The 43046-nt window shown below is 43.9% G+C and carries 36 protein-coding genes and 1 pseudogene; 33 read left to right on the plus strand and 4 right to left on the minus strand.

Going from position 1 to position 43046, the window contains the following annotated elements; translation table 11 throughout:
- Positions 1 to 200: 200 nt before the first annotated feature.
- Complete coding sequence (gene adhP, locus ODU37_RS07945) at positions 201 to 1226, minus strand: alcohol dehydrogenase AdhP (protein WP_014636220.1); 1026 nt, start codon at positions 1224 to 1226, stop codon at positions 201 to 203.
- Positions 1227 to 1678: 452 nt separating this feature from the next.
- Here adhP and adhE point away from each other — a divergent pair, with 452 nt between their 5' ends.
- The 33 genes and pseudogenes from adhE to ODU37_RS08110 all read left to right on the plus strand — a co-directional run bounded on the left by adhE (position 1679) and on the right by ODU37_RS08110 (position 41956).
- On the plus strand, positions 1679 to 4330 hold the full coding sequence (gene adhE, locus ODU37_RS07950; RefSeq protein ID WP_249562484.1) for a bifunctional acetaldehyde-CoA/alcohol dehydrogenase: 2652 nt from the start codon (positions 1679 to 1681) through the stop codon (positions 4328 to 4330).
- 411 nt (positions 4331 to 4741) lie between these two features.
- On the plus strand, positions 4742 to 6226 hold the full coding sequence (gene thrC, locus ODU37_RS07955; protein WP_024387001.1) for a threonine synthase: 1485 nt from the start codon (positions 4742 to 4744) through the stop codon (positions 6224 to 6226).
- A 128-nt stretch (positions 6227 to 6354) separates the two neighbouring features.
- Positions 6355 to 8105 (plus strand): annotated as a pseudogene (locus ODU37_RS07960) (ABC transporter ATP-binding protein/permease).
- A complete protein-coding gene (locus tag ODU37_RS07965) occupies positions 8098 to 9759 on the plus strand; it encodes an ABC transporter ATP-binding protein (RefSeq protein WP_249562485.1) in 1662 nt (553 codons plus the stop codon). Before ODU37_RS07960 ends, ODU37_RS07965 begins: the two are co-directional and overlap by 8 nt.
- A complete protein-coding gene (locus tag ODU37_RS07970) occupies positions 9760 to 10353 on the plus strand; it encodes an MptD family putative ECF transporter S component (RefSeq protein WP_248020206.1) in 594 nt (197 codons plus the stop codon).
- Positions 10350 to 11009, plus strand: coding sequence for an energy-coupling factor transporter transmembrane component T (locus ODU37_RS07975; RefSeq protein WP_105144299.1), 660 nt, complete (start codon positions 10350 to 10352; stop codon positions 11007 to 11009). Before ODU37_RS07970 ends, ODU37_RS07975 begins: the two co-directional genes overlap by 4 nt.
- On the plus strand, positions 10973 to 12400 hold the full coding sequence (locus tag ODU37_RS07980) for an ABC transporter ATP-binding protein (RefSeq protein WP_248020204.1): 1428 nt from the start codon (positions 10973 to 10975) through the stop codon (positions 12398 to 12400). The genes ODU37_RS07975 and ODU37_RS07980 overlap by 37 nt, the downstream gene beginning before the upstream one ends.
- Positions 12401 to 12405: 5 nt before the next feature.
- Positions 12406 to 13683, plus strand: coding sequence for an MATE family efflux transporter (locus tag ODU37_RS07985; RefSeq protein WP_024414368.1), 1278 nt, complete (start codon positions 12406 to 12408; stop codon positions 13681 to 13683).
- A 709-nt stretch (positions 13684 to 14392) separates the two neighbouring features.
- On the plus strand, positions 14393 to 15088 hold the full coding sequence (locus ODU37_RS07990) for a hypothetical protein (RefSeq protein WP_398580456.1): 696 nt from the start codon (positions 14393 to 14395) through the stop codon (positions 15086 to 15088).
- The gene (locus ODU37_RS07995) at positions 15076 to 17067 is read left to right on the plus strand and encodes a lanthionine synthetase LanC family protein (RefSeq protein WP_398580457.1); all 1992 of its coding nucleotides are present in this window, start codon (positions 15076 to 15078) and stop codon (positions 17065 to 17067) included. The genes ODU37_RS07990 and ODU37_RS07995 overlap by 13 nt, the downstream gene beginning before the upstream one ends.
- On the plus strand, positions 17033 to 18649 hold the full coding sequence (locus tag ODU37_RS08000) for an ABC transporter ATP-binding protein (protein WP_044668521.1): 1617 nt from the start codon (positions 17033 to 17035) through the stop codon (positions 18647 to 18649). Before ODU37_RS07995 ends, ODU37_RS08000 begins: the two co-directional genes overlap by 35 nt.
- Before the next feature lie 15 nt (positions 18650 to 18664).
- Positions 18665 to 19540 carry a helix-turn-helix transcriptional regulator gene (locus ODU37_RS08005; RefSeq protein WP_161499130.1) on the plus strand — a complete coding sequence of 292 codons (876 nt, stop codon included), beginning with the start codon at positions 18665 to 18667 and terminating at the stop codon, positions 19538 to 19540.
- Positions 19541 to 20068: 528 nt separating this feature from the next.
- The gene (gene mvk / locus ODU37_RS08010) at positions 20069 to 21004 is read left to right on the plus strand and encodes a mevalonate kinase (RefSeq protein ID WP_398580458.1); all 936 of its coding nucleotides are present in this window, start codon (positions 20069 to 20071) and stop codon (positions 21002 to 21004) included.
- Positions 20997 to 22022: a diphosphomevalonate decarboxylase gene (gene mvaD, locus ODU37_RS08015; protein ID WP_014735398.1), complete on the plus strand. Its 1026-nt coding sequence runs from the start codon at positions 20997 to 20999 to the stop codon at positions 22020 to 22022. The genes mvk and mvaD overlap by 8 nt, the downstream gene beginning before the upstream one ends.
- A 1-nt stretch (position 22023) precedes the next feature.
- Complete coding sequence (locus ODU37_RS08020; RefSeq protein WP_398580459.1) at positions 22024 to 23103, plus strand: phosphomevalonate kinase; 1080 nt, start codon at positions 22024 to 22026, stop codon at positions 23101 to 23103.
- A 10-nt stretch (positions 23104 to 23113) separates the two neighbouring features.
- A complete protein-coding gene (gene fni, locus ODU37_RS08025) occupies positions 23114 to 24211 on the plus strand; it encodes a type 2 isopentenyl-diphosphate Delta-isomerase (protein ID WP_398580460.1) in 1098 nt (365 codons plus the stop codon).
- 90 nt (positions 24212 to 24301) lie between these two features.
- Positions 24302 to 24568, plus strand: coding sequence for an ACT domain-containing protein (locus tag ODU37_RS08030; protein WP_024384707.1), 267 nt, complete (start codon positions 24302 to 24304; stop codon positions 24566 to 24568).
- An 11-nt stretch (positions 24569 to 24579) separates the two neighbouring features.
- Positions 24580 to 25917 (plus strand): PFL family protein, encoded by a 1338-nt coding sequence (locus ODU37_RS08035; RefSeq protein ID WP_105120580.1) that lies wholly within the window; start codon positions 24580 to 24582, stop codon positions 25915 to 25917.
- Between the two features lie 74 nt (positions 25918 to 25991).
- On the plus strand, positions 25992 to 26687 hold the full coding sequence (locus ODU37_RS08040; RefSeq protein ID WP_249562490.1) for a histidine phosphatase family protein: 696 nt from the start codon (positions 25992 to 25994) through the stop codon (positions 26685 to 26687).
- Positions 26688 to 26904: 217 nt separating this feature from the next.
- The gene (gene hrcA / locus ODU37_RS08045) at positions 26905 to 27939 is read left to right on the plus strand and encodes a heat-inducible transcriptional repressor HrcA (protein WP_044761805.1); all 1035 of its coding nucleotides are present in this window, start codon (positions 26905 to 26907) and stop codon (positions 27937 to 27939) included.
- Positions 27940 to 28079: 140 nt separating this feature from the next.
- Complete coding sequence (grpE, locus tag ODU37_RS08050) at positions 28080 to 28601, plus strand: nucleotide exchange factor GrpE (RefSeq protein ID WP_269089031.1); 522 nt, start codon at positions 28080 to 28082, stop codon at positions 28599 to 28601.
- 221 nt (positions 28602 to 28822) lie between these two features.
- A complete protein-coding gene (gene dnaK / locus ODU37_RS08055) occupies positions 28823 to 30646 on the plus strand; it encodes a molecular chaperone DnaK (RefSeq protein ID WP_249562491.1) in 1824 nt (607 codons plus the stop codon).
- A gap of 553 nt (positions 30647 to 31199) precedes the next feature.
- A complete protein-coding gene (gene dnaJ, locus ODU37_RS08060; RefSeq protein WP_024400330.1) occupies positions 31200 to 32336 on the plus strand; it encodes a molecular chaperone DnaJ in 1137 nt (378 codons plus the stop codon).
- Between the two features lie 126 nt (positions 32337 to 32462).
- The gene (locus ODU37_RS08065; RefSeq protein WP_249562492.1) at positions 32463 to 33290 is read left to right on the plus strand and encodes a lipoate--protein ligase family protein; all 828 of its coding nucleotides are present in this window, start codon (positions 32463 to 32465) and stop codon (positions 33288 to 33290) included.
- An 8-nt stretch (positions 33291 to 33298) separates the two neighbouring features.
- Positions 33299 to 34501 (plus strand): NADH-dependent flavin oxidoreductase, encoded by a 1203-nt coding sequence (locus ODU37_RS08070; protein ID WP_105159252.1) that lies wholly within the window; start codon positions 33299 to 33301, stop codon positions 34499 to 34501.
- On the plus strand, positions 34491 to 35486 hold the full coding sequence (locus ODU37_RS08075) for an MsnO8 family LLM class oxidoreductase (protein ID WP_249562493.1): 996 nt from the start codon (positions 34491 to 34493) through the stop codon (positions 35484 to 35486). Before ODU37_RS08070 ends, ODU37_RS08075 begins: the two co-directional genes overlap by 11 nt.
- Entirely contained in the window at positions 35483 to 35815 is a 333-nt protein-coding gene (locus ODU37_RS08080; RefSeq protein ID WP_023369315.1) for a glycine cleavage system protein H, read from the plus strand. The genes ODU37_RS08075 and ODU37_RS08080 overlap by 4 nt, the downstream gene beginning before the upstream one ends.
- Positions 35808 to 36629, plus strand: coding sequence for a protein-ADP-ribose hydrolase (locus tag ODU37_RS08085; RefSeq protein WP_105242986.1), 822 nt, complete (start codon positions 35808 to 35810; stop codon positions 36627 to 36629). Before ODU37_RS08080 ends, ODU37_RS08085 begins: the two co-directional genes overlap by 8 nt.
- Entirely contained in the window at positions 36607 to 37503 is an 897-nt protein-coding gene (locus ODU37_RS08090; RefSeq protein ID WP_249562494.1) for an NAD-dependent deacetylase, read from the plus strand. The genes ODU37_RS08085 and ODU37_RS08090 overlap by 23 nt, the downstream gene beginning before the upstream one ends.
- Positions 37494 to 38519: a lipoate--protein ligase gene (locus tag ODU37_RS08095; protein ID WP_044758296.1), complete on the plus strand. Its 1026-nt coding sequence runs from the start codon at positions 37494 to 37496 to the stop codon at positions 38517 to 38519. Before ODU37_RS08090 ends, ODU37_RS08095 begins: the two co-directional genes overlap by 10 nt.
- Before the next feature lie 19 nt (positions 38520 to 38538).
- Entirely contained in the window at positions 38539 to 39987 is a 1449-nt protein-coding gene (locus tag ODU37_RS08100; protein ID WP_105159250.1) for an amidase, read from the plus strand.
- Positions 39988 to 40109: 122 nt separating this feature from the next.
- On the plus strand, positions 40110 to 40985 hold the full coding sequence (locus ODU37_RS08105) for a transporter substrate-binding domain-containing protein (RefSeq protein ID WP_105159249.1): 876 nt from the start codon (positions 40110 to 40112) through the stop codon (positions 40983 to 40985).
- 299 nt (positions 40986 to 41284) lie between these two features.
- A complete protein-coding gene (locus ODU37_RS08110) occupies positions 41285 to 41956 on the plus strand; it encodes an amino acid ABC transporter permease (RefSeq protein ID WP_249562495.1) in 672 nt (223 codons plus the stop codon).
- 131 nt (positions 41957 to 42087) lie between these two features.
- Here the strand turns inward: ODU37_RS08110 and ODU37_RS08115 are convergent, their stop codons facing one another.
- From ODU37_RS08115 to ODU37_RS08125, 3 genes are all read right to left on the minus strand, one after another.
- Positions 42088 to 42300: a helix-turn-helix transcriptional regulator gene (locus ODU37_RS08115; protein ID WP_024414391.1), complete on the minus strand. Its 213-nt coding sequence runs from the start codon at positions 42298 to 42300 to the stop codon at positions 42088 to 42090.
- Between the two features lies 1 nt (position 42301).
- Complete coding sequence (locus ODU37_RS08120) at positions 42302 to 42826, minus strand: hypothetical protein (RefSeq protein ID WP_105105555.1); 525 nt, start codon at positions 42824 to 42826, stop codon at positions 42302 to 42304.
- Between the two features lie 16 nt (positions 42827 to 42842).
- The coding region (locus tag ODU37_RS08125) for a hypothetical protein (RefSeq protein WP_398580462.1) at positions 42843 to 43046 on the minus strand (204 nt) is incomplete at its 5' end.

A 43046-nucleotide genomic window follows, 5' to 3' on the forward strand; every position in this document is an offset into this window, starting at 1 on the left:
GAAACCAAATTGACCGCGATTGTAGTCTGGATTTTCTTTGTGTAACATAGCGATTCTCCCTCTGCTTATTAGCTAGTATTCCTATCTCTATTATACTACTTTACATATGAAAAAGCCGTTAGAAATATAATTCTAACGACTTTGTCTTCATTCTGAAGAAGTGATTGGATAATCACTTCTTGAAAATAGTGGAGAACGCATTAGTGTGAGTGGCAGAAGTCTAAGACCATGCGGCCTTGAATAGTTCCCGCTGCCATTTCATCAAAGACTGCTTCGGCATCTTCGACTGGACGTTTTTGAACGACTGGAACAACTAGTCCCATAGCACCGAAGTGGAAGGCCTCTTCTAAATCTTTACGAGTACCAACTAGTGAGCCGACCACTTTGATACCGTCTAGCACAGTCTTCACGATACTGAGGTCCATATATTCAGATGGAAGTCCGACAGCCACCACATAGCCACCAGCACGAACACTGTCAATAGCTTGGTTGAAGGCTACTTTGGAAACAGCTGTTACAACAGTAGAGTGTACACCGCCACCAGTAATTTCTTTAATATATCCAGGAACATCTTCTACTTCAAGTCCGTTGATCGTCACATCTGCACCAACTTCTTTGGCGAGTTCCAATTTATCATTATTAATGTCTACAGCGATAACATGAGCGTTGAAGACTTTTTTAGCGTATTGTACAGCAAGGTTTCCGAGTCCACCAGCACCATAGATAGCGATCCATTGACCTGGTTCCAAGTGAGCTTCTTTAATCGCTTTGTAGCAAGTAACGCCAGCACAAGTGATAGAACTTGCTTGAGCTGGATCAAGACCTTCTGGAACTTTTACTGCATAGTCCGCTGTTACAATACATTGCTCAGCCATACCACCGTCAACAGAGTAGCCTGCATTTTTTACGGTACGGCAGAGAGTTTCGCGACCGGTTGTACAATATTCACACATACCACAGCCTTGGAAGAACCAAGCAACGCTGACACGGTCACCAACTTTTAGACTGGTAACACCAGGTGCGATTTCTGTAACAATACCGATTCCTTCGTGACCAAGAACGCGACCAGGAACCTTACCAAAATCACCATTGGCAACGTGGAGGTCAGTGTGACAAACACCACAGTACTCAATTTGGACCAAAGCCTCACCAGCTTCGAGTGGACGAAGTTCCTTTTCGACAACGACAACACCAGTAGATTCTGGATTTACAACGACTGCTTTCATAAGCAGACCTCCTGTTTTAATATTTTATGTACATTTTTGGATGTGTTAATATAGTTCTTTTATATTGTTAAGAATATCACAATGTAGACAAAAATGCAAGAGTAGAAAAGAAGGGACAAATGAATATGAAATTGAAAATTATCACGTAATTACTACAATATTTTCAAAAAAATCTATTTACTTGGAAGCGTTTTCTTGATAAACTAGTATCGTAAATGTTAGAGAAAGAATAAATGATAAAGATTTGTCTTACTTTATGTATTTTTTGACCAAACAGAGCAGAAACAAATCTGAATGTTTTCTGAAAACAAGAAAAAGTAAGCGCTTTCTATAACAAAACAGAAAAAATGTGAAAAAATTAACAATTTCTCTTTACAAATAAAATAAAAAATAGTAGAATAACATTGTGAAAAAGTTAACAAATAGTTAGCGAGTATATTTGGAGGAACACAATGGCTGATAAAAAAGTAGTATCACCAGAAGAAAAGTTGGTAGAAGCGCGCAAGCACGTCGATGAGCTTGTTCAAAAAGGTTTGGTTGCTCTTGATGAGTTCCGTAAACTTGGTCAAGAAGAAGTAGACTATATTGTAGCGAAAGCTTCGGTTGCAGCCCTTGATAAACACGGTGAATTGGCAATGCACGCCTTTGAAGAAACCAAGCGTGGTGTATTCGAAGACAAGGCTACTAAGAACTTGTTTGCCTGTGAGCACGTTGTCAATAACATGCGCCACACGAAAACTGTTGGTGTTATCGAAGAAGATGAAGTGACAGGTTTGACTTTGATTGCTGAGCCGGTTGGTGTTGTTTGTGGTATCACACCAACAACAAACCCAACTTCTACAGCAATCTTTAAATCATTGATTGCCTTGAAGACACGTAATCCAATTGTCTTTGCCTTCCACCCATCTGCACAAGAATCTTCTGCTCATGCAGCTCGTGTTGTCTATGAAGCAGCTGTGGCAGCTGGTGCCCCTGAAAACTGTATCCAGTGGGTAACAAAACCATCTATGGAAGCAACGTCTGAGTTGATGAAACATGATGGTATTGCAACAATCCTTGCAACTGGTGGTAACGCAATGGTGCGTGCAGCTTACTCTTGTGGTAAACCTGCCCTTGGTGTAGGTGCAGGTAACGTTCCAGCCTATATTGAAAAATCTGCAAACATTCGTCAGGCAGCACATGACATCGTTATGTCTAAGTCATTTGATAACGGTATGGTCTGTGCGTCAGAACAAGCAGTTATCATTGATAAAGAAGTTTACGATGAGTTTGTAGCAGAATTCAAGTCTTACAAAACTTACTTCGTTAATAAGAAAGAAAAAGCTCTTCTTGAAGAATACTGCTTCGGTGTGAAAGCTAACAGCAAAAACTGTGCAGAAGGCAAATTGAATGCGGACATCGTTGGTCGCCCAGCTGCATGGATTGCTGAGCAGGCTGGCTTCTCAGTACCAGAAGGAACAAACATCTTGGCAGCTGAGGTTGCTGAAATCGGTGAAAAAGAGCCATTGACTCGTGAGAAATTGTCACCTGTTATTGCCGTCTTGAAAGTTGAAGGTCGTGCAGAAGGTCTTGAAGCAGCTCGCCAAATGGTTGAATTCCACGGTCTCGGTCACTCTGCAGCTATTCATACGGAAGACGCAGAATTGGCGAAAGAGTTTGGTACAATCGTACGTGCTATCCGTGTTATTTGGAACTCTCCATCTACTTTCGGTGGTATCGGTGATGTTTACAACGCATTCTTGCCGTCATTGACACTTGGTTGTGGTTCTTACGGACGCAACTCAATCAGTGATAACGTAAGTGCTATGAACTTGCTCAACATCAAGAAAGTAGGAAGACGTAGAAATAATATGCAATGGTTTAAAGTTCCTTCTAAAACATACTTCGAACGTGACTCTATCCAATATCTCCAAAAATGCCGTGACGTTGAACGTGTCATGATCGTTACAGACCGTGCCATGGTAGAACTTGGATTCCTAGATCGTATCATCGAACAATTGGACCTTCGTCGTAATAAAGTTGTTTACCAAATCTTCTCAGACGTTGAGCCAGATCCAGACATCACAACGGTTTATAAAGGTACAGAATTGATGCGTACCTTCAAACCAGATACAATCATCGCACTCGGTGGTGGTTCACCAATGGATGCTGCCAAAGTTATGTGGCTCTTCTACGAACAACCAACAGTTGATTTCCATGACCTAGTTCAAAAATTCATGGATATCCGTAAACGTGCCTTCAAGTTCCCAGAACTTGGTAAGAAATCTAAGTTTATCGCGATTCCAACTACATCAGGTACAGGTTCAGAAGTAACACCGTTTGCCGTAATCTCTGATAAAGCAAACAACCGTAAATACCCAATCGCTGACTATTCATTGACACCAACTGTGGCAATCGTTGACCCAGCACTCGTATTGACAGTACCTGCACACGTTACAGCAGATACTGGTATGGACGTATTGACTCACGCTACAGAAGCATACGTTTCAACAGTAGCAAACGACTTTACAGATGGTTTAGCACTTCAAGCTATCAAACTAGTATTTGAAAACCTTGAAAGCTCAGTGAAGAATGCTGACTTTGTATCACGTGAGAAAATGCACAACGCATCAACTATGGCAGGTATGGCCTTCGCCAACGCATTCCTAGGTATTTCTCACTCAATGGCTCATAAGATTGGTGGACGTTTCCATACTGTTCACGGTCGTACAAACGCTATCTTGCTTCCATATGTTATCCGCTACAACGGTACTCGTCCAGCTAAGACAGCTACATGGCCTAAGTACAACTACTATAAAGCAGATGAAAAATACCAAGACATCGCTCGTCTTCTAGGCTTGCCATGTTCAACACCAGAAGAAGCTGTTGCTGCATACGCACAAGCAGTTTACGACCTCGGTGAACGCATCGGTATCCAAATGAACTTGAAAGCACAAGGTATCGACGAGAAAGAACTCAAAGAACACTCTCGCGAATTGGCTCTTCTTGCCTACGAAGATCAATGTACCCCAGCTAACCCACGTCTAGCAATGGTTGACCACATGCAAGAAATCATCGAAGATGCCTACTACGGTTACAAAGAACGTCCAGGTCGCATCAAGTAAGGATTTTCGTCACGATACATCGTTAAAGCTCCTTGCCTAACTTTAGTTATGCCTACGTCGCTTTGCCTTGTCTCGTTTAGAAAATCATTTCTTGATGGTTTGGGTAGTTTCGTCAATCTGCCTAGAAAGGCTTAGGACTAGAAAAAGTCTAGGTAGGAGTAGCAAATCGTATCCTACTCAGTTGAATGGAGTATGATTTATAGGTAAATTGCCTCCAAATATCGTAAGACAATCCTCTATTGAAAAATAGGGGATTGTTTGTTTAGAAATAATGGTGGAGATCCTGTAAAAAGCGAAAGTGGTTGGAAAGTTAGGGTTTAGCCGATAAAAAGAGACTTTTCTATCTATCTTTCACAATTTTCTGTCAATTTGTGGTAGAATAGAAAAAATAGATTTTTTATGAGGGATACCATGACATTAGTATATCAATCAACACGCGATGCTAAAAATACTGTATCGGCTAGTCAGGCGATTTTGCAGGGCTTGGCGACCGACGGTGGTTTGTTTACACCGATTTCTATTCCAGCAGTTGACTTGGATTTTTCTGTTTTGAAAGACGCTTCCTATCAAGAAGTTGCTAAACTGATTTTGTCGGCTTTCTTGGATGATTTCACGGCAGATGAGTTGGACTACTGTATCAATAATGCCTACGACAGCAAGTTTGACACACCAGTTATTGCTCCGATTGTAAAGCTCAATGGTCAGTACAACTTGGAACTCTTCCGAGGCTCAACCATTGCCTTTAAGGATATGGCTCTGTCCATCCTGCCTTACTTGATGACGACTGCGGCGAAAAAGCATGGTTTGGAAAATGAGATTGTCATCTTGACCGCGACTTCAGGCGATACAGGCAAGGCGGCCATGGCTGGATTTGCGGATGTTCCTGGCACGCAAATCATCGTCTTCTATCCACGCGACGGTGTGTCTAAGGTTCAGGAGTTGCAGATGACCACGCAGACAGGTGCCAACACGCACGTGGTGGCCATTGACGGTAACTTCGACGACGCCCAGACAAATGTCAAACATATGTTCAATGATGAGGCCCTCCGTGCCAAATTGTCAGCTAAGAAACTCCAGTTTTCATCTGCCAACTCTATGAACATCGGCCGCTTGGTGCCACAGATTGTTTACTATATCTATGCCTATGCTCAGCTGGTTAAAATTGGCGAGATTGCGGCGGGCGACAAGGTCAACTTCACCGTTCCAACAGGAAACTTTGGAAACATCTTGGCAGCTTATTACGCCAAACAAATCGGTCTGCCAGTTGGCAAGCTCATCTGTGCGTCCAACGACAACAATGTCCTAACCGACTTCTTCGCGACAGGCGTTTACGACAAGAACCGTACCTTCCGCGTGACCACCAGTCCGTCCATGGACATCTTGGTGTCTTCTAACTTGGAGCGCTTGATTTTCCATCTCTTTGGCAATGACGCTGCAAAAACAGCTGAGCTGATGGAAGCCTTGAACACAGCTGGTCAGTATGACATTCAAGGGGCTGACGCGGAAATCCTCTCTCTCTTTGCTGCCGCCTTTGCGACGGAAGAAGAAACCGCTGCGGAAATCAAGCGTGTCTATGACGAGTCAGACTACATTGAAGATCCACATACGGCTGTTGCCTCAGCTGTCTATAAACAGTATGTGGAGCAAACAGGGGACCAAACTCCGACTGTGATTGCTTCTACAGCAAGTCCTTACAAGTTCCCAGTAGTTGCGGTTGAGGCTGTGACAGGCCAGTCAGGTTTGTCTGACTTTGAAGCCCTTGCAAAATTGCATGAGATTTCAGGTGTAGCCTTGCCACCAGCTGTGGACGGCTTGGAAACGGCACCTGTCCGTCACAATACCGTCGTTGCAGCTGCCGATATGCAGACTGAAGTAGAACGCTATTTGGGTGTTTAATTTCGATTTATTTTATGACAAACTGCTCATTTTGAACAGTTTGTTTTCTTTTTGTGGTTTAAATTAAAATTTACAGATAATTCAAAGAATGATATACTATATAGGAATACTGAATAGTGAGGTGGATGATGGCACAAGAGCAGGAGAAAATCTCCAGAGAAAAGAAAAAAGACCTCTTGAAGCGGCTCAAAGAACGCATCAAACCCAAGATGAAGCTGGTTTATTTAGCAGCCTTTCTATCCTGGGTGCAATTTTTGATGCGGATTATTTCCTTTTACCTGATTGCTAAGGGCTTTGTGACATACTATGAGGGCGGGCAGGTTGATTTAGTACAGTTTGTCCTCATCTTGCTGGGGCTCAATGCTTTTGGCTATGGTGTGGCCTTGATTGCCAAGCGTTTGCAGGGATTGGGTTCCCAGTTTGCACGAGATTCACTCAAGCAGTCTTTCTTTGAGGCACTCTTGGCCAAGGATGGTCAGTTTGAGTCAAAAGCGACAGCGGCGGATGTCTTTAACATCGCCTCACAGGGGATTGATAGCCTGGATACCTACTATTCTTACTACATGGCTTCTTCCTTGCGGACCCAGTTTAACTGTGCGACGGTTCTCTTGCTGGTTTTTCTGGTTTTCCCGCTGGGTGCGGTCATTTTCATCTTGGCCCTGCCTCTGATTCCCATTTCCATTATCGCTATGCAGAAGCGGTCCAAGCGGATCATGAATCGCTACTGGGGATCCTACATGGATGTGGGCAATCTTTTCCTGGACGACCTCAAAGGGCTCAACACCCTCTATTCCTATCAGGCAGATGCGACCTATGAGAAGACCTTCAATGAACAGGCCGAGGACTTCCGCGATGCGACCATGGAGTTGCTCAGTTTTCAGTTGCAAGCGGTGGGCTACATGGATGCGGTCATGTATCTGGGGATTGGCTTGTCTGGTTTTGTGGCGGTCAATAGCCTAGCGGCAGGCAATCTCTCCCTCTTTAGTATGCTTTTCTTTGTCCTCATTGCGACGGAGTTTTTTGCACCCATACGGGAGCAGGGCTACGGTATGCACTTAGTTATGATGAATACCAAGATGGCGGATCGCATCTTTGGTTTCTTGGACAGCATGACAGCGGAGCAGGAAATCGATTCTGTCCATGTGCCTGCTTTTGACAAGAAGATTTAGCCTTTGCCTACGGAGAAAAGCCAGTCTTAAAAGATATTTCTATGACCATGACAGCTGGAAAGGTCTATGCCTTGGCGGGCGAGTCTGGTCAGGGGAAAACGACCTTGGCCCAGCTGCTCTTGGGACGCTTGCGGACGGATAAGGGAGCTATTTACTTGGGAGAGCAGGAGATTTCGACTGTCAGCCAGTTGTCTCTGAATGAGCAGGTCCTCTATGTATCTGGTCAATCAACCTTACTTAACCAGTCTATCTATGAAAATTTACGCATGGCTTGTGACTGGTCCAAGGAGGACATCTTGGCTTGGGCAGATCAGCATGGGGTCTTGCAGTTTGTCAAGAATCTGCCAGACGGTTTGGACACGATTGTTGGTGATGATGGTGCTTTCTTGTCGCCTGGTCAACGCCAGCAGGTTATCTGTGCCCGTGCGGTCTTGGCAAAACGCTCCCTTTATATCTTTGACGAGGTGACGTCCAGCGTCGATCAGGACAATGAAGGCTTGATTTACGACCTGATTAACTTGGTGGCCAAGGATGCCATTGTCATCATCATTACCCATAAGATGAAACAAGTGGAGCAGGCAGATGACATTCTCTTCCTGTCTGCCCAAGGAGCTGTGACAGGCAACCATGCCACGCTTTATCAGACTAGCTTGGCTTATGGTCAGCTGGTTGATCAACAAAGAGAATTGGAGGAAGCCGTTTATGGATAAGAAAGAAATGCCAACAAGTGTGCTGATTCCGAGGCTCTTGGGCTCGATGAAACACCTCTTACCACGGATTGCGGTGGCGGTTTGCTTTGCGGTCTTGGGACAGGTAGTGACCATTGCTATTCCAGTTATGCTGATCTATCTGGCTTTTGATGCCCTTGCTGGAAATCCTGCTCCGCTATGGACCTTGGGAGCCCTAGTCATTCTAGCTCTTCTGCGGGGTGCCTTCCGCTATGGTGAGCACTACTTTGGTCACTATGTGGCCTTTCATACCCTGGCGGCTTACCGTCGCTTGATTTTCGCAAAACTGCGGGCCTTGGCTCCTGGAAAATTGGACCGGCAGGATAGTGGTAGCTTGCTCAAGATGATTGGGGAGGACATTGAGGCCTTGGAGGTTTTCTTTGCCCACACCATTGCTCCTATTTGTACAGGGATTCTGGTGGCTCTTGGTTTGACAGTCTATTTCGGTCTATCCAGCTGGGGTCTGGCTTTTGTAGCTCTGGTGACTTATGTCCTTTTGGCGATTGCTATTCCAAATCAGTTTGCCAAGCAGCTGCAGCCCTTGCTCAAGGAGCAAAATGCTAGCCGTAAGGGCTATGTTTCCTACTTTATTGAAAGTCTTAAGAGCATGAAGGATCTCATGCAGTTCCAGCAGACAGATGAACGCTTTGCCAATCTGACGCAGAAAAGTCAAGAGGTCAATGGTCAGGAGCGAAAGGTCGCCCAGACCAACTTCATGCAGTATGCTGTTTCCTTTTTGGTGGTGGGCTTGTCTATCATGGGTTTTGCCTGGCTGACCTTCGATTTGGTGGGCAGTCAGAGTTTGGATTTAGCGACTGGTGTGGCTCTGCTGGTTTCTTTTACCAGCTCCTTCGCTCCCTTCTTAGAGCTCAGCCGTCTGCCTCTTGGTTTCAAGCGGGCTATGAATGCAGGTCGCAACATCTATGCTCTTTTGGATGAAAAAGAAGCAGAGCGGACAGGTGACTTGGTCGAGGTCAGCGTGACAGACATTGCTATTGAGCAACTGGACTTCGACTATGATGACCGAGAAACAGGGCTTTATCGGAACCTGTCTGTTCAGTTTGAACAGGGGGGGATTATTGGCTTGGTCGGTGAGTCCGGTGCAGGAAAATCCACCTTGATGAAATTGATCATGCGGTGGTATGATTGGCAGCAAGGCCAAATCCGCCTGTCTGGCTTGGATAGTCGGAAGGTAGATAAGGCACATTTGCAAGGCTCTTTTGCCTATGTACCTCAGGTGCCGCAAATCTTCCGCCAGACCATTCGGGAAAATCTTGTCTTGGGTCGTACGGATGTGTCGGACGAAACCATCATGGACTTGGCAGAAAAATGCCACATGAAAGAACGGATTTTGGCAACACCACAGGGCTTGGATACGCTTGTGGAGGCCAGTGATTTTTCAGCAGGAGAGGGGCAACGCTTGGAACTCATGCGGGCCCTGCTCAAAAATGCGGATTGCTATATCTTTGATGAGCCAACTAGTAACCTAGATTCGCTCAATGAAGCCCGCTTTATCCAGCTGGTTAAGGAACATTGTCAGGGCATGGTTTTCTTGATTTCTCATAGAAGCTCGACCATGGCCTGCGCGGATACCATTTTCCGCTTGGAAGACGGACAATTAGTAAAGGAAAAATAAATGAAGAAATTACAAGTAAAAGATCTGATGGTAACAGGGGCTTTTGCTGCCCTCTACTTTGTTTGTGTTTGTCTAGGAACCTTGTTGAGCTTGGTTTTTGATCGTTCGGGTAATATGATGTATGCACCTGCTGGAGCAGCCCTTTTGGCAGGACCTGTTTATATGTTATTGGTAGCCAAGGTTGGTAAATTTGGTTCAATTAGTCTGGTTGGAGCAGTAATGGCCTGTTTCTTTTTCCTATCAGGCTATATGACAGCGGCCTTTCTCCCAAGTTTGACCTTTGGTTTTTTGGCAGAAATGGTAGCGAAGTCAGGTCACTATAAACAAAAATGGACCAATCTTTTTAGCTATGTCATTTTCTCTTTTGGAAACTTGGGACCTATTATTCTTATGTGGTTCATGCGAGATGCCTATGAGGCCAATCTTTTGGCACGTGGAAAATCAGCAGAATACATCGCTCGTGTCATGCTTGATTTCACTCCAGAGAATGTGCTATGGTTGTCAACGACCATTATCTTAACAGCTCTTATCAGTGGTTTGTTTGGTCAATATATGCTTCAGCGCTATTTTAAACAATCAGGTTATCTTTCATGAAATTAGATGCTCGTACAAAAATTATTCTCGTCATCTTCACTAGTTTTACCTATGGGATGAGGCTTACAATATTAGAAAATGCAGTGCTGGTCTTAGGCCTTAGCCTGCTTTTCTGGTTTTCTGGAAAGCGGAAAATGGCTATAATGAGTCCGATGGCCTATTCTATTTTTTGTCTGTTATCCTATATTACATTTTTACCAGCATGGCTGACGCATTTGTTGCTTGTATTGACCTATACATGGCCTCCGCTTTTGGCAGGGCATCTATTACTGATGACGACAAGTGGTTACGAACTCATTCATGGCTTGCGGAAATGGCACTTGCCAGAGGTATTTCTTTTGACGTTGGGAGTAATGTTTCGTTTCCTACCAGCCATTAAACAGGATGCTCGTACGATTTGTGCCTCTTTGAAGGTTAGAGGAATTTTTTTACGGAAGAGAGATGTGGTTTGTAAGCCACTCCAGTACATGGAGTTTTTCTTAGTTCCCTTGATGATGTCTCTCTTGCGAACAGCTCAGGAACTGACAGTAGCCAGTCTGACAAAAGGTTTGGCTGTATCTACAAAATCACCTGCATATATTCGGTCGTCTTGGACCGTGCTAGATTGGAGTCTTTGTTTATGTTGTCTCGGTTTTCTGATTCTCGTCCGGCTGTGACGGTAAAAAATGTAGCATTAACTTATTCAGGAGCAGATAAACCAGCCTTGCAGATAGAGGATTTGACCATTCCAGAAGGCCAGTGTGTTGTTTTATGTGGGGAGAGTGGCTCTGGGAAGTCTAGTTTTCTCAAGGTGTTAAATGGTTTGACGCCAGAATATTATCCTGCTCAGCTTTCGGGACAAATTTTCTTAGGGGACTTGGATTTACAAAAATCTAGTCTGGAAGAAATATCCCGGCACATTGCTTCAGTCTTTCAGCATCCGTCTACTCAATTTTTTCATAGTCAGGTCTTGCAGGAATTGGTTTTCCCTTGTGAAAATCAGGGTTTATCAAGAGAAGAAATCGAGAATCGCCTGGCTTGGGTTATGGAATTATTTGGTTTGGCTTCTCTTAGCCAGCGAACGATTTCCAGTCTATCAGGTGGTCAGCAACAACGTCTAGCCTTGGCCGTTGCAACTATGCAAGGGACAGATGTCTTGGTTTTAGATGAGCCGACTGCCAACCTAGATCAGGAAGGGATTGCGATTGTAGAGGACATCTTGAAAACTTTAAAAAGCCAAGGCAAGACCATTATTATTGCCGAGCATAGACTGTATTATCTCAGTCAATTGGCAGATCGCTATTTATATTTTCAAGATGGGCAAGTGGTGACGGATTATCTAGCAGATGAGTTTTTAAGTCGGACAGAAGAATGCCGTCAGGATATGGGACTGCGTTGTTATGACTCGGAGCCTTATGGGCGGGCAATAGCAGAGCTGGCAGACCAGTTTGTTAATGATAAAGAGGGTTTACTTGTTGAAAATTTATCGGTAAGTCAGAAAGAGAATACCCTCTACGAGATTGAAAAACTCTGCTTGGCACCAGGACAGGTGGTGGGTTTGGTTGGTGCGAATGGTTCTGGAAAAACAAGCCTTGCTCGTTATCTGGTCGGTTTAGCGGAAGATAAGAAGAGTAGGATTTCTTGGCAAGGTCAAACCTTATCTAGTCGCCAGAGATTAGAAAAAACAGCCTTTGTTATGCAGGATGTTCGACTCCAACTATTTGCGGAAAGTGTTGAGCGAGAACTTACTCTTGGAAGGAAAAATAGAGCTGTCGATGAACATTTGGTAGCTCGTTTTGGTCTATCGGATTTGTTGGAGAGACATCCGGTCAGTTTATCGGGCGGTGAACAACAGCGCGTGATGATAGTAGCTAGCTTACTGGCAGATAAGGAAATTTTCATTTTTGATGAACCGACGAGCGGCTTGGATTTGAGACGAATGCAGCAAGTTGCTTCCGCTTTAGTAGACTTAAAAATGAAGAATAAGTTGGTTTTGTTAATTTCTCACGATGAAGAACTATTGAATCTGGTTTGTGATAAAATAGTAGATATTAAACAGTTGAAATAGAGATTATGAACAAACAAACCTATAAAGAAATTTTAACCATTGCCTTTCCAGCCATGGGGGAAAACCTTCTCCAGATGTTAATGGGGGTAGTAGACTCTTATCTAGTAGCCAGTATTGGCATTGTAGCTTTGTCTGGAGTTTCCCTTGCTAATAATATTTTAGCCGTCTATCAGGCGGTTTTTATTGCTCTAGCAGCAGCGGTGTCTTCTCGTTTGGCTCAGGCTTTGGGTGAAGGGGGTTCAGAAGGCATTGGAGGAACTGCTAGTGAAAGTGTCAAGTTTACAGTTTTTATCGGTCTCCTTTTAGGAATTTTTTCAGTTCTGGCAGGTCCAATAGTACTTACTAGCTTGGGGGCAGAGTCAGAAGTGGTACAGGCTGGAGGTCTTTATTTGATATTGGTTGGTGGGGGAGCACCTTTTTTGGGACTCATGACAAGTTTGAGTGCAATCTTACGAACCTTGGGGGAACCACGTTTTCCTATGTATATCAGCCTGCTCTCAAACGTTCTAAATGCACTATTTTCAGCATTTGCAGTCTTTGTGCTTCATGCAGGTGTAGCTGGAGTTGCGATTGGCACGGTATTATCGCGGTTGATTGGTTGTAGCCTGCTTTGGTCTCGCTTACCAATTTCTTTAAAACCATGGACCTGGTCCTTTGATAAAGAACTGCTTAGACTTGCCCTGCCAGCAACTGGTGAACGGTTGATGATGCGGGTGGGAGATGTGGTAGTCGTAGCTTTGATTACCAGCTTAGGAACAGCGACGGTAGCTGGAAATGCGATTGGAGAAACCCTGACGCAGTTTAACTATATGCCGGCTTTAGGGATTGCTACCGCTACAATCATCCTTACAGCGAAACACAGACAGGATAAGGCTACGGTTCGACATATTTTTCGAACAAGCTTTGGCCTTTCTTTGCTGTTTATGTTTTTGGTGGCTGGTGTGACTTATTTTGCAGGGCCTTTCCTAATCGACTTTTATACTAAGGATATTCAAGCGGTACAAGCTAGTCAAACAGTATTATTTTATGCCATGTTGGGAGTTCCCTTTACAGCTGGCACTCTTATTATGACAGCTCTTTGGCAAGGTTTTGGAAATGCTAGATTACCCTTTTATGCCACAACTATCGGTATGTGGCTAGTGCGGATTGGCATAGCTTATTTATTTGTAACATTTTTTAAAATCGGTTTGTCAGCCATTTGGATTGCAACGATTTTAGATAATGCCTTCCGAGCAGGGGTGCTATTTTTTCAGTATAGGTATTCAAAACAAGAATCAATTTAAGATAATGCTAAGAAAACTTTCAGTTTCTTTTAAGTTAGTAGCTATATACTATATTCAAGCTAGAAATAGCGAATTTACTGAATAGTATTCAGTATCGTCATCCGTAAGAGCTAAAGCTCAAACGGCTGGCATATCTTTTTCATATAATCTCCTAGAGAACAGTCGGCCGCGGTCGGCTGTTTTCGTGTTTCGGCGCATTTTGGAAGTTTGCTTAGTTATATTCGTCCATCTTTTCACCTAAAGGTGTCCCTATCTTTGTTAACAGACTTTTTCAACTAAAATCATTTTCAGACTTTTTATATCTAGTTAAATCTGTAAAGTGAATTTTTCTCTTTAGATAGATTTTTAGTGAAAAATGCACTAAACAACAAAATATGATTCAAAAATATCACAAAAATTATAAAATATACAAAAAAGTAATTGACTTTTTAAAATGAGTATATTATACTGTATTTAGTTGATCAGCTAAAAAAATTAGAAGGGAGAAAACTATGTCTGATTTGCGTCAATTACAAACATTATCTGTTAAGAGTAGTTTCGTAGACAGTACAGGAGCTACAGCACAGGGGTCTTGTGTATTTGCTAGTTGTAATACAACTACTAGAGAATAGTAGTTAAGGTGCGTCTTTTTCATAATTTGTTAATGTTGAACACTGCATAATATAAAAATTATGCAGTGTTCAATGTTATTTTATATGGTGGTGTAAAAATGCAAGAAAATATGGCGATTCATTGGTATGCTTCATCGAATAGTACAAATTTTTATATTATGAGTAATCAAGTTGTTACGGAAGAATCTTTTTTAAAGCTACTCTCATACAATATAGATGATGTAAGTGTATATACGAAAAAACCTTGGATTTTTTTGAAGTTTTCTCAATCTACTTCTGAAGGACGAACGGCAGGATGGAAGATCCATGTGTCAGCGACTATGGAGAATTATCTTGAAATATTTAATATAGTGTGTGGATACTGCATTAAAAATAAAATTGATTTCAAATTCCTTGCAAATGAAAAATTTTTGAAAGAAATTAATAGTAAAGAAGTATCTAGACTTTCAGCGGGAAAATTTATTGTAGTTTATCCAAAAGAATCTGAATTCAGGACAGTAATTCAAGATATTTCAGATTTAACAATTATGTATGATGGACCGGAAGTATTGACTGATTATAGATATTCTTCATCGAAAATAATTTATTATAGATATGGGGAGATTGACCCTATAAGAAGAATAAATACTTATGGTGTGGTTGAGACATACATTTTAGATAATGAAGCTAATTTTGTAAAAGACGAAAAGTTTCCTTATCCATTTACGCCGAATTGGATTAAAAAAATATCTTTAGAAGATGAGAGTAATGAAGAATCTTTGTTATTAAAAAATATATTCCTATGCAAGCAATAAAGTTTTCTTCATCAGGAGGTGTATACGAAGTTACTGAGGTGAATTCACGAAAAATTTTTGTAATGAAAGAGGCTCGAAAGTTCACTGGACAAGATAATACCAAATTTTATTCTACTGATAGGTTAAAAAGAGAATTCTCTTTTTTGAAATTATTGGAGAGGACAGATTTTGTTCCACAAGTATTTGAAATAATAGAAGAAAAAGGGAATAGTTACCTAATTGAAGAAAAACTAGAAGGGACAAATTTAAGAGAATATATTTATCTGCATAATCCATTATTAACAAATGAAAAAAATGTCAAAAAAATTGATGACTATTTTAAAAACTGTTTAATAATATTCAATAATATAATTGCAGGAATAGGCAGAATTAATGATTTTGGTATTTATGTACAGGATTTGTCCGAGACGAATATCATTGTGAACTTTGAAACAAATGAGCCGACTGTTAAATTAATTGATTTAGAATATGCGATTTTGAAAAAAGAATTAAATGGTATAACCAATATTCAAACCCCCGGATTCTCCTATATTGGAGAAATTGAAGGTATAGATATTTATAAAGTTTACATTATTGGAATATGTATGATATTCCCAATACAAAACATGTTTGAATTTAACCGTGCCAATGTTTTCAAAAGTATCCAGTATTTAAAAAGTATAATTAATAATAAGTACGCTCAGAGAATGCTGACTCAAATAGAAAAGTATATCATATCATTTGATGGTGCAGCAAATATATGTAAAGTTTCTCCCGATGCTGTCAGTCAGCAGTTAGATCAGATAATAAATTGTATACTTGAAAGTTATTGTATTTTAGAAGTAGACCATAATAAAATTTTTTTCCCAGCAGATCCGCAAGTTTATAATACAAATCCCTACAGCATTGCTCATGGGGGGCTAGGTGTTTTGTATTCGTTACGACGAATTTCTGATGGAAAAGAAAGAATGATATTAACCGAAATTCAAAATATTAGTAACGATATTATTAATACTACATATGGGGCGTTATTTAATGATTGTATTGATATTTCGAGTGGATTAATGATTGGAGAATTGAGTTTTGTATACTTTCTCATGTGTGAGAACAAAAAATTAGAAGCATGGAATATTTTTAATAGAAGTTTCAAAACATTAAAAAATAGTGATAATACGGGGATATATTATGTTATTTCTGGATTGGTTATTTTAGGGGCATACTTTGGATTTGAAGGCTGTTCCGAAACAATGTTCTCCGAGTTACAAGAATTGTTGCTAGAAAGACGGTTAGAAACAGATGTAGTAGGATTGTATGAAGGGGAATCCGGTGTTGCATTAATATATTTGGCGATGTATATGGTTACAAACGATAGACGTTATTTAGATATTGGAGAGAGTCATGTAGCAAATATTTTGATGTATGTGTATGAAAACTCACATGGAAACCTCACTGTAGACCGAGTTGGGAAAAATAATTCTGGAAATAAGATTGAGTCTCCGTTCTTATACAATGGTTTGTCAGGAATCGGATATATGTTGTTTTACTATTATAAAGTAACTAAAAATGATGAATACTCAAACGTGTTAAACAATATTTGTTTGAGTTTAGATTATGATATCCATTATTTTGCTACTCTGATGCGTGGATTGGCAGGGATAACTGATTTATTAATTACTTGTTTACAAGAGGGAGTATTGTGTGATGAAGTCTCAGAAAGAACATCAAAAGTAGTTGATCAGCAAATCAAGACTTTGAAGCTTTTTGAACAGAGAGATGAGAGTGAGATATTATTTGGATTCTTAGGTGAAGGAAATTTAAAAATTTCCCATGATTTACATTCAGGTAGTAGTGGAATAGCGCTCGTCTTATATAGATACGCAAAATATAAGCAAGGTGTGCAAACAGCACCCTCAGAATTTGCTTTATATTTACTTGATGAAATCTTTAGAAAATGGAGAACGGATTATGAAATTAAAACAGGTATGGAGAATATTGCCTAAGTTTAAAATATGTTTACTCTTGCTTGCATTGGTAGGAGCGAGTTTTGACGGTATTATTATGTCTCAAGTTATTTCGAGAGTTAGTCAATTTAGCTCGGAATCAACTGTAAAAGATGTTTTACTATTCGCCGGTTGTAGTATATTGTTCTATTTATTGATTCAATTATCAGATTTATTTGTTTCAATAATAAAAAACGATTTACTAAAAAATCTGCATACAAAGTATAAGATGGAACTGTTAAACTATCTTGGAAATAAGGGAAATGCATTAGATGTTACAGAGTCTCTTGCGGTATTAACAGTAGATTTAAAATTAGTAGAAGATAAATATTTTTCTGTTCTTTTTGATTGCTTATACTACAGTCTTTTAGGGGTAGTTTCATTGATATATCTTGTCTATCTAAGTCCTGCAATTTCTGTATTATTTATTATTTTCTCATTTCTTCCAATGTTGCCAGCAATACTATTTAGCAACTATCTAGGAACTGCAACAGAGCACTTTACAAAGTCGAATGAGAAATTTATTCGTAGCATAAAAGATATTTTTCAAGGTTTTTCGGTTCTATGGACATATGGTGCGAATCGTAAGTTTTTAGGGATGGCTGAGACAGTTGTCAATGACTTAGAAAATAGTAATGAGGCATTAAATAATAAACACAGCATAGTTAATCTCGTTTCTTCCATGCTATCGTGGTTAAGTTATATTGTTCCAATAACTGTAGCTCTAGTATTTGTAACCCAAGGGAAACTAGATGCTAGTATTGTTATCGCTTTATTTTTAGCCAGCGACCGTGTTATCTATCCATTTAGAAATGTTTCGAACTATTTACGGATGATACAATCAACGGAGCCAACTCGAAAAAAATTAGAGAAAATGTTACAGGATTCTCAGCAACAGGAAGTGTCTGAAAATCATATTGATGAATCAATATTGACGCCTGAGATTCATTTTTCAGGAGTAGCCATTGGACATGGGGCAGCAATTATCAAAAATTTTAATGCTACAGTCCCATATGGTCGTAAAATACTTATTAGAGGTGCTTCAGGAAGTGGAAAGACGACCTTACTAGATAGCATACAGGGTGTACTGCAACCGTTGGAAGGGGAAATATCTGTATTAAATCATCAGAAAAAAATAAGTAATCCTAGCAATCAAATGGCAAGAATCCAACAATCGCCCTACTATTTTGAGGCAAGTTTAAAAGAGAATCTCCTAATGGCGCTTGAGTCAGTTCGTGAGGAGGAGTTGTTAGCCTTGCTTTCAGAACTGGGTTTGGTAGAAGAGCTAGGTGAAGATTGTTTAGAGAAATATTATGGTGAAAATGGGGCGCAGTTATCAGGAGGACAAAAACAACGTATTGAGATTGCCAGAGCCCTCCTTCATAATAAGAAAATCTTGTTAGTTGATGAGGGGACATCAGCAATTGATAAACAATCCTCAGCCCTCATTCGTAAAAAACTTGCCAATTTACCAATTACAATCTTTGAGGTTGCTCATCACTATTCAGAGTCGGATCTTGGCCTATACGATGAGATATGGGAAATTCATCCGAATAGTGGTACAATAGAGAAAATACTGTGAATTGGAATGTGAATTGTGAAAGAAAAAATTGCTAGTCTTATTAAGCGGACGCGTTTGGAGAAAGGATTTAGTCAAAAAGAACTGTCTGAGGGTATTTGTGCTCAAGCAGTTATTAGTAAAATTGAAAAAGCTGAAGTTTCTCCATCAGTCGAATTATTTTTTAAGCTCGTCAAAAAATTAGACATCGATTCTAGTGTGATATTGGAATTGTTTCAACTAAAGAAGAGTACAGAGGAATCTATTCTTACGGATGAATTGAAATCCATTCTTTACCGAAGAGAGTATGATACATTGGAATATTTTTTGCAGTTTATTTCAAAAGATTCTGTATCTCCGATTCAAAGTCCATATATACAATACCTTAACGGGGTATTGTTATTTGGGAAATACAAAAAGTCAAATGAAGCTTTAGAGATTTTGGAAGGGTTGCTACCTACTTTGGTTGAAAACTCTAATCTATTTTTACGAGTTGGTATTGCTATTGCGGGAATATATTCGGAGTTAGAAGAGTATGTAGCATCAATGAACCAATATGAAAGTCTCATTCATCACTATCATGAGTCAAATGATTGGGAGTTGAAAGTATTATTTCAATACGGATATTCTAGAATTTTGTACCTGTATAACAACTTTGAAAAAGCCTTGGTTTACAATGCAGAATCACTAGAATTGTTAAAGAGCCGAAATACTTTATTTATGTTAGGCAATACTTTGTTAATGAGAGCCAACATATTAGCAAAACGCTCCATTATTTCAGAAGCAATTGATATGGTCAAAAAATCAATAGTTGTTTATGACTTAGAAGGCGACGAGCTCTTAAAAAATTTAGCTCAGTCATTCTTTATAGATTTATTGGAACAGGAGTCGAAAGATGAAAAAGAAATTAATTAAATTTAGTGTATTATTGCTTACATATGTGATTTTATTTGGAGATAAGATTCCACCAGTAATACTAAGTTAAAATTTGGAATCAGTTCAGATGATGATAAAACACCTAAATTCCTCAGAATGAGTTGGAATTAGGTGTTTTTGATTGGTGTAAAAAGATGAGAAGTATTAATAGTTCCGAGTTTCTAGGTTGTATTCAAATTTTTAGATACGATAATATATAAAATCGTATGAATTTTACAGTTCAGTGGACTGTAAGAGGTCTGAGCCTTGAAACTCAAAGCAAAGAGGAAATATACAGCCTCATTTTGCGACCGGCTGTTTTCGTGTTTCGGCGCATTTTGGCAGTTTGTTTAGTTTATATTCGTCCATCTTTTCACCTAAAGGTGTCCCTATCTCTAAGTCGCACGCGACAAAGAGCTAGGTATCATATAATCTCCTAGAGAACAGTCGACTGCGGTCGGCTGTTTTCGTGTGTTCTATTCTTATGTAAAAATGGTATAATAGTAGTGATTGTATAAGGAGAAAAGTATGTCAGTAGTAGGAAAAGCAAATGGAAAAATCATTTTGATGGGCGAGCATGCGGTGGTCTATGGCCAGCCTGCAATTGCTATGCCTTTTTCTGCTGTTGAAATTACCGCTCAGGTAAGGGAGCAGGGTCAGGCTTTGAGTGTGGCCTGTGACTTTTACGAAGGCTTGGTTCACAAGATGCCAAAAATCTGGGAAAGCCTCAAGCATGCCATCCGTTTCTCGCTCTATCGTATCGGAGCACCGACAGACCCAGCTATTCATATCGAGATTAGTTCCACCATTCCTGCCGAGCGTGGCATGGGCTCCAGTGCAGCCGTTGCAGTTGCAGTAGCACGCGCCCTCTTTGCCTACTATAAAAAAGAACTGACCGACAGCGAACTCTGGGACATCGTCCAGTCTTCGGAAAAAATTGCTCACGGCAATCCCTCGGGCATTGATGCGGCGACCACCAGCGGCAAGTCTCCCGTCTTTTTTATCAAGCACCAGCCCATCGAACCTTTTGAGCTGAAACTCCATGCCCATTTGGTAGTGGCTGATACAGGTGTGACGGGAAACACCTTAGAAGCCATTTCAGACGTGGCTGATTTGTTGGAGAAAAAGCCAGAGGCTATCAAGCTAGTAGAAGAACTGGGGAACTTGACCCGACAGGCCAAGGAAGATTTAGCCACAGGCCGGGCAGAGATTCTAGGTAGCAGAATGAACCAAGCTCATGCCCTCCTGCAAAAATTAGGCGTGTCTGATCCTAGCCTGGATAAGCTCGTCAGCCTTGCCCAAGAAAATGGAGCCCTCGGAGCCAAATTAACTGGTGGCGGCCGAGGAGGCTGCATGATTGCCCTGGCAAGAACAGCTCAGGATGCCCAAAAACTTGCACACATCCTTGACCAAGCAGACGCCCGCCAAACCTGGATACAGTACTTAGGAGAAACCAATGACTAAACAAACAGGCATAGCCCGTGCCCATACTAATATTGCCTTGATTAAATACTGGGGAAAACGAGATAAGGAATTATTTCTACCAATGAATTCCAGTTTATCCCTAACCCTTGACGCATTTTATACGGATACCAAGGTCGTTTTTGACCCAGAATTAACTGCCGATGAGTTCTATCTCAACGGAATGTTACAAAAAGAAAAAGAAATTTTAAAAATTTCGCGATTTTTGGATTTGTTTTGCGAATATATAGGTGAAAGGGCATTTGCCCGAGTGGAAAGTCTAAATTTTGTTCCGACTGCGGCTGGTTTGGCAAGCTCAGCATCAGCTTTCGCAGCACTTGCACTTGCAACCGCAACTGCTTTGGATTTAGATTTGTCACCAGCCACCCTATCAACCCTTGCACGTAGAGGCTCAGGCTCCAGTACCCGCAGCCTATTCGGTGGATTTGTTGAGTGGGATATGGGAACTGGTTCGGAAGATTCTATGGCTCACCCCATTGACGATGCGGATTGGGATATCGGCATGGTCGTCTTGGCGGTCAATACCGGACCGAAAAAGATTGCTAGTCGAGAGGGAATGGACCACACAGTTGCCACCTCACCATTTTACACAGCCTGGGTAGAAACCGCTAAGCAAGACTTGGTGGACATCAAGGCAGCTATTGCCAACCGTGATTTTGAAAAACTTGGTCAGATTACAGAGCACAATGGCATGAAAATGCATGCAACAACGCTCTCTGCCAATCCACCCTTTACCTATTGGTCAGCCGATAGCCTAGTGGCTCAAGAGGCAGTCCGTCAGGTTCGTGAAGCAACTGGCTTATCAGCCTACATGACCATGGATGCGGGACCAAATGTCAAGGTCCTCTGCCGAGCAAGTCAAATGGATGAGCTAGTAGCTGAATTGGCCAAAGTCTTCCCAAGAGAGAAAATCATCACCAGCAAGCCTGGTCCTGCTGCCTACGTCCTCAGTGAAGACGAGTGGCAGACCTCACAAGCAGCGTTTGAAAAGGGCTTGTAGCATGAAAGTACAAGTAAAGATACCTGGAAAACTCTTTCTAGCAGGGGAATACGCAGTTGTTGAGGCCGGTCACCCTGCGGTGATTGCGGCGGTTGACCAGTACCTGACCGTCACCATTGAAACAAGTGACCGAGGCCTTCTTCATTCCAGCCAGCAAGCAGATCTCTATCTGACCTGGGAGCGTAAGGAAAATGAGATTTTCATCCAAGATGCCCATCCCTATGCCCTGATTGAGACAGCCATGCAGGTGACAGAAGTCTATCTGACAGCCAAGGGCTATGCTTGTCATGGAACTTACAGTCTAGCGGTCCAGTCTGACCTGGATGACCAGACTTCAGGTGCCAAGTATGGTCTGGGGTCTTCAGGGGCAGTAACGGTTGCGACGGTCAAGGCCCTGTTGACCTACTACGGTCACCGACCAGATGCCCTCCTGACCTACAAGCTGGCAGCTCTGACCCAGACCAAGCTAGGCATGACGGGCTCCTTTGGGGATTTGGCTGCCTCTAGTTTCGGTGGCTTGATTGCCTATCATTCCCTGGACCGTTCTTGGCTTTTAGGGAAAATGGCAGAGCTGTCCCTGCTGGATCTGGTGGAAAGTGATTGGCAAAGTTTGTCTATCAGCCCTATCCAGTTACCTGAAGGCTTAGACCTCTTGGTTGGCTGGACAGGGTCGGCGGCTTCAACGGATAGTCTAGTTTCCCAGATGGAAGACCAAAAAAGTCAGGCTGAAAAAGAGCAAATTCATAGCCAGTTTCTAGCCGACTCCAAGACCTGTGTAGAGCAGTTGATAGTAGCTTGTCAGACAAATGACTCAGCGTCAGTAAGGCAGGCCCTTGCTCAAAACCGCAAGCTCTTACAGGATTTTGCGAGAGGAATGGGTTTGGTCATTGAAACGCTTCAACTGAGTCAACTCTGTGACCTGGCCCAGACCTATGGGGCGGTGGCCAAGTCATCTGGTGCAGGCGGTGGTGACTGCGGCATTTGCTTGGTAGACAGTAAGGAACAAAAAGTAGCGATTGAGACGGCTTGGCAACAAGCCGGCATTATTCCACTCCAACTAAAGATCACAAGTAGAGAATAAGGAGAACCCTATGTTTTATCTAGGAGAATTTGGTTTAGACCGCAAGGATCAACACGTTGGCTTGGCCAACCAGCAATATAGTGCCACACCAGCCAAGGACTTTACAGAAACCCTGTTTGTCCATCATTCCCTGCCGCAGACCAAGGTGGATGAGGTGGATATTTCGACCAGTGTGGCTGGTTTGGACTTTGCCTTTCCTTTCTTTGTCAATGCCATGACTGGCGGAAGCAAGAAGAGCCGCGAAATCAACCGCTTGTTGGGGATTATGGGGCATTTTGGCAAGATTGCCCTGGCTTCTGGTTCGGTCAGTGCGGCAATCAAGGATCCGTCTGTTGCAGAAACCTTCTCTGTTATGCGTCGGGAAAATCCTTACGGGATTATCTTTGCCAACCTAGGTGCCCATCACAGTGTTGAGAATGCCAAGCGGGCGGTGGATTTGTTGGAGGCAAATGCCATTCAGATCCATGTCAATGCCCCCCAGGAGATTGTCATGCCTGAGGGAGATCGTGATTTCACTATGTGGTTGAAGAATATTGAAACTTTGGTACGGGAGATGGAAGTGCCTGTCATTGTCAAGGAAGTTGGTTTTGGTATGAGCCGAGAAACGGTTGCCCAGCTGGCTTCTGTCGGCGTCAAGACCATCGATGTGTCTGGTACTGGGGGGACGGATTTCGCCAAGATTGAAAATGCCCGCCGTACCTTCAATGATTATGCCTATTTAGAAGGTTGGGGGCAGTCAACCGTGACTTCCTTGGTGGAAGCTATGTCTGTCCCTGAAGAAGTTCGCCCAAGCCTGATTGCATCTGGTGGTATTAAGACGCCACTAGATATTGTCAAATCATTGGCCCTCGGTGCAGACCTTGTTGGGATGTCCAATCATTTCCTCCAGTATGTCAAGGATGGTAAGGGACATCGCTTTGATGACGGCTTGCAGGCTATTAAAACCTTCCAATGGCAGATGGCTGAAATCATGACCATGCTGGGTGCAAAAAACATTGCGGAACTCCGTCAGAAAGATTTGGTCTTGGCGCCAAATGTACAAAACTGGTGTGAAGCGCGTGGGATTGACTGGAAAGCCTATGCCCGTCGGTCACAAATTGTAAAATAAATAGGTATGTTGGAGGTAGAAACTAGAGGATTTCTACCTTTTTCTGCATATTTATGATAAAATAAATGAAAATTTAGAAGAGGTATTCAGATGAAAGCTATTGTTACAGTTGTCGGAAAAGACAAGTCAGGAATTGTTGCGGGTGTTGCGACCAAGATTGCGGAATTGGGTTTGAATATTGATGATATTTCCCAGACTGTTTTAGATGAGTATTTTACCATGATGGCGGTGGTGTCATCAGATGAGAAGCAAGATTTCACGCAACTTCGTTCAGAATTGGATGCCTTTGGTCAATCCTTGAACGTGAAAATCAACATTCAAAGTGCGGCGATTTTTGATGCTATGCACAACTTGTAAGGAGAACAATCATGGACATTAGACAGGTTAGAGAAACCATTGAGATGATTGAGGAGCAGCACTTCGACATTCGGACCATTACCATGGGGATTTCCCTCTTGGACTGTATCGACTCGGACATTGATAAGGCTGCGGAGAAAGTTTACACTAAAATCGTGACCAAGGCTAAGAACTTGGTAGCGGTCGGTGATGAGATTGCGGCGGAGCTAGGAATTCCCATTGTCAACAAACGGGTGTCGGTCACGCCTATCGCTCTGATTGGTGCAGCGACGGAAGCCACGGATTATCTTCCCTTGGCTCATGCCTTGGACAAGGCGGCTCATGAGATCGGCATTGATTTTATCGGAGGTTTTTCAGCTCTGGTTCAAAAGGGCTACCAAAAAGGGGATGAAATCCTCATCAACTCTATACCGCAGGCATTGGCCCAAACGACAAAAGTCTGCTCGTCAGTCAACATCGGCTCGACCAAGACGGGCATCAATATGACTGCCGTGCGGGACATGGGGCGGATCATCAAGGAGACGGCGGAGGCTTCTGATATGGGGGCGGCTAAGCTGGTGGTCTTTGCCAATGCGGTCGAGGACAATCCTTTCATGGCGGGTGCCTTCCATGGTGTCGGTGAGGCGGATGTGGTTATCAATGTCGGTGTGTCTGGGCCTGGTGTGGTCAAGCGTGCCCTTGAAAAAGTGCGTGGCGAGAGCTTTGATGTGGTGGCTGAAACCGTCAAAAAAACGGCCTTCAAGATTACCCGTATCGGTCAGTTGGTCGGCAATATGGCCAGCGAACGCCTGGGTGTTAAGTTTGGTATCGTGGACCTGTCCCTTGCTCCGACGCCAGCTGTTGGCGACTCAGTAGCACGGGTTTTGGAGGAAATGGGCTTAGAAACCGTAGGTACGCACGGAACGACTGCTGCCTTGGCTTTGCTCAATGACGCAGTCAAAAAAGGTGGGGTCATGGCCTGCAACCAAGTCGGCGGTTTATCAGGTGCCTTTATCCCTGTGTCTGAGGACGAGGGCATGATTGCGGCGGTGCAAAATGGCTCCCTTAACCTTGAAAAATTGGAAGCTATGACGGCTATCTGTTCAGTTGGTTTAGACATGATTGCCATTCCAGAAACAACGCCTGCTGAAACGATCGCAGCTATGATTGCGGATGAGGCGGCGATTGGGGTTATCAACCAGAAAACAACTGCGGTCCGCATTATTCCGCTTGGAAAAGAAGGGGACATGATTGAATTTGGTGGACTTCTGGGAACAGCCCCTGTCATGAAGGTCAATCAGGCTTCGTCTGTGGACTTTATCAACCGTGGCGGACAGATTCCAGCACCGATTCATAGTTTTAAGAACTAAAAAACGTAGACCGATTGCCACAAGCAGTCGGTTTTTTGTTATACTATATAGTAAGAAATGACAAGGAGAATACTATGGCAGACGTAAGATTATATATTTCTCGTCACGGGAAAACCATGTTCAATACCATTGGGCGCGTGCAGGGCTGGTGTGATACACCGCTGACCAAGGCTGGTGAGGAAGGAATTCGTGAACTGGGCTTGGGGCTCAAGGATGCGGGCCTTGATTTTAAGCTGGCTGTATCCAGTGACCTGGGTCGAACCGTTCAGACCATGACCATCGCCCAGCGTGAGTTGGGAATTTTAGGAAAAATCCCATATTACCAAGACAAGCGTATCCGTGAATGGTGCTTTGGTAGTTTCGAGGGCATGTATGATGCCGAGCTTTTCCAAGGTGTCCTGCCTCGTTTGAAAGGGACAGTTGATGCGACAGGCATGTCCTTTGCGGAAATCGCAGCAGGTATCCAAGAAGCAGACACCGCTGGATGGGCGGAATCATGGGAAGTTTTGAGCAATCGTATCTTGACAGGCTTTGAGGCTATCGCCCAAGACTTGGAAAAGCAGGGCGGCGGCAATGCCCTTGTGGTCAGTCATGGTATGACCATTGCAACCCTAGCCCATCTGTTGGAGCCAGAGCGTGGAGCCAATGTCTTCCTCGATAATGGCTCAATCACCATCCTCAAATACGAAAATGGCAAGCTTTTAATTGAAGCCGTTGGCGACCTATCCTACCGCAAACGCGGAGCAGAATTGATTGCCCAAGGGAAATAAGAATCAAATCAGGGAGTTTTCTCTGATTTTTTGTTGACATCCACCATTCTAGGTCCTCAGACTGATTTTTAGCACTCTAGGTAAAAGAGTGCTAATTTTTTGGTTTTTTCTCTTGACAATCCATTTTTTCGGCGTATAATGGGAGTATAAGTGCTTAGCACTCTATAGGTTTGAGTGCTAAAAACGGCAATCAACACTGGTCATGAAAGGAGCGGAGATGATTACCCAACGTCAAAATGATATTTTGAATCTGATTGTTGAATTGTTTACGCGCCATCATGAGCCAGTTGGTTCTAAGGCCTTACAGGAGATGATTGCTTCTAGTTCGGCCACCATTCGTAATGATATGGCTAAGCTAGAGCAGTTGGGCTTGCTAGAAAAGGCTCACACGTCAAGTGGTCGGATGCCCAGTCGGGCTGGTTTTCAATACTTTGTCAACCACTCGCTTAACTTGGAACACATCAATGAAGAAGATGTTTATCAGGTGGTCAAGGCCTTCGACTTTGAAGCCTTTAAGCTGGAAGACATCTTGGAGCGGGCCAGTACAGTCCTAGCGGATTTGACAGGCTACACTTCGGTCATCTTAGATGTGGAGCCGACCAGTCAGCAGTTGACTTCCTTTGACATCGTACAACTCAGCAGCCACGATGCCTTGGCAGTCTTGACCTTGGATCAGTCCAAACCTGTCACTGTCCAGTTTGCCATTCCCAAGAACTTTTTGACCAGGGACTTGGAAGTGCTCAAACGCCTGGTGGATGAACGCTTCGTTGACCAGACGGTCTTGGCAATCCACTACAAGCTGCGGACGGAGATTCCCCAGGTGGTGCAACGTTACTTTACCACGACGGACAATGTCTTGGATCTGATGGACTATATTTTTTCCAATCTCTTCCAAGAATCAGTCTTTATTAGCGGGAAGGTCGCCTCGCTGACCTATGGCAATCTCGCCACCTATCAGCTCTTGGATAGCCCACAGCTATTAGCCCCAGAGTTGCGGCAGGGTTTGGCGCCGAACCAGCAGACCAGCATTTCTGTGGCGGAACATAGGGATCCTGCCCTGGCGGATGTGACAGTCATTCATCATCGCTTTCCAATCCCCTATCGGGGCATGGCCCAGATGAGTTTGCTTGGTCCTGTTGACATGGACTATCGTAGGCAGATGAGTTTGATTAACATTATCAGCCGCGTCCTATTTATGAAATTAACCGATTACTACCGATATTTGAGCAGTAATCATTATGAGGTAAATTAAGATGTGAGGGCGTGAAGGAAACGATTGAAAAATAGGAGATTGACGCGGTGTCATCAGACACAAGGAAATCTATCTTTTTTCTGAGTTTCTAGCTCGAACTCAATTTATTATTTGTCAAAGTAATAATAGAAAATGAAGAGGTGAACAACTTGTCAGAAGAAATCAAAAACGAAGAAATCGTAGAAGAGGTTGAAACAACAGAAGAAGTTGTCGAAGCTCCTGAAAAATCAGAATTGGACTTGGCAAATGAGCGTGCAGAGGAATTTGAAAACAAGTACCTTCGTGCCCATGCTGAAATGCAAAATATTCAACGCCGTGCCAACGAGGAACGCCAGACCATTCAGCGTTACCGTTCGCAAGACTTGGCTAAGAAAATCTTGCCGAGCTTGGATAACCTGGAACGTGCCCTTCAAGTCGAAGGTCTGACAGAAGATGTCAAAAAAGGCTTAGAAATGGTACAGGAAAGCTTGATTCAAGCCCTCAAAGAAGAAGGGGTGGAAGAAGTCGCTACAGATGTCTTTGACCCAAATCTTCACATGGCCATTCAAACAGTTCCAGCCACAGACGACTGCCCAGCAGAACACATTGCCCAAGTCTTCCAAAAAGGCTACAAGTTGCATGAACGCTTGCTGAGACCTGCTATGGTGGTGGTATCAGAGTAGTCGCTCTGCTATTTTCCAAAAAAGAAAACTTGACCGAAATGTCATGCACAGTAGTTTGCAACCAATCGCTTCGTCGCGAGGCTCCTAGCTCTTGGGCAAACTTTGTGTCGGTAACTCTAAGGTCGCTAAAGCGACAAGAGTTACTCGAAAACTATGAAAAAACCTCGTCTGCAATGACGGTAAACTATGAATGAATAAAAGAAAACTAAGAGGTAACACACATGTCTAAAATTATCGGTATTGACTTAGGTACAACAAACTCAGCAGTTGCAGTTCTTGAAGGAACTGAATCAAAAATCATCGCAAACCCAGAAGGAAACCGCACAACTCCGTCTGTTGTGTCTTTCAAAAATGGTGAAATCATCGTTGGTGATGCGGCAAAACGCCAAGCAGTAACTAACCCAGATACCATCATCTCTATCAAATCAAAAATGGGAACTTCTGAAAAAGTTTCAGCAAATGGCAAAGAATACACACCACAAGAAATCTCAGCAATGATCCTTCAATACTTGAAAGGCTATGCGGAAGAATACCTTGGTGAAAAAGTAACTAAAGCCGTTATCACTGTTCCTGCTTACTTCAACGATGCCCAACGTCAAGCAACCAAAGACGCTGGTAAAATCGCTGGTCTTGAAGTAGAACGTATCGTCAACGAACCAACTGCAGCAGCCCTTGCTTACGGTTTGGACAAGACTGACAAAGATGAGAAAATCTTGGTATTCGACCTTGGTGGTGGTACTTTCGACGTATCTATCCTTGAACTTGGTGACGGTGTCTTTGATGTACTTGCAACAGCAGGTGACAACAAGCTCGGTGGTGACGACTTTGACCAAAAGATCATCGACCACATGGTAGCAGAATTCAAGAAAGAAAATGGCATCGACTTGTCAGCTGATAAGATGGCCCTTCAACGTTTGAAAGATGCGGCTGAAAAAGCGAAGAAAGATTTGTCAGGTGTAACATCAACTCAAATCAGCTTGCCGTTCATTACTGCCGGTGCAGCTGGTCCGCTTCACTTGGAAATGACATTGACTCGTGCGAAATTTGACGAATTGACTTACGACCTTGTAGAACGTACAAAAATTCCTGTTCGTCAAGCCCTTTCAGATGCAGGCCTTAGCTTGTCAGAAATTGACGAAGTCATCCTTGTTGGTGGTTCAACTCGTATCCCAGCCGTTGTAGAAGCTGTAAAAGCTGAAACTGGTAAAGAGCCAAACAAATCTGTAAACCCTGACGAAGTAGTGGCTATGGGGGCGGCAATCCAAGGTGGTGTGATCACTGGTGATGTCAAAGACGTTGTCCTCCTTGACGTAACACCATTGTCACTTGGTATCGAAACAATGGGTGGTGTATTTACAAAACTCATCGACCGCAACACAACCATCCCAACTTCTAAATCACAAGTCTTCTCAACTGCGGCAGATAACCAGCCAGCTGTTGACATCCATGTGCTTCAAGGTGAGCGTCCAATGGCAGCAGACAACAAGACTCTTGGTCGCTTCCAATTGACTGACATCCCTGCAGCACCTCGTGGTATTCCACAAATCGAAGTTACATTTGACATCGACAAGAACGGTATCGTTTCTGTAAAAGCCAAAGACCTTGGTACGCAAAAAGAACAAACTATCGTTATCCAGTCTAACTCAGGTTTGACAGACGAAGAAATCGACCGCATGATGAAAGATGCAGAAGCAAACGCGGAAGCAGATAAGAAACGTAAGGAAGAAGTAGATCTTCGTAACGATGTGGACCAAGCCATCTTTGCGACTGAGAAAACTCTTAAAGAAACGGAAGGCAAAGGCTTCGACGCAGAACGTGACCAAGCCCAAACAGCTCTTAATGAGTTGAAAGCAGCTCAAGAAGCAAACAACTTGGACGACATGAAGGCTAAACTTGAAAACCTCAACGAAAAAGCCCAAGCCCTTGCAGTAAAACTCTACGAGCAAGCCGCAGCAGCACAACAAGCAGCCGCAGGCCAAGAAGGTGCCCAAACAGCTAACAACGCAGGCGATGATGTCGTAGACGGCGAGTTTACTGAAAAGTAATACTCTTCGAAATTCTTCACTAGGCTTTGTTAACTCTCCTCGATGAACTCTAGTTCAATCTTCGTCCAGTTGCCTAGCCTAGTCTTGAATTTCTTTGAGTATCTAGGGTTTGGAAAATCATTTTTTCCGAAGTTCTTAGCTCGAACTCAATTCTCATCTTCTCGAGAATAGAAATCATTCGTCAATAAAATTTCCAATCACAGAGGTTGCACCCCAGCCTCTGTTTTTGGGTAAATACCCTTCTAACTTTTACAGAATTGAATACGCCTACGACTCTATGAAAAAAGATAAACTTTGCCTAGATGCGAGGCATCGTCGGATAGTTTCCTATTTTTCTTTGAGTCGCTTAACGGCTTAATATCTTCATAGAAAGGAAAGTGTTCGTAATCGAACACGGGCTACTTTCAACATTTCAAAGAAAGGAATACAAGTTCGGTAATTCGAACACAGGCTAAAAACCTAGTGAAAAAGATAAACCTCCTAGTGTGTTTTACACACTGCATCAGTTTCCTATTTTCATACGGTTTTCTTAACGCCTTTTGTATCATAAACTATGAACAATACAGAATATTACGATCGTCTAGGCGTTTCTAAGAGCGCTTCTCAGGACGAGATTAAGAAGGCTTATCGGAAGCTTTCGAAGAAATACCATCCAGATATTAACAAGGATCCGGGTGCGGAGGATAAATACAAGGAGGTCCAGGAGGCTTATGAGACCTTGAGCGATCCGCAAAAACGGTCTGCCTATGACCAGTATGGTCCTGCGGGTGCCAATGGAGGCTTCGGCGGAGGAGCAGGTGGCTTTGGTGGTTTCGACGGAGCAGGTTTCGGTGGCTTTGAAGACATTTTCTCTAGCTTCTTTGGTGGCGGCGGAGCGACGCGCAATCCTAATGCACCTCGTCAAGGGGATGACTTGCAGTATGCGGTCAACTTGAAATTTGAGGAAGCGATTTTTGGTGTGGAACGTGAAGTTTCCTATAACCGTGAGGCAACTTGTCGAACCTGTACAGGTTCAGGTGCCAAACCTGGAACAAGTCCAGTAACCTGTGGGCGTTGTCATGGTTCTGGAGTGATCAATGTGGACACCCAAACTCCACTTGGAACCATGCGCCGTCAAATGACCTGTGATGTCTGTCATGGTCGCGGAAAACAAATCAAAGACCCATGTACAACCTGTCATGGAACTGGTCATGAAAAACAAGCCCATACTGTGACGGTTAAGGTGCCAGCTGGTGTGGAAACTGGTCAACGTATTCGCTTGGCAGGTCAAGGTGAAGCAGGTTTCAATGGAGGTCCATACGGAGATCTCTACGTTGTCATTCAGGTCCAACCTTCAGACAAGTTTGAACGTGAAGGGACTACTATTCACTATAAACTGAACCTCAACTTTGTCCAAGCAGCACTTGGAGATACAGTTCATGTGCCAACGGTTCACGGTGATGTAGATATGGTCATTCCTGAAGGAACCCAGACTGGTAAGACCTTCCGACTCAAAGGAAAAGGTGCCCCAAGTGTTCGTGGTGGAGCTATTGGTGATCAATATGTCACAGTAAATATCGTCACTCCGACAGGTTTGAATGACCGCCAAAAAGCAGCTCTTAAAGAATTCGCGGCAGCAGGAAATATTGATGTCAAACCCCATAAAAAAGGATTTTTTGACAAGGTAAAAGATGCCTTTGAAGATTTATAATTCTAAGATGAGACTGGAAACTCCAGTCTCCTTTCTTTTTCAGAAAAAACGCAGAAGCATTTTCACTCTCCCATACAAATAGTTTGTGATAAAATAAGTTTAATAAAGGAAAGAGAACGCTTACGGATGAAATCTTGGGTTGAGAATGTAGCCATAAAAAAATACGAAGATCGGTCTGGTTTGACAGGATTGAAACAGGGGCCATTGGTGTGGACCGAGGTCTTTTTGCGCGAGGTCAATCGTCAGTCCAATACAGGGATTTTACATTTTTGGCCCATGGACCAAACGGTTATTCTGGGGATGATGGACAGTCAGGTTGCCCAGTTGGACAAGGGCTTAGCCAGTATTGGTCAGGCGGGCTACAGTCCTATCATTCGGAGTTTGGGCGGTTTGGCAGTCGTTGCGGATGAAGGGATATTAAATGTCACTCTGATTTTGCCTAATCCTTCTGGTCATAAAGTCGATTTGCGGGAGTCTTATCAGGTTATGGTGGATTTGATTGCTCAGGCGCTTTCGGATTTTCCCTTCGAAGTGGTCAGTGGTGAGGTGGCAACTTCCTACTGTCCTGGGACCTACGACCTCAGTATCTCTGGTCGGAAGTTTGCTGGATTGGCTCAGCGGATTTACCAAGAGGCTATTGCCATTTCTGCCTATATCAGTGTGTCAGGCAATCAAGTCAAACGAGGGCAAGCGGTGGCTGATTTTTATGCAGCAAGTTTTGCCCCGCAAGAAGTATCGAACCGATTTCCACAGGTGGATCCGGATTCGATGGCCAATCTGTCAGACTTGGTTGGTCAGGATGTGACGGTGGAGGATATGAAAACACGAATTGAGCGTGTCTTGATTGAAAATGGAGCTTTTCTGACCACCTTTTATCCCTCGTCGGACAACATGGCTGATTTTATGACCTTGGGAAAGACCATCAAGCAGTCTATGGAAAAATATGGTATCTAGGAGGAAATATGGAAACCTATCAAGCATTATTTGAAGCTCTGCCATTGCACCAATCCGTCCTAGCCAATCGTTTTGTCCTGTCGCCCATGGTGACCAACTCCTCCACAGCGGATGGCTTGGTGACCCAGGATGATTTGGACTATGCGGAGCGGCGGGCGGATGCGGCTCCACTGCAAATCACAGGGGCGGCCTATGTGGACCCCAAGGGGCAATTGTTCGAGTTTGGCTTTAGTGTGGCCAAGGATGAGGATGTTGATGGTTTGCGAAAACTGGCCCAGGTTATGCAGTCCAAGGGGGCAAAGGCAATCTTGCAGCTGACCCATGCTGGTCGTTTTTCCAGCCACACCCTTCAGCGGGACAAGCTGGTCTATGGTCCCAGTCCCATGAAACTCCATGCTCCCTTTCCCCATGAGGTCAAGGAGTTGACCATAGCAGAGCTGGAAGAGCTAGTTGAGGCCTATGGGCAGGCGACGCGGCGAGCTATTGAGGCGGGTTTTGCAGGAGTAGAGATTTCTTCTGCCCAGCGTTTGCTGATTCAGACCTTCTTTTCGACTTTTTCCAATCAGCGTCAGGATCGCTATGGCTGTCAAAACTTGGAAAATCGTTCCCGTTTTGGTTTAGAAGTCTTGCGGAAGGTTCAGGAAGTGATTGACCAGTTGGCGCCAGCTGACTTTATCCTTGGATTTCGGGCAACGCCTGAAGAAACAAGAGGAGCCAGTATCGGCTATTCTATCGAGGAATTTTTACAGTTCATGGACATGGCTTTGGAGGTTGCAGGGATTGACTATCTAGCCATCGCTTCATGGGGGCATGATGTCTTTCGCAATCAGGTTCGAGGAGCTGGGCGTCATCAGGGGCGCTTGGTCAATCAGGTGGTTCACGATGCCTTAAAGGATAGGCTGGTGGTTATGGCGACAGGGGGTATCAATTCGGCGGAGAAGGCTATTGAGGCCTTGGAGCATTCGGATATGGTTGGTCTGTCAACACCTTTTATCACCGATCCTGAGTTTGTCCACAAGATCGCGGCCGGCAAGCCAGAAGACATCCAACTGCGGATCAAGCCAGAAGATCTGTCCAAGCTGGCTATTCCCCAGGCTTCTTTCAAGGATATTGTTCCCTTGATGGACTATGGGGAGTCGTTGCCTAGGGAGTCTCGGGAGGTTTTCCGTAGCTTAGAAAAACACTACGAGGAGGAAAGGTATGAAGATTAGTCTCTTGGACTATGGGCTTTTGGATGAGGGTCGGACCTATCAGGAGGCCTGGCAGGATAATTTGGCGCTGGTGCATGCGGCGGATCGCTTGGGCTACCATCGGTTTTGGTTGGCGGAGCACCACAATGTCCATGCCCTGACCATCGGCAGTCCCGAGGTCGTGATTCCTTACTTGGCCAGTCAGACTCAGCGGATCCATCTGGGTTCGGGCGGCATCATGGGCTTGCATTATTCGCCTTATAAAATAGCAGAGCTGGCAGCCAGTTTGGAAACTCTTTTTCCAGGTCGGGTGGACATCGGCTTGGGAAATTCTACTGGCACGGCTCTGGTTAAAGAGCACATGCGTAGCCAGTTTCAACCCAGTCAATTTGACCAATGGGTCCAGCAGTTCACAGGTTATCTGACAGGAAAAGATGAATCCATTAGTCTGTCGCCCAAGCTGGCAAGCTACCCAGAAATCTTCACCTTGGGGATGGGTGGGCAGTCCATGGCCTTGTCTGCTAAGGAGGGCTTGGGCTATGTCTTTGGTAGCTTCCCTTACATTCCCCATGATCCTGTGGAAACAGCTGGAAAATTGGCTCAGGATTACCGCAGGGACTTTCAGCCGTCAGACGTCATGGCGCAACCGCATTTTGCCCTGGCCCTCTTTGTCGTGATTGCGGAAACCAGTCAGGAAGCAGAAGACTTAGCAAAATCGCTAGATATTTGGATGTTGGGCAAGCAAGATTTTAATGAGTTTACCCATTTTCCAAGCCTAGCCACCTATCAGGTCTATGATCTGACGGAGCAGGATAGGGAAAGAATTGCCCAGCACCGCAGTCGGATGATTATCGGCAATCCAGCAGAAGTCAAGGAGCAACTTGAAAGACTGGTTGCAGCTTGTCAGCCAGATGAACTCCTCTTTATACCCTTGGTTTCAGGGATTGATAACCGCTTGAAAGCCATCGAATTACTAACACAAATTGTAGAAAGTGAGACACTATGAAAAAAATTGCCAACTACCTCTGGGTAGAAAAAGAAGATGCTATTTACACTATTCGTATGACAGCAGAGTTACAGGATGATGTTGGGACACTTGGTTTTGTTATTTTTTCCGACAAGGAAGTCTTGGAGGTTAATGATGAGATTCTCAATCTAGAAGCCTCAAAAACGGTTATGGCAATCCTGACCCCTATTGCAGGTCGGGTGGTAGAGCGCAATACGGCTGCTCTGGAACAACCAACCCTGCTCAATTCGGAAAAACCAGAAGAAAACTGGTTGATTCGCTTGACCGATGTGTCTGAAGAAGCCTTTTTAGCGCTTGAAGATGCTTAAGGAAGAGATGCTGGACTTGCTGAGGTCTATGATTGCTATCTTGCAGGCTGAGAAGAATGATTCGCAGTCGGCGGAGCTTGAATTGGCTAGTCTTGAAGAGGCTTTTCCGATTTGGAGAGGTTTGGTCAATCAACGACCGGCGGGACCGATTGGGGCGGATTATCTGGCAGCGGAGGAGGCCTTTCTAGCCGCCTATCATGAGGAAAATATGCAGGATGTGTCAGTCTGTCAGCCGACGAGCAACCCTCAGATTTTTCTCTATCCAGGAGATTTGTGTCATTTGCAGGTTGATGCAGTGGTCAACGCTGCCAATAGTCAGATGCTGGGCTGTTTTATCCCTAACCACGCCTGTTTGGACAATGCCCTCCATACCTTTGCTGGTTTGGAGTTACGCCAGTTTTGTGCCAAGAAAATGGAAGAACAAGGTCTTCCAGCAGCAGTTGGCAAGGTCATGGTGACACCTGGTTTTCACCTGCCAGCTGGTTTGGTGTTTCATACGGTGGGGCCCTTTATCTCAGAAGGCAAGCCAGTTTCGGCTATTCGGAGGGGACTCTTGGAGCGGTGCTACCTGTCCTGTTTAGAGGAGGCCAAGGCGCGTGGTCTTAAAGCAATGGCCTTTCCAGCTCTATCAACAGGGGAATTTGGCTATCCTAAGGACCAGGCGGCAGAAGTGGCAGTTCGTACTGTCTGCAAGTGGCTGGCGGAAACAGCTTATCCCCTAAAGGTCATTTTTTCGACCTATACGGTGGAAGACCAGGGCTACTATACAGCCTTATTAGGAGAAAAGGAGGATGTCCATGTGGCAGACGCTTAAACAAGAAGAAAAAACTCGGGCGGAGCTGCTTGCTGGCTTGCTGGCTGAAGCTGATGCGGTGGTGGTGGGCATTGGAGCAGGCATGTCTGCGGCGGATGGCTTTACCTACATCGGTCCTCGTTTCGAAGTTGCCTTTCCAGATTTCATCTCCAAGTACGGCTTTTTGGATATGTTGCAGGCCAGCCTCTTTGACTTTGAAAGCACGGAGGAATACTGGGCCTTTCAGAGTCGCTTTGTCGCTCTCAATTACCTAGACCAGCCTGTCGGTGCTTCCTATATCCATTTGCGGGAGATTTTAGAAACCAAGCCCTACCATATCATTACCACCAATGCAGACAATGCCTTTTGGGTGGCCAACTATGATAAAGATAAGATTTTCCACATTCAAGGGGAATATGGGCTTTGGCAATGCAGTCGCCATTGCCATGACCAGACCTATCGAGATGATGCCCTCATTCGTCGGATGATAGCAGAGCAGGAGGATATGAAGATTCCCTATGACCTGATTCCGCGTTGTCCAGTCTGTGATGCTCCTTTCGAGATTAACAAACGCAATGCTGAAAAGGGAATGGTCGAATCGCCGGATTTCTTTGCCCAAAAAGCCCGCTACGATACCTTTTTAGAAGACCATCAAACAGGTAAGGTCCTCTATCTGGAAATCGGGATTGGCTTTACCACGCCTCAGTTTATCAAGACCCCTTTCCAGACACGGGTCCAGCAAAATCCTCAGGCCCTCTATGTCTGTCTCAATCAAAAACACTACCGCCTGCCCTTGCCTATCAGGGAACGGAGTTTGACTCTGGCAGAAGACAGTGCCCAATTATTAAAAGAAACCCATAGGATTTATTTTAAAGGAGATACCCCATGTACCTAATCGAACCAATCCGCAACGGTCAATATGTCAGCGATGGAGCAGTTGCTCTAGCTATGCAGGTCTATGTTCAACAAAATGTCTTCTTGGATGACGACATTCTCTTCCCTTACTATTGTGACCCCAAGGTAGAAATCGGCAAGTTCCAAAATGCCTTGGTTGAAATCAATGAAGACTATCTCAAAGAGAACAATATTCTCTTAGTTCGTCGAGATACGGGTGGCGGTGCCATCTATGTGGACAAGGGTTCTGTCAATGTCTGCTACTTGATTCAAGATAACGGCATTTTCGGAGATTTCAAACGTGCTTACCAGCCTGCCATCAAGGCCCTGCATGAGCTAGGAGCTGTTGAGGTAGAGCAAACAGGCCGTAATGACCTGGTGATTGAAGGGAAAAAGGTGTCAGGTGCAGCCATGACCATCAGCAACAACCGTGTCTATGGTGGTTACTCTCTCCTTTTGGACATTGACGAAGAAGCTATGTCCAAGGTCCTCAATCCCAACAAGAAAAAGATTGAATCAAAAGGCATAAAGTCTGTCAAAAGCCGTGTGGGTACCATCCGTCCTTACTTGGCAGAAGAATACCAGTCTGTCACAACAGAGGAATTTAAGAACCTCATCACATGCAAGTTATTGGATATTGAGTCCATCGACCAGGCAAAACGCTATATCTTGACTGAGGAAGACTGGGCAGCCATTGACAAGTTGGTGGCAGACAAGTACAAGAACTGGGAATGGAACTACGGCAATTCGCCACAGTATAGCTACCACCGTGATGGTCGTTTTGCTGGGGGAACTGTGGATATTCACCTCGAAGTCGAAAAAGGCCGCATTGCCAAATGCCGTATTTACGGAGATTTCTTTGCCAAGGGCAATATTGACAAAGTCGAAAACAAGCTAATCGGCACACGCTTGCTCGAAGAAGACCTCCAAGCAGCCTTGGCGGATTTGGACATGGCACATTATTTTGGTAAGATTAGTGCGGAAGAGTTAGTTGGCCTGATGCTGAGCGAAGGATAAGATAGAAATAGAGGTCCCTATGGAATGGAAAGATGCGACAGCCATGGCTCAGGCTGTCAATCAAAAACAGGTTTCTGTCAAGAAGTTGGTGCAAGAATCCATTGACAGGATTGAAAAGCTCAATCCCGCCCTCAATGCGGTTGTCAGCAAGCAATATGAAGAAGCCTTGAAAGAAGCGGAGAAAGAAGACTACCTGGGCAAGCCATTTGCAGGAGTTCCTTTCTTGCTGAAGGATCTGGGGCAAAATGAAAAGGGGCAGCCATCTTCTGCAGGCTCTCGCCTGCTTGCTGGTCGGCCAGCAGGCCATACCGATACCTATGTTCAACGATTGAAGGACTTGGGCTTCATCATTGTCGGTCGGACCAACACGCCAGAATTCGGCTTCAAAAATATCTCAGATGCCAGCCTGCATGGTCCTGTCAATCTTCCCTTGGACCCCAGTCGCAATGCTGGTGGATCAAGTGGCGGAGCAGCCGCAGCACTGGCTTCAGGCATGGTTTCTATTGCTGCGGCATCAGATGGTGGTGGGTCTATTCGTATCCCAGCCTCTTTCAATGGCTTGATCGGGCTCAAAACCAGTCGTGGTCGGATTCCAGTTGGACCTAAGTCTTATCGTGGCTGGCAGGGGGCGTCTGTCAATTTTGCCCTGACCAAGTCTGTCCGTGATACCCAGCGTCTGCTCTACCATTTCCAGGACTATCAGCTGGAAGCCCCCTTTCCCCTTGCCAAGCTGAGCGAAGAGGAGGTGTTTGGAAAATTGTCTCGCCCCCTTAAAATCGCCTACTATAGCAAGTCGCCAGTAGGGAGCAAGGTCAGTCCTGAAGCGGTAGAAGCGGTTCAAAAAGCCTGTCATCACTTGGCTGCCTTAGGGCATGAGCTGGTGGAGTTGTCAGAATATCCTCTGGATGGAGTGGCCCTGATGAAGTCCTTCTACCTGATGAACAGCGTGGACACAGCCCAGATGTTTGACGACATCGAAGCAGCTTTTGGGCGCCAGATAACCTTGGAAGACATGGAAGTCATGTCCTGGGCTATTTACCAAAGCGGGCAAACCATTCCAGCCAAATTGCACTCCAAGGCCCTCTTGGACTGGGACCAGTTTGGAGCCAGCATGGCGCGTTTCCATGAGGATTACGACTTGCTCCTGACACCGACAGTGGCTGATGTAGCGCCCAAGCATGGGCAATTTGACCTGCCAGCAGATTTGCTGGACCGCCTCAAGCACACCCAGAACTATTCCATGGAAGAGCAGCAGGATCTGATCTGGCAAATGTTTGAGGACAGCCTAGCCCTAACCCCCTTTACGCAGCAGGCCAATATTTGTGGTCAGCCAGCCATTTCTCTGCCAACTTATGTGCGGGCTGATGGCTTACCAATCGGCATCCAATTGACAGCAGCCAAGGGACGAGAGGATTTACTCTTGCAGTTGGCAGACCAAATGGAGGCAGCAGGTTTACTCAACTTGTAAGGGAATTCATTTTTCAGTTCAATTATTTGCCAAAACGTTTTCAAAATGTTAACCTGTAAAAGTTGGTGGGTTAACACCGAAAAAGTAAAAAGGAAGCTATTGCTTCCAAAGGAGATTGTTTTATGTTGAAAAAAGTTTTGGCCTCAGCTCTCTTGGTTTCTACTTTGACCTTGGCAGCATGTTCTAGCTCAAGTTCTAATACTAGCAGTTCTTCTGCTGAACAGACTCAATGGGAAAAAGTACAAGAAGCAGGTGTCTTGAAGGTTGCAACACCAGGGACCCTTTTCCCAACTTCTTACTACAACGATGCTAAAGAATTGGTCGGTTATGAAATTGACATGATCAATGAAATTGGTAAACGTTTGAAATTGGAAATCGAATACCAAGAAATCGGTGTGGCAGAAGCCTTTACAGCTGTGGACAGTGGAAAAGTCGATATTTCTGTTAACAACTTTGACATGACGGAAGCACGTAAGGAAAAGTATAACTTCTCTATCCCTTACAAATATTCAGTTGGCGGCTACATCGTTCGTGAAAATGGTTCATCAGGAATCGAAGCAGCTGACTTGAGTGACTGGACTGGTAAAAAAGCTGGTGGTGGCGCAGGTACTCAGTATATGAAAATTGCTGAAAAGCAAGGTGCAGAGCCAGTTATCTATGACAACGTAACCAACGATGTCTATTTGCGTGATGTATCAACAGGTCGTACAGACTTCATTCCAAACGACTACTACACACAAGTCATGGCCATCAAATGGGCAAATGCTAACTTCCCAGACATCAAGGTAAAAATGGGTGATGCAAAATACAATCCAACTGAACAAGGCATTGTCATGAGCAAGGCTGACACAAGCTTGAAAGAAAAAATTGACGAGGCTCTTGAAGCAATGAAAGCTGACGGAACTTTGAAGGCAATTTCTGAGAAATACTATGCAGGACAAGATTTGACAATCCCTGTTGAAAATGCTGATAAATTGCCGGTTATCGAAGTTGAATAAGAATTAGTAACAAATTATAGTCTTTTAGTTTACTTTTAGTACTCGCTCCAACTATCTGGGAGATAGTTGGAGGTTGCAAATAAAGCGAACAAAGTTCGCATCAACTGCCGCAGGCATATCTCAATGCTTTCTTGTTTCTTGGCATTGACTTGAAACAGTCCCCCAGACTGTTTCAATCAGGCAAGGTGAGTTAGCGAAGTAATAAAAGAAAAACTAAATGACGATAAATGCATCTTGTATAGACTTTGTCAGTCCCAGACTGGCAAGGTCTATCTGGTTTTTAGGAAAGAGGAGAAGATATGGATATTAACTGGCAGGCAGTTTTTAATGCAGATATTGCAAGAGAGGCTATTCCACAGATTTTGGAGGGACTTCCCTACACTCTATCCCTATCCCTAATTGGTTTTGCCTTGGGGACTTTCTGTGGATTTTTTGTAGCCCTCATGCGGATGTCTAAGTTTGGACCCTTGCGTTGGTTGGCTATAGCCCATATTTCTCTCATGCGTGGCATTCCCCTCATGGTTCTTCTTTTCTTCATCTATTTTGGTCTGCCCTTTATGGGCTTGCAGTTAGATGCCATAACAGCCTCTATCATCGCCTTTACCTCCATGTCCAGTGCCTACATTTCTGAAATTATTCGTGCATCTCTTTCAGCCATTGATAAGGGGCAATGGGAAGCGGCGCGTTCCCTGGGTTTGCGGACCAATGTGATTTACCAAAAAATCATCATTCCCCAAGCCTTTCGCATTGCCCTTCCACCCCTTAGCAACATCCTCTTAGACATGGTCAAAAGTACCTCTCTGACAGCTATGATTACTGTACCAGAGATTTTCAATAAGGCAAAAATAGTCGGCGGAGCCAAGTCGGACTACATGACAGTTTACATCTGTGTTGCCCTTATTTATTGGGTTATCTGTACCCTTTATGCATTTGGTCAATTACAACTAGAAAAACACTTAGCGACTTATTAAAAAGAGGTTGGATTAGTCTTTTGATTAAAATTTTAACAATCAAAAATAGCTTAGAATTAACGTCTCGAATGGCGCGGTTCTAAGCTGTTTTTTTATATTAAAGCCTTTTTGCTTCATCTCTTTTTATGTATCTACCCCTCACTCACATATTCCAAAATATCTCCTGGTTGGCAGTCTAGGATTCGGCAGATGCTCATCAGGGTATTAAAACGAATGCCTTTGGCCTTGCCTGTTTTGAGAATAGACAGGTTGGCCTCGGTAATGCCGACTTGCTCGGCCAGGTCCTTGGAAGTCATCTGTCGGTCTTTGAGGACCTTGTCTAAGTTTACGCGAATCATTTCCATATCAGATAAACTCGCTGTTCTCGGTTTCAAGTTGTTGCCCCTTTTGTACTAAGGTCCAGACAAAATAAGTCAGGAAGATAAAGAGAGCATTGAGGATAAAATCTGACCAACGCAGATTGAGGAAGTTGTTTGGTCCAGCAGCATTTGTCAGGGCAATCAAGCTGGTTAGGCAAAATTGCCCAGCAGTTAGGACGAGCAAACTGATGAAGAGTTTCTGATACAGTTTCAGACTCGCTGAAGCGAAATAATCTTCTTCCAGAAATATCTTACATAGCTTTTGAATCAAGTAGGCAATGTGGCTGAGTGCCGTCAAGACGATTAAGATCAATCCACTTGTTAAAAGGATGAGCCAGATACCAATCTGGTCAATGGGTTTGTTAAAGGTGTATTCCCAAGAGCCTATCACAAATGAGTCGCCTCTGAAACCAACCAGGCTGAAGAAAATATAGCCTGCAATCAACAAATAGAAGAAATAGCGAACACAGCCAGCTAATAATCCTGCTGTTTTGAGTAGATTTGTTTTCATTGCAAACCTCCGATTATTATTGTTTTATGATAATATTTTCTTCGAAATTATTATAAAACAATAATTTATGAAATGCAAGCGTTTTTTGAGAATAATCAAAACCACCAGTCGAACTGGTGGTTTGTTCTGCGGCTATAAGCCGCTTGTTCCGGCCAGGGCCAAAGGCCCACTGAAATAGCTTCCTCGCGCACCACTTTCCCGAGCAGGTGCTAAAGCACCA

Origin of the sequence: Streptococcus sp. 2021WUSS109, from assembly GCF_044427305.1 — a bacterium.
GTDB lineage: Bacteria > Bacillota > Bacilli > Lactobacillales > Streptococcaceae > Streptococcus > Streptococcus suis.

Excerpts from the sequence above, each read along its gene's own strand:
- ODU37_RS08115 (WP_024414391.1), bottom strand. The coding sequence starts at position 42,300 with ATGGAAATGATTCGCGTAAACTTAGACAAGGTCCTCAAAGACCGACAG.
- ODU37_RS07970 (WP_248020206.1), top strand. The coding sequence starts at position 9,760 with ATGAAGAAATTACAAGTAAAAGATCTGATGGTAACAGGGGCTTTTGCT.
- ODU37_RS08020 (WP_398580459.1), top strand. The coding sequence starts at position 22,024 with ATGAAAGTACAAGTAAAGATACCTGGAAAACTCTTTCTAGCAGGGGAA.
- thrC (WP_024387001.1), top strand. The coding sequence starts at position 4,742 with ATGACATTAGTATATCAATCAACACGCGATGCTAAAAATACTGTATCG.
- ODU37_RS08090 (WP_249562494.1), top strand. The coding sequence starts at position 36,607 with ATGTCCATGTGGCAGACGCTTAAACAAGAAGAAAAAACTCGGGCGGAG.
- ODU37_RS08035 (WP_105120580.1), top strand. The coding sequence starts at position 24,580 with ATGGACATTAGACAGGTTAGAGAAACCATTGAGATGATTGAGGAGCAG.
- ODU37_RS08070 (WP_105159252.1), top strand. The coding sequence starts at position 33,299 with ATGGAAACCTATCAAGCATTATTTGAAGCTCTGCCATTGCACCAATCC.
- ODU37_RS08065 (WP_249562492.1), top strand. The coding sequence starts at position 32,463 with ATGAAATCTTGGGTTGAGAATGTAGCCATAAAAAAATACGAAGATCGG.
- ODU37_RS07990 (WP_398580456.1), top strand. The coding sequence starts at position 14,393 with ATGCAAGAAAATATGGCGATTCATTGGTATGCTTCATCGAATAGTACA.
- hrcA (WP_044761805.1), top strand. The coding sequence starts at position 26,905 with ATGATTACCCAACGTCAAAATGATATTTTGAATCTGATTGTTGAATTG.
- mvk (WP_398580458.1), top strand. The coding sequence starts at position 20,069 with ATGTCAGTAGTAGGAAAAGCAAATGGAAAAATCATTTTGATGGGCGAG.
- ODU37_RS07985 (WP_024414368.1), top strand. The coding sequence starts at position 12,406 with ATGAACAAACAAACCTATAAAGAAATTTTAACCATTGCCTTTCCAGCC.
- dnaJ (WP_024400330.1), top strand. The coding sequence starts at position 31,200 with ATGAACAATACAGAATATTACGATCGTCTAGGCGTTTCTAAGAGCGCT.
- ODU37_RS08000 (WP_044668521.1), top strand. The coding sequence starts at position 17,033 with ATGAAATTAAAACAGGTATGGAGAATATTGCCTAAGTTTAAAATATGT.
- ODU37_RS07975 (WP_105144299.1), top strand. The coding sequence starts at position 10,350 with ATGAAATTAGATGCTCGTACAAAAATTATTCTCGTCATCTTCACTAGT.
- adhP (WP_014636220.1), bottom strand. The coding sequence starts at position 1,226 with ATGAAAGCAGTCGTTGTAAATCCAGAATCTACTGGTGTTGTCGTTGTC.
- adhE (WP_249562484.1), top strand. The coding sequence starts at position 1,679 with ATGGCTGATAAAAAAGTAGTATCACCAGAAGAAAAGTTGGTAGAAGCG.
- ODU37_RS08030 (WP_024384707.1), top strand. The coding sequence starts at position 24,302 with ATGAAAGCTATTGTTACAGTTGTCGGAAAAGACAAGTCAGGAATTGTT.
- dnaK (WP_249562491.1), top strand. The coding sequence starts at position 28,823 with ATGTCTAAAATTATCGGTATTGACTTAGGTACAACAAACTCAGCAGTT.
- fni (WP_398580460.1), top strand. The coding sequence starts at position 23,114 with ATGTTTTATCTAGGAGAATTTGGTTTAGACCGCAAGGATCAACACGTT.
- ODU37_RS08100 (WP_105159250.1), top strand. The coding sequence starts at position 38,539 with ATGGAATGGAAAGATGCGACAGCCATGGCTCAGGCTGTCAATCAAAAA.
- ODU37_RS07995 (WP_398580457.1), top strand. The coding sequence starts at position 15,076 with ATGCAAGCAATAAAGTTTTCTTCATCAGGAGGTGTATACGAAGTTACT.
- ODU37_RS07980 (WP_248020204.1), top strand. The coding sequence starts at position 10,973 with ATGTTGTCTCGGTTTTCTGATTCTCGTCCGGCTGTGACGGTAAAAAAT.
- mvaD (WP_014735398.1), top strand. The coding sequence starts at position 20,997 with ATGACTAAACAAACAGGCATAGCCCGTGCCCATACTAATATTGCCTTG.
- ODU37_RS08095 (WP_044758296.1), top strand. The coding sequence starts at position 37,494 with ATGTACCTAATCGAACCAATCCGCAACGGTCAATATGTCAGCGATGGA.
- ODU37_RS08085 (WP_105242986.1), top strand. The coding sequence starts at position 35,808 with ATGCTTAAGGAAGAGATGCTGGACTTGCTGAGGTCTATGATTGCTATC.
- ODU37_RS08105 (WP_105159249.1), top strand. The coding sequence starts at position 40,110 with ATGTTGAAAAAAGTTTTGGCCTCAGCTCTCTTGGTTTCTACTTTGACC.
- ODU37_RS08080 (WP_023369315.1), top strand. The coding sequence starts at position 35,483 with ATGAAAAAAATTGCCAACTACCTCTGGGTAGAAAAAGAAGATGCTATT.
- ODU37_RS08120 (WP_105105555.1), bottom strand. The coding sequence starts at position 42,826 with ATGAAAACAAATCTACTCAAAACAGCAGGATTATTAGCTGGCTGTGTT.
- ODU37_RS08040 (WP_249562490.1), top strand. The coding sequence starts at position 25,992 with ATGGCAGACGTAAGATTATATATTTCTCGTCACGGGAAAACCATGTTC.
- ODU37_RS08110 (WP_249562495.1), top strand. The coding sequence starts at position 41,285 with ATGGATATTAACTGGCAGGCAGTTTTTAATGCAGATATTGCAAGAGAG.
- ODU37_RS08075 (WP_249562493.1), top strand. The coding sequence starts at position 34,491 with ATGAAGATTAGTCTCTTGGACTATGGGCTTTTGGATGAGGGTCGGACC.
- ODU37_RS07965 (WP_249562485.1), top strand. The coding sequence starts at position 8,098 with ATGGATAAGAAAGAAATGCCAACAAGTGTGCTGATTCCGAGGCTCTTG.